Source organism: Rahnella sp. AA (assembly GCF_002834385.1).
GTDB lineage: Bacteria > Pseudomonadota > Gammaproteobacteria > Enterobacterales > Enterobacteriaceae > Rahnella.
The window spans coordinates 343305-397754 of sequence record NZ_PITQ01000003.1; the positions used below are offsets into that span (position 1 = coordinate 343305).

The following is a 54450-nucleotide window of genomic DNA, read 5'->3' on the forward strand; positions in this document are numbered from 1 at the left end:
AGCAGCCGGCCAAGTACCTAGAGGTGGAATGTGCTGGCTGGTTTGCTTCTTACCTATCTAATCAGGGTATCCCTCTCTATTCTCACTGCAAAGATTTCGTTATATTATCTTCCAATATTCACTTTATCTTACATTTACAGCAATGGATCTGCGATGCGCTATGCGCTGTTCGCCATACTCTTAGTTCTGCTCATACTGATTTTTTTAATGGCCGGTAGTGACGAGATACATCACGCCTTGAAAATGCATGCACATTGGGTCTTGGGGCACTGTGAGCGCTAACCTTTGGCGTGAGTTACGGTTTGGAAAAACAATGGATAGGTGACTGATGGAGGGCAAATGTCTGTTTACTCAATAATTGGCTTAGTTCTAATGATTTGGGCATTACCTACCCTAGTTTTTGCTATCTACAGAAAAGACCGAGATCAGATAATCCGTGCCAGTAGAGTTACATGCATAGCAGTTCTCATTATTGCGATTGGATATGTTGGGCACTGACTGAAAGCCTAGGTGGTGAGGTCGCAGAGATGCGGCCTTTTACTCCTGCGGTTTTTTGGTGCTCCTGCACTTTTTCATTGCTCCTGCGGTTTTTTGGTGCTCCTGCACTTTTTCATTGCTCCTGCATGCTCAGCGTGATAGTTTCTGATGACAAAACACTCAGCGGGGAAGATCATGGCAACGGATATTCAGAAAATTTTGGACAACCATTCAAAGGTTGTTGAAGAAGGTTATATTTATACTGGTGAACTGAAATATAGAAGCTATGCAGTAACAACATTGCGTGGTGGCGTTGGTAAATCAACGCTGTCATTTAATTTGTCTTTCGAGATATCCCGCAAACACTCATTGCTGATTGCTGACTTGTGCGCACAGACAAATCTAACTGAAAATATTCTACGCGGCTCTGAGCACCGAGTGAATATTCTAAATGCGCTTCAGCCTGCGCTGCTAGGTTCTGCATTCGGTGACGTTCCAGATGATATTTCATACAAAGTGAGTAGCTATTGCGATTCATTTAAAGGCGGCAAACCGGCATACATCATCCCAGGAAGCGCGGAATTATTTGCATTCCCATCAACCCTTTATCAACAATTACAAATAGCGAACGCGCAAAATAATGCTAAGGCAGTAAATAATCTTCTGGAAATCCTTCACAAAGTGCTAGAAAAAGAAGCAAAAGAGAAGAATCTCGATAAGATCATAATGGATACTAGTCCATTCTATGCAGGTGGAACCCATTTAGCTTGGTGTGCCGCTGATGCTGTAATTATCCCTGTCCGGGTTGATGAGCACTCTATTGAGTCGTTACAACTTACATTAGATCTTCTCTCGAATACTAATAAAGACTTTAAAATATGGGATGAAAGAGCAGGAGGGAGAAGGACGCCAAAAGTTGCTGCAATAGTAATGACAATGGCTGGAGCCAAAAGTCAGAAAAAATTCACACCTGACAGCGCGTCTCGGATGTATATAGAACGAGCCTTAGCAATAGCAGAAAAATTCCCACAGCTTTTTGATTTTGATGATCCGAGAGACGCTTTTGTCATTACAGATGACTTTATGTCTACAGGGCGCATAAGTGGGGCAAAAAGCATTCCAATCGCTGAGTTAAAGGTTAACTCATTCCACTCAGTTGAAGGGAAAAGACTGCAAGTCAACAGCTCAGCTGACCGTTATAAAAAAGAATTAAAATATCTAGTAAGTGTCCTATAACTCTATCCTACCAACCCGGCCACCGAGCCGGGTTTTTTGTGCCTGTAATCCGCTAAACACCCCCTCCACCACCAATTCACCACACCTTTATGCAGGTGCGATGAGGCACGCCTGAAGGAAAATAAATAAATTATCAATTTAATCAAAATGATAATCCCAAAAGACAAATAATTTATCATTTTGCTATTGCCATTAATTTATCATTTCGATAAAGTTATCCCATCGAAACGAAACGACCCGCTCGATACGCTCTTTGAACAACGGTGAGGATCACCTACGTGGCCGCAAGGCCAATTAATACCAAAGCGTGACTTTTGGGATGAGATGAATGCACCAGGCATTTCACCACCAAAACTCACACAGGAGGTTTTATGACACGCAGAACGCAATTCACTGGCACAGCAGATAGTCGTCGTCGTGAAGCTCGCAAGCACTTACAGGCGCTGCCAGTTAATGACTTCTCTACCGGTCTGGATGCATCACCGGCAGCACCTAGCAAAGCTGAGCTGACCTGCAAACGTAAGCCAGCGATGAGAGCGGTAGTGGCGACCATCACCACTACTACGAAGCATTACCCGAGTGCAGACAATATGTGCCTTCCGCAAGTGGCCGTCTTTGCAGCCGGGTACCGTAAATCTGAAGTAATTACTGCACGCTAATAGCGAAGAGGCGCGTTACTTTTTGATGTTGTACTTTGTGATGCTTTTCTCGCTAATTTTATAAAGACCCTTCCTTTTAATTTTCACTCCGCTCTTACCAACAACTGTAGCCACCAATGTGCTGCAACGAACTGAGTGCCCATTGTCTATTACGAGACTAATCACATCAGAAGGCTCCATAACTTCAATGGTGCCGTCCTTTTTATTCATGCCCGGAGGGACTAAGTGGAAAGCCGCTTTGCCAGAAGTTTTCCTAGTTATTTTTACTGGATAAAGCACATCGCCACTTTCATGGATAAGTTCTAATTCATCGAGATAAGTCATGATTTTCTCCTTGGGTTGATGGACGTGAATCTACAAATCGGTGGTAGGCAACGCAAGATTAAATTAACGGGAAAATGAATATAGCCTGCCAGAGTGTGTATCTGTATGTATTTAAATGATTTATCTGTGCTATGCCGGCCAAAAGAAATGCACCTTATTTTCGCCGCCGGTCATCGCAGCGATAAATACGAGCATCCATATCACGTTATTAAGGGGTGAGAGAGACATGAAAAACTGGAAAAAATGCAGCGAAGAAATGCCGCCAAAAGACAGATTGATTCTGCTTTGGGTGGATGGAGATTACGAGTTCGGGTTCTTGCGTGATGATGACTACCACATCTTCACTGATGGCAAATTGAAGAAGCGTTATGAGCCGCAGGAAGTAACGCACTGGCTTCTTGCCATGCCTCCAGCCTAACCCCCACCCCGCATCACATAACTAACTGAGACTACCGATATGAACTCTACTGAGTTAGCGAAAATTCTTGAAGAACACAAGGTCTGGGTAACGTCGCTTCGTGAAAACGGATCACGTGCCGAACTGTACGGTGCCGACCTGCGCGATGCCAACCTGCGCGGTGCCAACCTGCGCGATGCCGACCTGCGCGGTGCCAACCTGCGCGATGCCGACCTGTGCGGTGCCAACCTGTGCGGTGCCAACCTGCGCGATGCCAACCTGCGCGATGCCAACCTGCGCGGTGCCGACCTGTGCGGTGCCAACCTGTGCGGTGCCGACCTGTGCGGTGCCAACCTGCGCGATGCCGACCTGTGCGGTGCCAACCTGTGCGGTGCCGACCTGCGCGATGCCGACCTGCCTGATCTAACCTACGTGATTATGGGTGAAGAGTACTACCTGCAAATCAGCAATGGCGAATATATCAAAGCCGGTTGCCAGAACCACACAGCAGAAAAGTGGCGGTCATTCACTAAACGTGAAATTGCAGAAATGGATGGCAAACGGGCACTGAAATTCTACCCTCGGCTACTGAAGATTATCGACTTCTATCTGGGCGAAGGTGCTCACCCTGAATGGCTGAAAGAACCTGAATCAGCAGAAGTAGAATAACCCCTTCGTAACACCCCACCGGAGTCATCCCCATGAAGCTGTTCAACACTTTAACCGGTGAGCACCTTGACGTTTCTAGGGTGGCTAACGGTTACGAATACGTAATTAAAAATGAAGCAGAACGTTCATCTGTTCGAATGAACCATGAGCAGTATGAGAAGTTCTTGCGTAAATCTGAAATTGAGAGAGTTGAGGAGGAAGTATGAGTGAGTGGATTAAATATTCAGAACGCAAGCCCGAGGTGCGTGGTGTTTATCTTTGGCGCATGGCAAGCCGCGCAGTTAAAGGCATTAACGTGATATCCAGATCTGAATTCAGGCTGCGCGGTGCGGGGCATGAAGACGTTTTGTCTCCTTCATTTGATTATTGGAACGGGTATTCGGTAACCGTTCCGGGCGAATTACAGTGGCGAGAGGATGATGGTTTGCTTCCAGATATCTCATTCGAATTTTTGCCGAAAATACACCAATGCCCTTTCTGTAAAACCACCCCATCGATTAAGGCATTTGAGTGGAACAACGGATGCAGATTGAACCCTGAACCGTACATCCTCAATCAATTCCAACTGAAATGTTGTAAATGGATTGCAAAAGTCACGTTCGACAGCCCGGTGAAAGCCATTGAGGAGTGGAATGCAATCGTCTCGAAGTGAGCCCCTTCCTGCTGCGCATTCACTGAGTGCGCATCGTGATAAGCGCCCTTATCAACTTAATGCTGTGAACCACTTCGCCCTGTCACCCCGCAGGGCTTTTTTATAACTGGAGATAACCATGTCATTAGCAGAATTAACTTTCGACTGTTCAACCGTTGCCATTGAAGCCGTTCGTTATGGCACAACACGCGTGGTGGCTGACGGTGTGGACGTAGACGACTTGATGTCTCAAATAAAGGCCGGGGGCGAGCTGGATGCCGCACTGGATTCGGTCGGAGAGAGCGATGTAATTACTTGGCTAGAAGAGAATGGATACACAGTTACCAGTAATGACGATGCCGCCTAACCGCGGCTTTTTTAATGGATGCAAAAGCCAGTTCAAGAGCTGGCTTCTTCATCACTTAAATCAACTAAACGGAGTATCAGATGACAGATTCAAAATACGAAATTGTGCCGGAGAAGTTGTTTGATTTCTCCGCTGGAGTTTATTGCGGTGTCCTGATGCCGGAATCAGTAATGAAGAAACTCGCAAAATTACAGGCCTCATACCTTCAGGATGTTCAGCGACTGCTTACAGAACACAAGTCTGAGCTTTATCCATCTTCATGGACTTTGTATTACCCAGAGGGCAAGCAGACTAGCGTCTACTACGCCGAAACGGGAAGTGCAGTTGGAGTTGGCGATATAGAGCGCCGCATTAAGCACGCAACGTTGGCACACAAACCAACACTGCGCCCATTAGTTTTCAAAGCAAATTCTATGGATGAAGCCAAAGAAATGGCTGAGTCGCACTACGAAGAAACTCACATTTAATTAAACCGGAGTATCCCATGCAATATTCAATTGCCGGGGCTTCCTGCATGGGACGCCCTTTTGACGCTTTCAAATCCATTCAGCATCACCCTTCAAACTGCCTGACATCTGCGAGCTTCACCCCGCCACCGCACAAAAGCTGGCTCGACCGCTTGGTTGATTTTCTTCGCTCTCCGGGGAATCCGTTATGAATATAACTTTTGAATGCGCCGACGTGAAGATTTCTGGCGGCACTATGGGTCGCGGCGTGAAGATTGAAGTTGAAGGCGCTGAATTGCACTACACGCTACCAGACAAAGAGATGTTGGCCTTCATGGATGAGGCAAACATTCGCGAGTTCATGGAGTCTCGCGGTCATCTTGTGGTGATGAGGCAGGAGGATGCGGCATGACCTGGACTAATTATGACTACCTGCGAGATCAGCGTGAAGATGAGGATTTCGCGATAGAGCATGCGGAATTGAATGGCGCGACCGAATTTTTCACAGATGAAATGGCACAGCTCGAAGCCATTGCCGATCACCGAACCATTAATCAAGTAAAGAGGATAATGGAGGCACAGCGTGGATTTAAATAAATTTGATGAACCATTCGCTGCCGAAGATATTGAGTGGCGAGTGCAGCAATGCGGCGTTACTGCAAATGGAAAGCCTTGGGCTATGGTTCTGGCCTATGTGACCAATCGGGCGATCATGAAACGCCTTGATGAAGTCTGCGGCAAAGCAGGATGGCGGAATGAATTTACTGCCGCTCCTGACTCGGGCGTGATGTGCGGTATTTCCGTGAAAGTAGATGACGAGTGGATCACCAAGTGGGACGCAGCAGAAAACACGCAGGTTGAGGCAGTTAAAGGCGGCATGTCAGGAGCTATGAAACGCGCAGCCGTACAATGGGGTATCGGCAGATACCTGTACATGCTGGAGGAAGGATTCGCCGAAGTTAGCACTGAAAAGCGTAATGGATGGAATCGTGCAAAGACTAAGGAAGGTAAACAGATTTTCTGGATGCCGCCGAAACTCCCCTCCTGGGCGCTTCCATCTTTAGCGGAAACGGCGCAGCCACAACAAACTCAGGAAAGAATCCCAGATGAAATACTCAAGGACTTCACAAGCCAAGCCTCAGATTGTCAGAACGTTGAAGAACTTAAAGGGATTTACACGCCAGCATGGAATGCATTAGCAACATCACCCGAACATCAAACTAAGTGCGTTGAAGTATTCAAAACGCGCGGAACCGAACTAAAGAAGGCGGCATAAATGGCGAATAGCGGAATAAACAAAGTGATTTTAGTCGGCCGACTGGGGGATGACCCCACCATCCGTTACATGCCCAACGGCGGCGCGGTTGCCAACATGACGCTGGCAACCTCCGAAAGCTGGCGTGACAAAGCCACCGGCGAGCAGAAAGAAAAAACGGAATGGCATCGCGTAATTCTGTTTGGAAAGCTGGCGGAGATAGCTGGTGAATACCTAAAGAAAGGGTCTCAGGTCTACATTGAAGGGAAACTGAACACACGGAAGTGGACAGATCAGGCAGGCGTCGAGAAATACACCACAGAGATTCACGTCAATGTCAGCGGCACGATGCAGATGCTCGGAGGCAAAGCAGATGGCAGTAGGCCTGCACACAGCGGCACTCAGCAATCACGTCCAGCGCAGCAAAGCCAACCGGCAGCCCAGAACAACGAGCCACCAATGGATTTCGACGACGACATTCCGTTCTAAACCTCCCGTTCACTTAAATCACATAGCCGATCCCTGCTAGGGGTTCGGCTATAAAAAATTCACAGGAAACCATATGAACATCTTTCTCGACATCGAAACAATCCCATCCCAAGACGAAGCTTTTAAGCAGAAAATTGCCGATTCCATCACCGCGCCCGGACAATACAAAAAACTTGAAAGCATCAGGGAGTGGTTGGACGCAAATCGCGAATCCGCAGCCGAAGAGGAATGGCGTAAAACAAGCTTTGATGGAGGTCGCGGTCAAATCTGCGTTATCTCAGTAGCCGCAGGAGACTCTCCGGTAGAAACCTTCTACAGCGAAGACTGGGCGAATTCTGAGCCACAAATCATCGCTGGCTTGTTCGACTTCCTGAATCGCAATTACGACCCATCACGGAATATCCCACCGACGTTCATCGGGCATAACGTCGTGGCTTTCGATTTACGCTTCATATTCCAACGGGCCGCCGTTCTTGGTATTGCACCGCCCCGCTTCATTCCATTCAGCGCACGCCCTTGGGATAAGTCAGTTTTCGACACGATGATCCAATGGGCTGGGCATAACGGTCGCGTCAGCCTGGATAAGCTTTGCGAGGTGCTGAACCTGCCAAGAAAAGGCAGCGAGATAGGCGAAGAGATTGACGGAAGCATGGTTTGGGATTTCGTCCGCGACGGGAAAATCGCTCAGGTAGCCAAGTACTGCGAAGGCGACGTTGATCGTGTGCGTGAAATCTTCAAGCGTCTGACATTCTCCAGCGCAGCCTGAAACTTTTCAGCCAAGGATGGCAGCCTAACCCTCTTTCAAGGAACACATTATGAGTGAAGTAAAACGCTATGAAGCAGAATCTGACCCACAAGACGGGCCATGTTCAATATGGATGGAAGAATCCGCAGAAGGCGCGTACGTCACATACTCGGACTATCAGAAACTGGTGGCAGATGCAGATAAATCTCTTAATGAAAATCTGCGCTTAAAGGAAAAGATTCACGCTCATGAGCTTTATATTCGCGCTCTTGAAGTTGAAAGAAAAGCCTTTGAGAAGTCCAGCGAGACTATTCATAACTTGGTGGCTGAAAATTCTGCCCTGCTTAAGTTCATCAAAGATGATTGTTTTGTCTATACGAGAGATATCGGTGAGCCAAGTGATGCTAATGATTTCAAACCAGAAACGCCAGTAACCGAAGCAGCTATATCTGATATTAAGGCACAAGGTGTGGATGATCTTGTGGCAAGAAGAACAGCGGCAGCACGCATAGCAATGGAGCATAACGATAAAGCTAATTCTGTGGCACTAAGCGGCGAAGCGGCACGCGCTGCTATGTTTGCTGACGATCTGCGCGCTGGTAGGAAGGGATGATGATCGCTTATGAAGCAAGTCTAAGAGCGCTGGTTATTTCATTGCGCGGGCGCATGAACGCTATGGCTGAGTATTCTCTTTGCGATGAAGAACGCCGAGATTGGAATCTCTGCTCTGCTCAGGTTGATGCTTTAGAGGCTGAAATATCTTCTCTGGTGAAGGAGCAACCTCATGACTGAGACAACCAAACTAAAACGCAGACCAAGCATCACCGATCACCTTACTGATGAATACATAGCGTGCTGCTTTGGTAACACTAATTTCGGTCGAACAGACTACCGCAACCTTTTGGCTCATAGCGTACTTAAAAAGGCTTGTGACAGTCACTGTGGTCACACCATTACATGCATCATGAAACAGATGGGGTTGATCACCAGGGTTGCTGAAGTGCCTACAAAGCTTGGCAAACAGTTCCTTATTGATTGCTACTACCGTGCGGAGATATGCGTATGACTGATACAACAGATATATCGGCGCTGCGTGAGCAAGCCGAAACAGCGAAAGTTTGCGGCGGCATGTTCGCAATCTCCGGTGAGCAAGCGTTATCACTACTCGACCAGCTCGAAGCAGAACGCCAGCGGGCTGATAAGGCCCAGGCTGATATGCAGTTTGAATGTGATGCGCATATCGAAACTGCTGAATCATGGCGTGAATGGAAATTACGAGCAATCACCGCAGAGACAGAAATCGCAGCGCTGAAAGCCCGGCTGGCTAATCCAGTTGTGCTGGGTAGCTCTGATGTTATGAGCCGTAATTTCGCTATCAAAGCAATCATCGCAGCCGGTTTTACGGTTAAGGGGGAGTGATGGCAAAGCTCACTGCAAAAGAAAAGAAATGGGTCGCAGAGGTGCAAGCCGTACTCGACCGATGCCCGTCAAAGCGCATCGGTTTCGCGACAATCGGAGACCCGAATTTAACGCTGTTCGACGTGACGCGCTACAACGAAATTTGCGACGAGTTAGATAAGGGAGGCCGCGACTTCATCCCCTGCGCAGACAAGCTGGGCGCTACATTTGACATGAGCCTAGATTTTCCTAACCCCGTAGAAAGTACAGCAGGATAGCCGCTTAACGCGGTTTTTTTACGCCTGAAATTCGAGGTATCCCCCGATGATCACAGTCAAATTACCCCGCATGCATTTCTACGCGGGTCGAGTAGACACGGATGAATTAAGCCAAATACTCAGACAGGGATTGTGGAGCATGACAGGAGTCGAGCCAGCTGATGTGCGGGTTTCACTGCACGAAGGGACGAACATTCTTGCATCCGGCTGTGATGTCGGGGCGGTGACCAAAATACTGAAGATTGGAGAGAAACATGGCCGATGAAATTGATAACGCAGCAGCATTAGAAGAACTGGAGCGCGAGATTGCCTTGCTCAGCCGCTCACGCGACTTCCTGAGATTTACCGGAAAGTGTCACTACTGCGAGCATCCACTTTTGCGGGGTAACTTCTGTGATTCAGGATGCAGGGATGATTACGAGCTTGAGAAGAAACAGCGGGCACAGCGGAGGCATGCGGCATGAAATACGAAATTATCAAAGGCAGTGAGAAGGATTTTGCATCAGAACGTGATGATGTTTTGGTTATTCATGATCTTATTTCTGGAGATGTAATGGCGGAGAGGCGTTTATCGGCGTGGGATGGGCAAGGCATCCCTCCGGTTGGAGAAGAGGTCAACTTTTGGGTCGATGAGGAAAGCAAGTACCGTAAAGGTGTTGTTGTCTATTCCAGCGAAAAGGGAGCGACGGTAGACATTGGGTATCTGGCATCATCTGGTGAGCATGGAGATTTTGCATTAATAACAGCCGAAGATAGAAAAAGAGAGTTAGCAATTGCTGAGCTTTATAAAATCGGCAGCATAACAATGGATGACGCGAGTGAGCTTTATTCTGCAATATCAGATGGCAAAATCCCGGGTGTAAAACTGGAGTAGCCCATGACTCCCGAAGAGGTCGACAACGCAGCCAGAATCATCGCAAAGAAACTCCTCACCGAACTCCGCAGTAAAGACAACCACCACACTCTCCGTCAGCTACTCGATAAATACGCCAATCAAGCCAAGCCACTTTGTCCATCAGGTCATGAAGTGTGGCTATGGCTTTGCGTTTGGGTTCATCGGGTGGCTGAGGGTAAATAGCAGAGGTAAGCATGGCACTGATCACTCAGTTAACTCCCGCTAAATGGGTAACAGAAGATGTCCTCATTGCAATTACTGGTCTTCGCCCGGGGACGATTAAGCGGGCAAGAGAGAAATCATGGCTACAGGGTCGGGAGTATCTCCACTTCGCTCCTGAAGGTGATCCTAAGCCTAACAGCGAGTGCATGTACAATCATCTTGCTATCGAACAGTGGATTGAGCGTCAGGCCGCAAATCAGCCGGATGCTTTAGTTCGCAAGAAAGCTTAACCTGTTCACCCACTGAAAGCGGAGGTGAGATGTGGCTGAGATAAAATATCCTACCGGAGTAGAAAGCCATGGAGGGTTTCTGCGGGTTTGGTTTATATACAAAAACACGAGAGCAAGGGAATCGCTGGGGGTGCCGGATACGGCGAAGAATAGAAAGGTCGCAGCGGAGCTGAGGGCGTCAGTAGTTTACGCAATTAAAACGGGGAATTTTGATTACCAGAAGCAATTCCCCTCCTCCATTAACTTAAGGAAATTTGGACTTGCATCAAGACAGGTAACCATCGGGGAGCTTTACAAAAAATGGCTGGAATTGAAGGAAGTTGATTTATCGGCGAACAGCCTTGGGCGGTATCGTTCGAGAATGAAGGGAGTCCTTCTAGCTCTTGGTGAGAACATGATTGCCTCATCAATAAGAACAGAGGATTTGATTAGACTTCGCAACTCTCTTCTCACGGGCACTCAGCAACTGGGATGTGGCGTCAAGACAGAGAAAGTTGGAAGGTCAGTAAGAACAGTAAATGGTCAGATGAGCGATCTGGGTGCGGTTCTGAAATTCGGACATGACAATGGTTATTTACCGTCTAACCCAATGGGGAATCTAAAGCCGCTGAGGAAGTCAAAAGCAGAACCCGACCCGGTTACGAGAGATGAGTTCTTGCGGATCATCTCTGTGTGCGGGCACCGGCAAGTGGCTAACTTGTGGTCACTAGCTGTTTACACTGGACTGCGTCATGGGGAGTTGTGCGCCCTCGCTTGGGAGGACATCGATCTGATAGCTGGAACTATCAAGGTTAAACGCAACCTCACAGCGGTTCATGAGTTTACCCCACCGAAAACTAATGCCGGAACGAGAGAAATTCATCTCATTCAACCTGCGATAGATGTTTTGCGTGATCAGGCTGAAATGACCAGGATGGCAGCGAAAACGAGAATTGAAGTTGTGCAGCGTGAGTACGGAAAAAAGGACATCGAAGATTGCACCTTCGTATTTAATCCGCAAATCAGCGCGGTCAACAATCGCAGCGGCACCTACTATTCCGTGTCGTCTATCGGTCAGTCTTGGGATACAGCTTTACGCCGAGCTGGAATCAGACATAGAAAAGCATACCAGTCGCGTCACACTTACGCGTGCTGGTCACTATCTGCCGGAGCGAACCCGAATTTCATAGCGAGCCAAATGGGGCATACATCAGCTCAGATGGTTTACTCGGTTTATGGAACTTGGATGAACGACAACAACGGAGAGCAGATTGCGATGCTCAACCAGAAATTAGGAGAATTTGCCCCATCCATGCCCCACAAGAAGACTGGCTAACCGATTAATTAATTTAAATCATACAGATATACAACCTACACCGACATGTTCATCACATCCTGGTAAGCCGTCACCAGTTTGTTTCTCACCTGAATGCCAAGCTGCAGTGAAATCGAAGATTTCTGCAAATCAACCATCACGTCGTTCAGGCTGACACCGGGAACGCCCATTTCCAGCTTCTCAGATTCCAGTTTTGCGGTGTTTTGCGTCTCACTGATCTTGCCCAATGCCGCTTTTAACTCACTGGCAAAACCCGCTTCAGATGCGGTATCGGTCTGTGGCGTCGCGCCGGCCTGGACAGCAGTGGCCTGCAACTGCTGTAAAACGCTCTCAATGCCTTGAATTGACATGCTTTCTCCGCTTATCACTGTGTCGATGAACAAATGACTTCTTTCATGGAATGACACCCTATCACATCAGTTTTTTCCTAAACGCGGTAATTGAACCTAAAAACCATGGCTTATCGGGCCATTAACTTTGCGTTATGCGGCAAATAATGGCTCACCTAGAAAATAGGCCTGCCTGTATGGAGGACTGAAAAATGTCACGCTTCAACGATTGCGCACTTGGGAGTCTGTTTTGTTAAGAGACAACATGAACACCACCATTCAACAGCTAAATAGGGATCTTGTATGAGTTCCGCAATAGCCGGCGCAGAAACCTCCCGAAGCGGTTTTACTGCGTTGCTTAATCGCCTGCGCGCCAACCCAAAAGTTCCTATCGCCATCGCCGCTGCCGCTGCTGTGGCCATTGTTGTTGTAATGATGCTGTGGGCCAAACAGCCTACGTACAAGGTGCTGTTTAGCAACCTCAGCGATCAAGATGGCGGTTCCATCGTCACCCAATTGACTCAAATGAACATCCCTTATCAGTTCTCTGATAACGGCGGTGCTCTGCTGATCCCTGCCGACAAAGTGTATGAAACCCGTCTGAAACTGGCTGCGGCCGGCTTACCGAAAGGCGGCGCAGTCGGCTTCGAATTGATGGATCAGGAAAAGTTCGGTATCAGCCAGTTCAGTGAGCAGATTAACTATCAGCGTGCACTGGAAGGCGAACTCTCCCGCACAATCGAGACCCTCGGTCCGGTTGGCAGTGCGCGTGTTCATTTAGCGATTCCTAAACCTTCTTTGTTTGTCCGCGAACAAAAAAATCCGTCAGCCTCTGTCACCCTGAACTTACAGCCGGGCCGTGCGCTGGATGATGGCCAGATTAACGCCATCGTTTATATGGTATCGAGCAGCGTTTCGGGTTTACCCCCTGCCAACGTGACCGTTGTCGACCAAAGCGGACACCTGCTGACACAGTCTGATAACAATGGCCGTGACCTTAATGCTTCCCAGCTGAAATACGCCAACGAAGTCGAAGGCCGCCTGCAACGTCGTATTGAATCCATCCTGCAACCGGTTGTCGGTAACGGTAACGTTCACGCGCAAATCACTGCGCAAATCGATTATGCAAGCCGCGAACAAACGGATGAAAATTACCAGCCAAACGGCGCGCCGGATAAAGCTGCTGTTCGTTCCCGTCAGCTAAGCACCAGTGACCAGATTGGCGGATCTGCCGTTGGCGGCGTGCCGGGTGCATTAAGCAACCAGCCTGCACCTGCAGCAACCGCACCAGTGACTAACCCACCGGCGGCAAATAATGCCAATGCAGCGAACGGCGCAAATGGCGCAAACGCCACCGGCAATAACGCACAAAATGCTTCAACCAGCGCAAATTCTAATGTGCCGTCTAACCGCCGTCGTGATGAAACGACTAACTATGAAGTTGACCGCACCATCACCCATACGCAGCACAGCGCCGGTGCCGTACAGCGCCTGTCCGCGGCGGTGGTGGTCAACTATCAGATGGATGCAAATGGTAAAGCGCAGCCTCTGACGGATGTACAACTCAAGAAAATTGACGACCTGGTCCGTGAAGCAATGGGCTTCTCACAGGAACGCGGCGATACGCTGAACGTGGTGAATACACCGTTCAACGAAGCGGCTGATAATTCCGGTGAATTGCCGTTCTGGAAACAGCAAGCGTTCTTCGATCAGTTGATTAATGCCGGTCGCTGGTTGCTGGTACTGATTGTTGCCTGGCTGTTGTGGCGCAAGATTGTTCGTCCGATGCTGCGCAAACAGCAGGCAGAGAAAGAGGCGGCAACTGCTGCGGCGCTGGCAGCTTCACAGCCACAACCTGAAGGCAGCAAACCGGTCAAACTCAGCAACGATGAGCTGGAAAAACGTAAACGTTCACAACAGCGCGTCAGCGTCGAAGTACAGACCCAACGTGTTCAGGAGCTGGCTGATAAGGATCCACGTATCGTCGCCCTGGTTATCCGCCAATGGATGAGTACCGAACAATCATGACTATGACCGGAACCGAAAAAAGCGCCATTTTGATGATAACCCTGGGTGAAGACCGTGCGGTGGAGGTGTTCAAACACCTCTCCCCTCGTGAAGTTCAGCAAATCAGTGGAGCGATGGCCAATATCCATCAGATCTCCAACAAGCAACTGGCGGAAGTGCTGAACGAGTTCGAAGATGAATCCGAGCAGTACGCGGCACTGAGCGTCAATACCAGCGAATACCTGCGTTCGGTACTGACCAAAGCCCTGGGCGAAGAACGCGCCTCCAGCCTGCTTGAAGACATTCTGGAATCACGCGAAACCACCAGCGGCATGGAGACATTGAACTTCATGGAACCGCTGATGGCGGCCGATTTGATCCGCGACGAGCACCCGCAGATTATCGCCACTATCCTCGTCCACCTCAAACGGGGCCAGGCTGCCGATATTCTTGCCCTGTTCGACGAGCGCCTGCGCAACGACGTGATGTTGCGTATCGCGACCTTCGGGGGCGTCCAGCCAGCCGCGCTGGCAGAACTGACCGAAGTGCTGAACAACCTGCTCGACGGCCAGAACCTCAAACGTTCGAAGATGGGTGGTGTTCGTACGGCTGCGGAAATCATCAACCTGATGAAAACCCAGCAGGAAGAAGCCGTTATCGAAGCGGTTCGTGGTTACGACGGCGAGCTGGCACAGAAAATTATCGACGAGATGTTCCTGTTCGAAAACCTGGTGGACGTGGACGACCGCAGTATCCAGCGCCTGTTGCAGGAGGTCGAAGGCGAATCGTTACTGGTTGCATTGAAAGGTGCGGAACAACCGCTGCGCGACAAGTTCCTGCGCAACATGTCACAACGTGCCGCAGATATCCTGCGCGACGACCTGGCAAACCGCGGACCGATGCGTATGTCTCTGGTCGAGAACGAACAGAAAGCCATTCTCCAGACGGTTCGCCGCCTGGCAGAGTCCGGAGAAATGATGGTTGGCGGCGGCGAGGATTCCTATGTCTGATAACCCCCAGCCGGAAAAGAAAACAGCAGAAGAGCGTCATGCTGAACGAATTAACGCCCTGCCGTGGCAGCCCTGGAGACCGGGTGATCTGGCAATGCCGGTATTCACCACCCCTGATGAACCTTTGCTCACTGAAGGTGAAGAAGAGCATGACGACGGATTACCAAAACTTCAGGTAGACCAGAACGAATTGCTGAATTTGCAACGCCGCGCCGAGCAGCAGGGCCTTCAGCAAGGCCTGGAAGCCGGCCAGAAACAAGGTTATGCGGCGGGTTTTCAGCAGGGTTTGCATGAAGGGCAGCAACAGGGTTTGCAGGAAGGCCAGCAGCAACAGGCCGTTTTGACAGAACACTGGCAGCATATGGTGTCTGATTTCCAGCAAACGCTGGATGCGCTGGACAGCGTGATCGCCTCACGGCTGATGCAAATGGCGCTGACCGCTGCCAAACAGATTATCGGTCAGGCACCGATTTGTGACGGTTCTGCCCTGCTCACCCAGATCCAGCAACTGATTCAGCAGGAGCCGATGTTCAAAGGTAAACCGCAGTTGCGCGTTAACCCGGCTGACTTTGAACGTGTTGAACAACAGCTCGGCGCAAGCCTGAGCATGAACGGCTGGCGTTTATTAGCCGACAGCCAGATCCACGCCGGTGGCTGTAAAGTCAGCGCGGAAGACGGCGATATGGATGCCTCGCTGGCGACACGCTGGCATGAGCTGTGCCGTCTTGCGGCACCGGGAGATCTCTGATGACCGCCCGTCTGAGCCGCCTGCTGAAAACACTGGATGACGCGGAAAAGCGTATGGCCCGCACGCCGTCCGTTCGCCGCTACGGGCGTCTGACCCGTGCGACCGGTTTGGTCCTTGAAGCGACGGGTTTGCAGTTACCGCTGGGGGCTACCTGCCTGATTGAGCGCCATGACGGCCCGGTCGTGCAGGAAGTCGAAAGTGAAGTCGTGGGTTTCAATGGTCAGAGCCTGTTCCTGATGCCACTGGAAGAAGTGGAAGGGATTTTACCTGGTGCGCGGGTGTATGCCCGTATTTCGGCCGATGGCCATACGGCGGGTAAACAGTTACCGCTGGGCCCGCAACTGCTTGGCCGCGTGCTCGATGGCAGCGCCAAACCGCTGGATGGCTTAGCGCCACCGGATACCGGTTATCGCGCAGCACTTATTACGCCGCCGTTTAACCCGTTGCAGCGCACGCCGATCACCGACGTGCTGGATGTAGGTGTCCGCGCGATTAACGCCCTGCTGACGGTGGGTCGGGGACAACGTATGGGCCTGTTCGCAGGTTCCGGCGTCGGTAAGTCCGTCCTGCTCGGCATGATGGCCCGATATACCAAAGCAGACGTGATCGTAGTGGGCCTGATCGGTGAGCGTGGCCGCGAAGTTAAAGATTTTATCGAAAACATTTTAGGTGACGAAGGTCGTGCCCGCTCAGTGGTTATTGCTGCGCCCGCCGATGTTTCGCCGCTTTTGCGTATGCAGGGTGCCGCTTACGCCACGCGCATCGCCGAAGATTTTCGCGATCGCGGCCAGCATGTTTTGCTGATTATGGATTCCCTGACCCGTTATGCCATGGCGCAGCGTGAGATAGCACTGGCGATCGGTGAACCTCCGGCCACCAAAGGGTATCCGCCTTCCGTCTTTGCCAAACTGCCTGCGCTGGTTGAACGCGCGGGTAACGGCATCAGCGGCGGCGGTTCGATTACCGCGTTTTATACCGTGCTGACCGAAGGGGATGACCAGCAGGATCCGATTGCCGACTCAGCACGCGCCATTCTTGATGGCCACATCGTGTTGTCGCGCCGTTTAGCAGAATCGGGCCATTATCCCGCTATTGATATTGAAGCCTCAATCAGCCGTGCCATGACATCGCTGATCGACGACGTCCAGTACGGTCGGGTACGTAACTTTAAGCAATTGTTGTCCAGCTACCAGCGCAACCGTGACCTGGTCAGCGTCGGCGCTTACGCCGCAGGCAGCGACCCGATGTTGGACCGTGCCATAAAGCTGTATCCGCAGATGGAGAACTTTCTCCAGCAGGACATCATGGAACGCAGCACATACGAAGACGCCTGTCTGGAACTCAATATGTTGTTCCCGGGCTAATTCATTAATAAGCAGAGGCATAAATGGAAAGTTCATCGCCGTTAATAACTCTTTGCTCTCTGGCGCAGAAAGCGCTGGATCAGGCGACCAGTCATCTGGGCCAAATCAGGCAGTCGCACCACCAGGCTGAAGAGCAGCTCACCATGCTGCTCAACTATCAGCGTGAATACCGGGAAAAGCTCAATTCCACGATGACCGGTGGGATCGCGGCAAATACCTGGCAGAACTACCAGCAGTTTATCAGCACGCTGGAAGTCGCCATCGAACAGCACCGCAAACAATTACAACATTGGGATCAGCGGCTTAATGCCGCCGTCAACCAGTGGCAGGACAAGCAGCAGCGCCTCAATGCGTACCAGACGCTGCAGTCCCGGGCCAGCGAACAGCAACGTTCGCTGGAAAACAAGCTCGATCAAAAGCAGAACGATGAGTTCGCCCAGCGCAGCGCACACAGGAAGAAACAACCATGACTCTGAATATTTTGCCTGCAGCCGTCACGACGGCAAAGACTACCGCAAGCGCGGCTTCTGGCGGTTCTTCTGCCATCGCGACATCGGCGACCGATATTGCCACGACCGGTGATACGGGCGCGGCAGCCACCCCAGCAGATTTCGCCACCCAGCTTGAAGCACAACTGGGCACGAAGGTCGATCCTAAACTGACCAGCGCGCTGGAGAAACTCAGCCAGCAAATTACAGCCAAAGGCCAGACTGTTGATGAAACAACGCTGACCCAGGCCGTGGCCGCCGCTGAAAAAAGCGGCAGCCTGACGCTCAATGACAGCGATCTCAGCAAAATGATTGCGGCGATTCAGATCCTGCCCGCCGGCAGCCTGAAAGGTGCGGATGCGACATCCGCGAAAAACACCGCCCTGAGTGATAAAGAAAAAGACGGCACCACTGACGCCAGTACAGATCTTTCTGTTCAGTCGCTGCTCGCCCAGCTGGCAGCTCAGCAGCAACCGGTTCAGCAGGTACAGACGGTTGCCGCCGCCGCGACCCAAGCCACCGGCAGCGATACTGCGCGTGCGGATAAGCAAAGCACACTGCTTGCCGGCCTGACGGCGACGGCCTCTTCACTGCTGACCGGTGACAGCAAAACAGCGGTCACAGATACCGATCCGAAAGCCGCCGTGAATACCGCAGCAGCGTCATCTCAGCATGCCAGCAGCAAAGCAGCGACCACCCCCCCCGATTTCAGCAGTGCTCTCGCCTCGATGAGCGCAGCGTCTGGTAATGCTGCCGCGTTGCAGCAGAGCGATAGCCGCACACCTGACAGCAATGCCCAGGCACTCAATCAGATCAATGCGGCGGCGGTTGCGGTATCTTCTGCACCGGTTTCAACGACGCCAACCACCACCAGCGCGGTGGCCGCACCGTCAACACCGCTGCTCAACGCACAGCTGGGTACGCCTGAATGGCAACAACAACTTGGCCAGCAGGTCATGATGTTTAACCGCCAGGGGCAACAGACCGCAGAACTGCGCCTGCATCCGCAGGATCTGGGGTCTATCCAAATCAGCATGAAGATAGAAAATAATCAGGCGCAGTTACACTTTGTTTCCGGCCACAGCGGTGTACGATCTGCGATTGAAGCCGCCATGCCTGAGCTTAAAACTGCGCTGGCAGATAACGGCATCAGCCTGGGCCAGAGCAGTGTCGGCAGTGACAGTTCACAGTGGCAGCAGGCACAGCAGCAAAACGCTCAGTCGGGTTCGCAGCAAGGTGACGCAGCGAGCTGGGCGGCATTCAATTCCGGCAGTGGTCTTTCTTCTGCCAGTGATGCCCTGCCGGTTCCTGCCTCTATTGCTCAGCGGATCAGTGGCAACAATAGCGTAGATATTTTCGCATAATCGTTACCTGATGTTTCAGCTCTGCCTGTAAGGCCTTAATTCAAACGGCAGAGCTGACCTTGTTTTTCCCGCCTATTCTGACTATTGAACAACAGGATAAACGGGATAATCATTGTCAGAATTGACTCAGCAGTTTGGTTGCTCCCTCGCTACTCTGCTCATACTTACAGGAAATCGCCTCATCCATGTCTGACTCTGCTCTCTCGGCGTCGCGTAAGAAAAAGCGGCCGTTAATGATGATTCTGCTGTTACTCATTACCATCGGAGCCTGTGGTGCGGCCGGTTACGCCTGGTGGATGTTGCACAAACAACAGCCTGCAACTGGAGCGCAGGCAGCACAGGTGAAAAATGATGTTCCGCCTGCAGCCCCGATTTTCCTGGCGCTGGATACTTTCACTGTCAATCTGCAAACCCCGGATAACGATCCTGACCGAGTACTGTACATCGGCCTGACATTGCGTCTGCCAGATGAACAAAATCGGGCTACTCTGACTGAGTACCTGCCAGAAGTTCGCAGCCGCCTGCTGTTGCTCCTGTCCCGTCAGAAAACTGCTGATTTGGCCAGCGAAACCGGGAAACAACAGCTGGTTCAGGACATCAAACAGGTTCTGGACGCGCCACTGGTCAAAGGTCAGCCACCTCAGGTGATCAACGACGTGCTTTTCACTGCTTTCATACTGCGATAAACAAATTATGGGCGACAGCATACTTTCACAGGCCGAGATCGACGCGCTGCTCAATGGTGACAGTGACAGCGCACCCGAAGGGGCGTCTCCTGCTCCCCAGACCTCCGGGTCTGGCGATGATGTAAAACCTTTTGACCCCACGACGCAGCGCCGCGTTGTTCGTGAGCGGTTACAGGCGCTGGAAATCATTAACGAGCGTTTTGCCCGTCATTTCCGTATGGGGTTATTTAACCTGTTACGCCGCAGCCCGGATATTACGGTAGGGCCGATCAAGATCCAGCCATACCATGAGTTTGCACGCAACTTACCGGTGCCGACTAACCTGAACCTGATCCACCTGAAACCTTTACGTGGTACTGCCCTGTTTGTGTTTGCACCAAGCCTGGTCTTTATCGCGGTCGATAACTTGTTTGGCGGTGACGGGCGCTTCCCGACAAAAGTCGAGGGGCGTGAATTCACCCACACCGAGCAACGCGTGATTAAGCGCATGCTGACGCTGGCACTGGATGCCTATGAAGATGCCTGGAGCGGTGTCTACAAACTGAGTGTTGAATACGTTCGTGCCGAGTTGCAGATCAAGTTCACCAACATCACCTCTTCCCCGAACGATATCGTGGTCACCACGCCGTTCCATGTGGAAATCGGTGCGCTGAGCGGTGATTTCAATATCTGTATTCCGTTTAGCATGATCGAACCTTTGCGTGAGTTACTGACCAATCCGCCGGTGGAAAACTCCCGTCATGAAGAAAGCCAGTGGCGTGAAAATCTGGTGCATCAGGTTCAGCAGTCCGAACTGGAGCTGGTCGCGAATTTCGTCGAAATCCCGCTGCGCCTGTCTCAGATTCTGAAACTGCAACCCGGCGATGTACTGCCGATTGAAAAGCCCGATCGCCTGATTGCCCACGTTGATGGCGTCCCGGTACTGACCAGTCAGTACGGTACCTTAAACGAACAATACGCCCTGCGCGTTGAACATTTGATCAACCCAATTTTAAATTCTCTAGATGAGGAACAGCCCCATGAGTGACACCAATAAACCGTCTGACGCCGGATCGGATAACGTTGACGATTTATGGGCTGATGCGTTTAACGAACAACAGTCTGCGGGTGGCGCGAAAGCGTCAACTGACGGTGTTTTCGCCGCGCTGGGTGCCCAGGACGGAGCAGGCAGTTTGCAGGATATCGATATGATCCTCGATATTCCGGTGAAACTGACTGTGGAATTAGGCCGCACAAAAATGACCATCAAAGAACTTCTGCGTCTTTCGCAGGGCTCTGTGGTGGCGCTGGACGGCCTGGCCGGTGAGCCGCTGGATATTCTGATTAATGGCTATCTGATTGCTCAGGGTGAAGTGGTTGTCGTCGCTGATAAATACGGCGTGCGTATCACCGACATCATCACACCGTCTGAACGCATGCGTCGCCTGAGCCGCTGATGAGCCAGAATGCCGCGACGGATTCTCCGTACATTTCCGGCCCGGTAAACCATGCCACCACGCAGGTATCGCCTCAGGCCATGCCTGCCGGTTCAGTCCTGACGCAAGTCAGCACCGTGCTGGGCGGCATTCTGCTGCTGATCCTGTTTATCGGCTGGGTTATTAAGCGTGCAGGTTTCGCGCCGCAGTCAAAAAATAACAAGCTGCTTAAGGTGACCGCCAGCGTTCAGGTTGGCCGCAGTGAGAAAGTGGTGATCGTTGAAGTGGACAATACCTGGCTGGTGCTGGGTGTGACGGCGCAAAACATCACCCCGCTGCATACATTAAGCGCACCTCCGGTTGAACAAACGCCGGATGCGGGCAACACAAATCATCAGCCGGCTGATTTCCGCCAGCTCATGCAAAAAATATTGAAACGTCCAGGAAAGCAGGCATGACTCTGTCCGTCGTGAACACATCGTTGAAAACTGTTCTTACCGCTGTCCGACAGCGCCCTGCCCGCCTGCTTACCCTACTGTGCCTGCCGTCGCTGTTGTTAATCAGCCCGGCTGCTTTCGCACAACTGCCTGGCATCATCAGCCAGCAGATGGCTAACGGCACGCAGAACTGGTCTTTGCCTATTCAGACTCTGGTCTTCATCACCACGCTGACGCTGCTTCCGGCGATGCTGCTGATGTGCACCAGTTTCACCCGAATTATTATCGTTCTGGGCCTGTTGCGAAATGCGCTGGGTACGCCGTCTGCACCGCCAAACCAGGTGCTGCTGGGCCTTGCCCTGTTTCTGACATTCTTCGTCATGGCACCGGTATTCGATAAAATCTACAGTGATGCCTATCAGCCGTTTACGGAAAACAAAATTACTATGCAGGATGCGATGGACAAAGGTGCCCAGCCGTTGCGCCAGTTCATGCTGCGCCAGACCCGTGAAAGTGACCTCGCGCTGTATGCACGTCTCGCGAATGTCGCACCACTGGCCGGCCCAGAGGCCGTGCCGATGCGTATTTTGCTCCCGGCATACGTCACCAGCGAGCTGAAAACTGCTTTCCAGATCGGCTTCACCGTATTCATTCCATTTATGATTATCGACCTGGTTGTCGCCAGCGTGCTGATGGCGTTGGGTATGATGATGGTTCCACCGGCATCCATCTCATTGCCTTTCAAGCTGATGTTGTTCGTGCTGGTCGACGGCTGGCAGCTGCTGTTAGGTTCGCTGGCCCAGAGTTTTTATAGTTAATTCCATCAGTAAACCTGCCTGACTTGATGGGCGTCTTGCTCCTCCCCTTCGCAGGGGAGGGAGCTAAACCATCTTCTTTATGAGAACTATGCAATGACTCCAGAATCGGTAATGGCATTGGGCAACGAAGCGATGAAAGTGGCGTTAGCCGTCGCCGCACCTTTGTTGCTCGCGGCGCTGGTCACCGGGCTTATCGTCAGCTTGTTGCAGGCGGCCACGCAGATCAACGAACAAACGCTGTCTTTTATCCCTAAAATCCTGGCTGTTGTGGCAACTATCGTGATCGCAGGCCCGTGGATGCTCAATCTGTTACTCGATTACATCCGTACGCTGTTTACTAACCTGCCGTATATCATTGGTTAATCTATGGTTTCCTTCGACAGCACGCAGTTAGCCGGATGGCTGAGTATGTATTTCTGGCCTTTGCTGCGGATTCTGGCTCTCATCAGCACAGCGCCCATTACCAGTGAAAAAACCGTACCGAACCGGGTAAAACTCGGGCTCGGCATGATGATCACGTTTCTGATCGCGCCCTCGCTGCCACCTGTCGATACCCCGATATTTTCCACACCCGCCCTGTGGCTGGCGATGCAGCAGATTATGATCGGCACTGCGCTGGGCATCACCATGCAGCTGGCGTTTGCGGCAATACGTATGGCGGGCGAAATCATGGGTTTGCAGATGGGGATTTCATTTGCAACGTTTTACGACCCCAGCAACCGCCTGAACACCCCGCTTCTGGCGCAGTTTCTGAACCTCCTGGCCGTCCTGCTTTTCCTGAGCTTCAACGCCCATCTGTGGCTGATTTCCCTGCTCGCCGACAGCTTCCATACCCTTCCCATCAGCCCGAACCCGGTAAACGCCGAAGGGTTTATGGCGGTGGCAAAAGGGGGGAGTATCGTATTCAGCAGCGGGATGATGCTGGCATTACCCATTATTACCCTGCTGCTGACGCTCAACATGGCGCTCGGGTTATTAAACCGTGTTACCCCTCAGCTTTCCGTTTTCGTCATCGGCTTCCCGCTGACGCTCAGTATCGGCATTCTGGCTATCAGCCTGATGATGCCGATGCTCGCGCCGTTCAGCGAGCATCTGTACAGTGAAATACTCGATAAACTGGTACTGATCATGAACCAGTTTGCGGCGGATTAGTTCTGTAACGTCCCTTTCTCCACAAACTGCATATCCCCGACTTTGCCAACGGTGAATTTACCGTCTTTGTCAGCGATCACCGTGACGCTGGCGTTTTGCAAAGGCGCGCGCAGGTTTTCTTCAGGCGTCATGCCTTCCAGCATCGCCATAATCGCCATACCGTGCGACACAATCAGAACGTTACCGCCGCCCTGTGCACGGGTTTTCCGGGCGATGTCATTCAGTGCGGCCTGCATTCTCGCCTTCACCTGTGCGGCATTTTCGGTGGTGTGCGAAGGGTCAACGGCGGCCAGCGTATCCATCATGTTTTTCAGGCTTATCTGCCCTTTTGACAACCCCTGCGTCAGGGACGCGAAATCCGCAAAGCCGAGTTTCTTTGCCACGGGTTCCCACATCACCGATTCATGTTCACCTTCATAGCTGCCGAAAAACGTTTCGCGCAGGCGCTCATCCTCCCCCACCGGCATTGTCTGTCCGGCTGAGGCCAGCACGATTTTTGCCGTCTGACGGGCGCGTCCTGAGTCGCTGGAATACGCGGCGACAAAAGGAATGCCTTTCAGGCCGCGCCCCAGATCTTCCGCCACGGAAACCCCGGCGGCGGTTAATGGCGTATCCGACCAGCCCTGCACGCGGTGCACCGTGTTAAACAGGGTTTTGCCGTGACGCGTGACGTAAAATGTGACGGTTCCGCTTTGCGCAGTCACCTGTACCGACGATGCCGGCACAGGTGCGGCCCGCGCAGTGATAAAGCCGAAGAGTAAAAATGCAACCAGTGTCTTCCAGAGCGTACTTTTCATCATTACTTCCTTTTATGTGTGTTAATCAAAATATATTGAATTTGTAATCCAGACGAAATTCCGCCGCAAAACTGTCAGCACTTTTAATATTCCCGTGATGATCGACAATCGGTGCGGTGCCTTTATGCTCATAAGTTCTGCCCGGCCCAATCATGGCGAAAACCGATAAGTCCTTGAGTTTTTTCGATGCCGGTTTCCACAGGGTATACACGTTGAATTCCCCTTCCTTTACCGGCTGCCCTTGAAAATCAAGAAAACCGTAATGCGTATTGATACCCAATACCACTTCCGGCGTGATGTGGTAGCCGACATCCAGCGACAATACCTTTTCCTCATCGCGCATATAATCCAGCCCGGCCGTTGTCATGGAATTAAACGTGCCGCGCGAGTTTTTACTCATATGGCGGGGATACATACCGATCCCGCCTTCTTTATTCGCATCGGTATAAGCCAGCCCGCCTTTTGTCGTCCAGCCGTTATATTTCCACGTCACGTCCGCCGCATAATGATTGGCGCGATGATCGAAATCCTTTTTGCTGTTCACCATGCTGTCCCATTTATCCAACGCCTGCGTCATATAAATCTGCACGCCGTAGGACAACGTTTTATTTTGCTTCAGGTTCAGCTCAAATCCGTTTCTACGCAAATAGTCTTCACTTTCACCGTAGAAATAAAGCGCCGCCATATTGTCAGTTTTGAACTGAACATCACCGGTATAAATGGAATCAATCTCTTTGCCATCGCTGGTCATGAAATTTACTTTATCCGGTGAATCACGGTTCAGCGATTTGGTCAGATACGCCAGCCGCAGGCGGTACGCGTCATACGTGAGGTCACCGCTCCAGCCGTTGTAGGTGTTGGGCGCGGCGCGCATTGACGTGGTCAGTACGCCCAGCTTGATGAGTTTCCAGCCGCCATAAAGATTGCCTTGAACGCCTGACTCCGAAAATTTCGCTTTACCAAAAAACTGGCCAAGTTTATTAAAACCTTTGGCCTGGCCGCCGTCGTCATACAAAATACCTCTTGACGCAAAGTTATCCGCAGCCGCCAGTTTAATCACACCATAATAAGAAGCATCCACACCTATAAAATCCGCTAAATAGCCGGACTTATAATCCAGCGCAAATCCCTGCCCCCACGCAGAATGAATATTGCGTTTATCTGTTTCACCCTCATCAAGATATTTCCATATATTGTGCGTTCCTAAATCGAGCGAGCTGTTTTTTATAAAGCGTGTTTCTGCGAGATCATCAACACCGGCGAAAACCATCGCAGGTGAACAAAGAATGCCGGTAACCAGTGCCAGAGCGTGCTTTTCCATAGCCAATTTTCCATCAGACAAAAATGTTTCAGGGTGCATTTATAAAAAGCAAAAAAAAACCTGAGCCGATATCCCCGTGAAGCGGGAAATTCAGTTCAGGTTTTGCCTGCTGATGCAGTAACAATCCGGGAGCAAACATAACGGGTTTAAAAATAAAAAACAATGCGGCAGGATGATTTAAAAAATTAAAAGAAGCTTTTGTGAATCGTATCAACTTTATCCGGTACGGTATAAAGATTTTCCGAATACTCAATGAAATTAACAGCCAGATTATTGATATTCCCATTTTGGATAAGCCGATAATACAGAAAAGTAATACTATCAGCTTATTAACTGGATTATATTTCCCGCGTCAGCAGCGCCATCACCTCGTAATGTGCGGTATGCGGGAACATGTCGAAAAGCTGGACACGGCGGATACGATAACCCGGCAACAACGCCAGATCTTTCGCCATCGTCTGCGCATTGCAACTGGAATACAAAATGGTGTCGAGTGACATCTGGCTCAGATAGTCGCACAAAGTTTTACCAATCCCGCGCCGTGGCGGATTCACCAGAACCAGATCCGGAACCTCGCCTTTCCCGGTCGCAAAGCCGGTGGAATCCAGTGCCTGAAACTCGACGTTTTTCAACCCCAGACGGCTGGCAGATTCTTTCGCACAGGCGATGGCTTCCGCGCTGATTTCGATGCCGGTCAGTTTCATCTCTGGCGTGGCGCAATGCAGGCCAAAACCGCCGACGCCGCAGAATAAATCCCACATACTGGCAATATTGCCGCGCTCCTGCACCCAGTCACGCGCGGTGGCGTAAAGCCGCTCAGCAACCTGCGGATTGGTCTGGAAGAAGCTTTGCGGGCGGATAAACAGCGGCACATGGTTAAATTCTTCTTCCAGACGTTGTACGTCCGTCAGCGATATTTCGATGTCACCTTCGAGGATTGCCATATGCACCGGCTGGATATTGGCAGATATCACGGTCAGTTGCGGCAATTGCTGTTGCAGCCACGGCAGCGCAGCGCGCAGCTGGGCAAGCTTCGTTTCTGAACGCAGAACAAAACGCAGCATCATGCCACCATCTTTCTGGCTTTCGGTCAGCAACAGGAACTTCAGTTCGCCACGCTTGCGCGCCACGTTGTACGGCGTCAGACCCGCACGGGCGATAAAGGTTTTGAGCACGGAAAAAACGGCCGGGAAACTGGCCGGATACAGCGGACATTCGCATAAATCTACCGGCGTGCCGTCGCGGTGTAACATGCCGAGCAACGGGCGCTCCACGCTGCCGCTGACCACCATTTTTGCTTTATTACGAAAGGCACTTTCCTGCCCGGTCACCGGTTCACGCCATTCCCCGACCGGCAGACCCTCCAGCAGGTTATGCAAATCCCGCTGTTTATCGGCTAGTTGTTGCGAATAAGGTGTGTCGAGCCACTGACATGAGCGGCAGGTTCCGGCGGTATAAAGTGCGCAGTGCATGAAAAAGTTCCGGTCATCGAGTACGGGGAAAATCTGGCGCGCAGTGTATCACCACGCGGCCTGAAAGGCTCATCTGCGCGAAGGGCTATTTACGTCTGGCAAAGTAGCGGCGGCTGCTGGCTGGCACGAAAAGCAGAAGCAGAACCACAATATCGGGGATTTTTTGTACCAGCAGCGCGGTGAGAAACTCGCCCTGTGTTTCGACATCAAAACGAAAAATGCGCGGCCCGAACCATTCGAAAGACGCCAGCAGCATATAACCCACGACAATCACCTGGCAGCCGATAAACGCCCTGCGCCCCCAGATGCGTGCACGCATCATCGCGTACGCTGCGCGGCATTCAGTCAGCACAATCAGCAGGCTCGCCAGCAGGATAAAACAATTCAGCCACGACTCTGCGCTGACTTCGATAAAGCTCATCAGCCCTGAAAAACCCATGGCGTCAAACAGCAAAATAAACTCAAGACAGCGCGTGGCAACAATCGCCGAGGCTGCAATCATGACGGGAACAGGGATAAATGCCAGTTTCATAAATCCGTTTGGGCTCTCCATTTACGTTCAGGGCGGAAAAATCCGCCCTGAAAATGATCTTATATTTAGCTACGTGCTGCGCGCTGGATATCCTTAATCCGCTGCTTCTCGGCTCTGGACATAAACCACCACGCAATCATACCGATGATGCCCACGACCAGCAGGATAAGCGTCGCCAGTGCGTTGATTTCCGGGTTAACGCCCATACGCACGCTGGCGAAGACCAGCATTGGCAATGTCGTGGCTCCCGGCCCGGCGACAAAACTGGCGATAACCAGATCGTCGAGTGACAGCGTAAACGCCAGCAGCCAGCCGGAAACTAACGCAGGCAGGATCATCGGCAGCGTAATGATGAAGAAAACTTTCACCGGCCCTGCACCTAAATCCATCGCAGCTTCTTCGATGGAACGATCCAGTTCACGTAATCGCGCCGACACCACCACGGCAACGTAAGCGCTACAAAACGTCACATGCGCCAGCCAGATGGTGAACATGCCGCGCTCAGCCGGCCAGCCAAAGGCGTGCCCCATCGCCACAAACAGCAGCAGCAGCGCCAGACCGGTGATCACATCGGGCATAACCAGCGGTGCGGTCAGCATAAACGCAAAACCCGTCGAACCACGAAAACGCTGGAAGCGCACCATCACGACCGCCGCCAGCGTACCGACAATCACAGCCATGGTGGCGGCCGCCGTGGCAATCGTCAGGCTCATTCCCACCGCGCTAATCATCGCAGAATCGTGGAAAAGCTGAGTATACCAGCGGGTAGACCAGCCCGCCCAGACCGTAACAAGCTTGGAGCTGTTAAACGAATAAATAACCAGCATCAGCATCGGCGCATACAAAAACGTAAAGCCGAGTACGAGAATAAGAATTCGCCACGGCGAACGAACAACCGGTAACTGATTCATTCTTTTTCTCCCAGGTCTTTATTTTGGTATTTCTGGAACCACAGGATCGGCATGATCAGCAGCAATAACATGACCACCGCCACCGCAGAGGCCACCGGCCAGTCGCGGTTGTTGAAGAATTCCTGCCACAACACGCGTCCGATCATGTTGCTGTCCGGGCCACCGAGCAGTTCAGGGATCACGTACTCGCCGACCGCAGGGATAAAGACCAGCATGGAACCCGCAATAATCCCGCCTTTGGTCAGGGGCATAATCACTTTGAAGAAGGTTTTCATTGGCCGCGCACCGAGATCGGACGCCGCTTCCACCAGCGAGTAATCCATGCGGGTCAGCGCGGTGTAAATCGGCAGGATCATAAACGGCAGATACGAATAAACAATCCCGATATACACAGCCAGATTGGTGTGCAAAATCACCAGCGGCTGATCGATGACGTGCAGCCAGAGCAGCACGTTATTCAGCACGCCGTTGTCTTTGAGAATGCCAATCCAGGCGTAAACGCGGATCAGGAATGATGTCCACGACGGCAGGATCACCAGTAACAGCAAAATGTTACGCATTGATTTGCTGCTGTGCGCCACAGCCCAGGCCAGCGGATAGCCGATAAGCAGGCACAGAATCGTGGAAATGGCGGCCACTTCCAGCGATTGCAGATAAGCATCGATGTACAGCGGATCCTGCGTTAATCCGATGTAGTTACCGATATTGAGCGCGATATCCAGCATGCCGTCTGACCAGGTGACCAGATCGGTATACGGCGGAATGGCGCGCGCCATCTCGGCAAAACTGATTTTAAAGACGATTAAAAACGGCAATAAAAACAGCAGCAGGAACCACACCAGCGGCAGCAAGATCACCAGCTTGCGACCATGACGTTGTTGCAGGCGGCCAGTCAGGGCTTTGAATCCGCCCGGAGGTTTAGCGGTTGTCACTTCAGAGATCACAGACATTGTCGTCCCCTTAAACCGTCAGCACAACACAGCTGTCGGCTTGCCAGCACAGACGCACTTCGTCGCCCCAGGTCGGCATGCCTTTGCGGAAACGGTGACCGTTTTGCAATTGCGCCGTAATCATCTGGCCGCTGTGCAATTTGACGTGATAAATCGACAGGTCACCCAGATAGGCGATGTTCACGACCTCACCCACCGCAAAGTTGCAGCCGTCTTCCGGCACCTCTTCGCAGAGCATGATTTTTTCCGGACGTAGCGCGACAAACACCGGCACACCGTCCACCACCGAAACATCCTGGTCGACTTTCAGCGGGTGCAACAGCCCCGGAGAGCTCAGCACTAACGCATCATCCAGACGTTCTTTCAGCACGCCTTCAAACACGTTCACTGAGCCGATAAATTCGGCGCTGAAGCGGCTGGTCGGGTGCTCGTAAATTTCTTCCGGCTCGCCGATCTGCACAAACTTGCCGCGGTTCATGATGGCAATACGCCCCGCCATGGTCATGGCCTCTTCCTGATCGTGTGTCACCATCACACAGGTCGCGCCGACGCGCTCAAGAATATCGACCACTTCGAGTTGCATGCGGTCACGCAATTTTTTATCCAGCGCGCCCATCGGTTCGTCGAGCAGCAATAATTTTGGCCGTTTTGCCAGGCTGCGGGCTAATGCCACGCGCTGGCGCTGACCGCCGGAAAGCTGATGCGGTTTACGTTTAGCGAATTCCTGCATGTGAACCAGCGTCAGCATTTCCGCCACGCGGCTTTTGATTTCCGCCGACGGCAGTTTGTCCTGCTTAAGCCCGAACGCGATGTTTTGTTCGACCGTCATATGCGGGAACAGCGCGTAGGACTGGAACATCATGTTGATCGGGCGCTGATACGGCGGCACCTGCGAGAGATCCACGCCATCGAGCACAATCTGCCCCTGCGTGGGCTGCTCAAAACCGGCCAGCATGCGCAAAAGTGTCGATTTCCCACAGCCGGACGCGCCGAGCAGTGCGAAAATCTCCCCTTTATAGATGGTCAGGCTGACATCATCCACGGCGGCCTGGCCGTCAAAAGACTTGGTTAAATTGCGTATCTCCAGCAAAGGCGTGAAGCCTTTCTGGGACTTAGGCTGAGGGCGGGGAATGGCGTCGTTCACTCAGAGAAATCTCCGGTATCAAAATGAAGCAGTATCAAATAAGCATAACAGTCAGGGGAAAAAGTGCCTGATCTCTATACCCAAAAGCGGCCTGGAACAAAATGCCAGCGGCCCCGCAGTGATTGTGCGGAGCCGCTGTAGTCTTCCTGACCTTTTCTAAAACGGGTACTACTTGCCGGTTTTGACTTTCGTCCACGAACGGGTGATGACACGGTCAATCTTCGGATCCTGAACTTTCAGGCTGAAGAGTTTAGCCTGCACATCTGCCGGTGGATAAATGCCCGGGTTATTGCGCACATCTTCATTCACCAGTGGCGTAGCCGCTTTGTTGCCGCTCGCGTAGTAAACGGTGTTACTGATTTGCGCGATCACTTTCGGTTCCATCAGGTAGTTGAGGAACTGATACGCTTCGTCGAGATTTTTAGCATCGGCCGGAATCGCGAAGACGTCGAAGAATGCCAGCGCGCCCTCTTTCGGAATGCTGTACGCCACGTTCACGCCGTTTTTCGCTTCTTTCGCGCGGTTAGACGCCTGCATCACATCGCCCGCCCAGCCAATCGCCACACAAATGTCGCCGTTGGCCAGATCGTTGATGTACTGGGAAGAGTGGAAATAACGAATGTTCGGACGCAGTTTCAGCAGCAGATCGTTGGCTGCGCCGGTGTAATCCGACGCTTTGGTGCTGTTCGGATCCAGGTGCAGGTAATTAAGCACAGTAGCGTAAATTTCTGCCGGTGCGTCGAGGAATGAAACACCGCAGCTTTTCAGTTTCTCTAAGTTTTCCGGTTTAAGCACCAGATCCCAGCTGTCTACCGGCGCATCTTTACCCAACACCGCTTTCACTTTATCAACGTTATAGCCGATGCCGGTAGTCGCCCAAAGATATGGAATCGCATATTTATTGCCCGGATCATGCTGCGCAACCATTTTGAGCAAGTCAGGATCGAGGTTTTTGTAGTTTGGCAGTTTGCTCTTATCCAGCGGCTGGAAAACACCGGCTGTCAGCTGGCGCTCGAGGAAACTGGCCGAAGGCACCACCAGATCAAAACCGGTGCTGCCGGCCATCAGTTTGCCTTCCAGCACTTCGTTAGAGTCAAAGACGTCGTAAACCACTTTAATGCCGGTTTCCTTCTGGAAATCTGGCACGGTGTTTGGCGCGATATAATCGGACCAGTTATAGATATGCAGCGTTTTTTCTTCCGCAGACGCTGTGACGGACGCGGCCATAACCAGACCGGCGACAACACCCGATAACCACTTTTTACGCAGGGTGAACATCCGTTACTACCTCCAAGACAGGGGAATATAAATTGAATTTGTATCACTCAAGCTGATACAAAACCTTTCACACTAAGGCCAACTGCCGTCCACGAATGTGAATAGGCATTCAACGTTGACGCATACGCTGCCTGCGAATTAACCGTTTGGTTTTACGACGTAATCACGCTTGATGCAGAGTCAGAAGCATAGCGCCTGCAACCCCTGTGTACCAGCCTCCTGAGACAAAACCGGCGTTTATCGATTATTTATGCAGATTTGCTCTATACCGTCTGGCATTTTGCCTTTTAACAAAGTGAAATATCCGGCAACACTGGCACAAATGCAGCATAACTTATGGCGAAAGAGAATAAAGGCAGCGGAGCCGCAACAGACACGGCTCGCAGGAAAGGATCTTCAGAGGGGGAAATGAATACCGGAAAATGCCCGACCGGTATTAATGTAACAATGGCACGTTCACGGCAGTGACCGGCGTACCTTCTTCATCATCATCACCCAGAAACAGCAGGTCATTGGCATGCGCTTCAAGAATAATCATCGACATTTGCTCTTCTGCCTGTTGCAGGAAGAAAGCAAACTGCTCTTCGGTGACGCCCACGGCAATGGTCAGCGACTGGCAAACAATCAGTTTAGGAAGATTGTCATCCTGAATATCAACGAATGCCTTGATGGTCAGCGAGCTGGCATTGATTGAGCTTAAATCAGCCACCAGCGGGATCAACGCCGTCGGTTTCACTTCAGCCAGCGCAGAGAATAAAATCACGTTGTCCACGATATCGAGTTTGGCATCAAAAATGCCATCAAAATTCTGCATATGCGGCAAATGGAGAGCCTGACAGGAATCACACTCGAAAAAAGAGATGCCCAGCTGATCCAGCCAGCGCCGCAGCAGCGCCAAATCAGGGACGATGAGCGAATCCATAAAATGCCTCACGAGTTCAACACAACGAAAAAAACACCCCCCTTCGTCGCATTATCAGCCTTACGAAGGGGGTCATAGCTTACGGAATATTCCCTGCCAGCGCTACGATCAATGGCCGTTTGATGCACATTAGTGCCCGAAATTAAGATTTAACCGCCAGATTTCAGACGGAATCCGGGACGCGCTCTTTGTTCGATATAGTCGATCATCATCCCGGCAATATCCAAACCCGTTGTCGTTTCAATACCTTCCAGGCCAGGCGATGCATTCACTTCCATCACCAGCGGCCCGCGGTGGGCACGTAAAATATCGACACCGGCGACGTCGAGCCCCAGAGTCTGCGCGGCTTTCACGGCAATATCTTTTTCCTGTGGTGTGATCTTCACATTCGTCGCCGTTCCGCCACGATGAAGATTCGAACGAAAATCACCCGGTTTCGCCTGACGTTCAATGGCGGCAACCACTTTGCGCCCCACCACCAGACAGCGGATATCGCGCCCTTCGGCCTCACGAATATATTCCTGCACCAAAATATGCGCATTCAGACCCCGAAAAGCGTCGATCACACTTTCCGCCGCCTGACGGGTTTCCGCCAGTACCACGCCGATCCCCTGTGTGCCTTCCACCAGTTTAACCACCAGCGGTGCGCCCCCCACCAGTGCAATCAGGTCGGAAGTATCATCGGGCGCATTGGCAAAACCGGTGATCGGCAAATCAATACCTTCACGCGCCAGAATTTGCATTGAGCGCAACTTATCGCGCGCACGGGTGATCGCGACCGATTCGTTGAGCGGAAAACTGCCCAACATTTCGAATTGCCGCAGCACTGCCGTGCCGTAAAACGTAATGGCAGAGCCGATGCGCGGGATCACTGCGTGATACTTATCCAGCTGACACCCGCGATAATGCACGCTTGGCGCAGCAGGATTGATATTCATATAGCAAGACAGAGGATCGATGATGTCGATCTCATGTCCACGGGCCTGCGCAGCCTCCTTAAGACGTTTACACGAATACAGTGATCCGTCACGGGAAAGAATTGCAATTTTCATCCGACACTCCATCGCCGTTTAGCGTGTTGCCCAACCTTGCTTGTGCAGTGCGTCCAGCATAAACGGACGCTGTTCCTTTTTCAGAGTACGTATAATCAGCGCGCTCCAGGTATCCCGGCGGGCATTACTGTCACGCTGCAGATAGTACTGGCTCAGCTCTTCGTCATATTGCGCCAGCACAGCCATGTCCACCGGCTGATAGCTGTTTTCATGCACCATTAAAGACTGCGGCATGCGCGGTTTAACCTGATGATCCTGCGCAGGTGTCCCGATGCAGAAACCAAAAAGTGGCATGACAAATTTTGGCAATTTAAGCAGAGCAACCACGTCCTCCACCTGATTACGGATGCCGCCGATAAACACGCCGCCCAGGCCCAGAGACTCTGCCGCCGTCATCGCATTTTGCGCCATCAGCGCCGTATCCACGCAGCCAAGCAGAAGTTGTTCTGCCAGGCCGAGTTCAGCTTGCGGATTGATCTGCTGATTGCGGTTGAAATCTGCACAGAAGACCCAAAATTCAGCGGCACTGGCCACATATGTTTGGCCACCCGTGTATTGCACCAGAGTTTCACGAAGAGCGGGATCGGTGACACGAATAATCGAAGAACATTGCAAAAAACTGGAAGTCGATGCGGCTTGTGCAGCAGCGATAATCGCCTCACGCTGTTCATCAGATACCGGCTGGTCGGTAAAAGCACGAACAGAACGGTGCGAGCGCAGAAGATCGATAGTCGGCGTCATTAAAAAATTCCTGAGCAGGATGAATGTAAAAACAGTTGCAGCAATCATTCATGCTGTGAGCACGGTTTGCAAGGCTTGCGATATCAATTGGTGCAACAATATATGCTGTCAGAAAATGACCGCCGGTTCATTTAGATAGGTCAAAGGTATCGGACCGACAGGTAATTCCTGCTTTTTTTTATGGTTTGTAACAGGCATAGTAGCGACATCAAAAAGGTGATGTGAGTAACAAAAATAACATTTCCCTTTCATTTATCTCGTTGGTATTAACAAAGGAGTCTCCATGTTTGCAGTAATTTTCGGGCGTCCTGGTTGTCCTTATTGCGTACGCGCTAAAGAGTTGGCTGAAAAACTGACTGAAGAACGTGATGATTTCAATTTCCGCTACATTGATATCCATGCGGAAGGCATCACGAAAGCCGACCTGGAAAAAACCGTGGGCAAACCGGTTGAAACGGTTCCACAAATTTTCCTCGATCAGAAACATATCGGCGGCTGCACTGATTTTGAAGCTTATGCGAAAGAACATCTGGCGCTGTTCAGTAACTGATTCGTAATAAAAGCAAAGATTCACACAGCCAAAAGGCGCTCACTGAGCGCCTTTTTTATTGCGTTGAAATCATCGGCTATTGCTGCCTGAATTGCCGGTACGCAATGATCAGCAGTTGTACAAGCATCGCTCCCAATACACACCAAAATATCGCGCTGGTGGCGTAAGCCACTTCCTGTACCAACGGACGGACTCGCGGATAAAACACCATGCGCAGTAAAAAGCAAAGAGGAATGGACGCCACTCCCCCCACAAAAGATGAAAATATCGCCGAACCGCGGAAAATCAGGGCAGTAATAACCCCCGGAAGTAAGAATAACAGCAGGCCATATTCCGGCCCCGGCGCGACTCTTCGATCAATAATCCAACCATTTTTTAAAAAAAGAAAAATAACCAAGAATATAATGCAACAAATTAAAGGGGCTAACACCTTTCGCCAAATTGCCATTTTACTTCCTCCTTAAAGTTGGCGAGATTTCGCGTACCGCCTGCACGGCGCGGAATGCGCTCTTTTTACCTGACAGAGCCTTACTGGCCCACTTCCCTGAGGTGTCACGCAGTCCCGCGAAACACAAAAAAAGCTTTCAGAATTTTTATACGGGCTTTTCTCTGGCTGAACAGGCGTTCTGTGACTAAAATGACGCCCGAAACGTATTTCTCACCCAGTTGCATCGGTGAAAGCCAGTGTTACTCTGGGTGGGAATATTCCGTTTCTGAATTTATCCTTTACATTCGCCCATATCAAGAATTTGTTGGTAAACAATAAGTTATCCTTGTGAATATAAACGTCGCTAGTTTGTTAAACGGGAATTACATCCTGTTATTATTTGTGGTTTTAGCATTAGGTCTCTGCCTGGGGAAAATTCGCCTGGGTTCCGTTCAGCTTGGAAATTCTATTGGCGTATTAGTAGTTTCACTGCTTTTAGGTCAGCAGCATTTCAGTATTAACACTGAGGCGCTCAACCTCGGTTTTATGCTGTTTATTTTTTGTGTGGGCGTTGAAGCCGGGCCAAACTTTTTTTCTATATTCTTCCGGGATGGCAAAAATTACTTCATGCTCGCGCTGGTGATGGTCGGTAGCGCCATGTTGCTGGCACTCGGGCTTGGGCGGTTGTTCAGCTGGGATATCGGCCTCACTGCGGGCATGCTCGCCGGTTCGATGACATCCACACCGGTTCTGGTCGGCGCAGGTGATACGCTGCGTAACACCATGAGTGGAAATAACATTCTGGGCCCTGAGCTCGATAACCTGAGCCTGGGGTATGCCCTGACCTATCTCATCGGCCTGGTCAGCCTGATCTTCGGCGCACGCTATCTGCCAAAGCTGCAGCATCAGGATCTCCCCACCAGCGCCCAGCAAATTGCGCGCGAACGGGGCCTGGACACCGACAGCAAGCGCAAAGTGTATCTTCCGGTCATCCGCGCCTACCGCGTCGGTCAGGAGCTGGTCGCCTGGGCGGATGGCAAGAACCTGCGTGAACTGGGGATCTATCGCCAGACAGGTTGTTATATCGAGCGTATCCGTCGCAACGGCATTTTGGCCACGCCCGATGGTGATGCGGTGCTACAGGTGGGCGATGAAATCTCGCTGGTCGGTTATCCGGATGCCCATTCACGCCTCGACCCGAGTTTCAGAAACGGCAAAGAAGTGTTCGACCGTGACCTGCTCGACATGCGTATCGTGACCGAAGAAGTGGTTGTAAAAAACAATCATGCCGTCGGTAAGCGCCTGAGCCAGCTAAACCTGACCGATCAGGGCTGTTTCCTTAACCGGGTGATCCGCAGCCAGATTGAAATGCCTATCGATGACAGCATCGTGCTGAACAAGGGCGATGTATTGCAGGTCAGCGGCGATGCAAAACGCGTAAAAAGCGTAGCAGAACGTATCGGCTTTATTTCCGTTCACAGCCAGCTCACCGATTTACTGGCGTTCTGCGCCTTCTTTATTGTCGGTCTGATGATTGGCCTTATCACCTTCCAGTTCAAAAACTTCAGCTTTGGCATTGGAAATGCAGCGGGTTTGCTGTTCGCCGGTATCATGCTCGGCTTCCTGCGGGCTAACCACCCGACTTTCGGGTATATCCCGCAAGGTGCGCTGAACATGGTGAAGGAATTTGGCCTGATGGTGTTTATGGCGGGTGTTGGCCTGAGTGCCGGTGCAGGCATTAATAATGGCCTCGGCGCGGTCGGGGGGCAAATGCTGCTTTCCGGTCTGATTGTCAGCCTGGTACCGGTGGTGATCTGCTTCATCTTTGGGGCATATGTTCTGCGGATGAACCGTGCGTTACTTTTCGGTGCCATCATGGGCGCACGAACTTGCGCACCCGCAATGGAAATCATCAGTGATACGGCGCGCAGCAACATTCCGGCACTAGGTTATGCAGGAACCTACGCAATTGCTAACGTATTATTGACACTTGCCGGGACCTTAATCGTCATTATCTGGCCTGGTGCGTGACGTAACTCATTGAATTTTAATGTAGCAAAAAAAAATCAATAATTTTTTTGAATTTTTGCCACATCGGACGAACTTTTAAAGCGGGTCGCAGTCTTAATTTATGCCACTGCTTTTCTTTGAAGTCCCCAAATTTGGAGAGCCCGTTAATCCCGCCTTTTTAGGTTCAAGATTATCGGGTTTTTTCTTTTCTGCTTTTAAAACCCTTTAAATTCAAACTGATAACTTCCATCTTAATAGCTTATGGCGACAAAGTGGCGACAGCGATTATTTTTATTTTATTTCCTTACACTCACTATGGTAATGAGCGTTTCTACAGCACAACCCATTGATGTCCGGAAATTATACGAAAATGAATTAATATCAATTCATCTGGGCATCGAAGATTTTGGAGAGACAAAACATACACGACTCCCAATCTCGGAAGCCGTGTGTTGCTAAACTCTAAGTGGGTGGATAAGCAAACAGCTCAATAGAGGGGATATATTCGGTGCCATCAGAGGTGTACAAAACTGAATTAGTAAAATCGAAAATCCTTCCAGTGATTCTTACTGTTACCAGACGGCCAATTTTTGTAACACTGGCTGCTCCGCTATCAGATGTAAGAAACGGAGCCATTGCCCCCAGAATTTTTATGGGATCCCCTGTTATGTTTCCGGACAAGTAGTAGCGATATACCTCGGAAACAGTAGCCCCTCCCCCCTGATATTTCGTTACGTAGACCCATGTGTTTTCGTTTAGTTGCTGCGATTTGAACAGCGCATCATCATAGGGTGGACCCGTGTAATGCTGATAAGCGACATAGCTTGCCACTAGCAGTAACAAAACGACGGTTACTATACGGTGAACCCATTTAATAACCATGTTGTTTTGCATAATCAATACCCTGTTTAATCCATCTTTGATCAGCCGGGTCATCTCCGTAAGGCGCTACGCCGTACCAATTGCTCCATTCTTTTCTGGAAGAACCCGCCATACTTTGTGCAAATCCACCGCCCATTAGTAAAATATCTGGCGGAATACCTGCAACATATCCGGTAGCGCCAAAATTGAAATTTCCAAAATCAGCCAGCTTCCTATTATGTTGCTTATAGTCCCATACCCCTCGGTTTCTAACTTTCTGATAAAATCAGTAATAAGTTACCGGGGTTGCCATTCCCTTACTCATACCACGAGCTTTTGCTTCCATAATATTTTTATTTAGAAGACTAAAACCAGCAGCTGGCATTATAGGAATAATCGCCATAATGTTTAGGTAGTGATTTTGGTGCAGGTGCCGGTAATCGCCAGTGCATTCAGCCGCGTGCCGGTATTGCTGTGAGTATGCACGGCCGTCAGCTGTGCCAGCTGTTTCACCACGTCCAGAGGATCAAACCAGTTGGCACATGTTGACCGACTGGCAACAACCCGCGCAATCACTTCCTGACGCACACCGGCCACGCTGCTGCGTGACTTACCGACCCTTTCAATCAGTTAGCTAGTCACATTGGTTTCCGCATTGTCCTGGATACTGGCCACATAATTGGCCTGCGTGGCCAGGCTGTTGCCCTGGAGGATCGCTACAAACTCAAACCCTTATCATAGCGGTTTAGTACGCTACTACCGGATGAAATCCGTTAGTTCTTCTTTTTTATCAACGAGGTATGGCGGGAAGTGTTCATCAGTCACAGGCAACACCTTCATTACTCTCGGCCTGTTCCATAAATCCAGATTGTTCTCTACGCATCGGCGTATATGGTCAGGATTATTAAATTCAGGGGTATTATGCTCGGTATGGGAAATCGTAGACATTTTTTCAGAAATCCTCCGGTCACTCATTACCCACGAGAAATGCCACCCTCCGTTATCGATAATTTTTGTTCTGTACTTAAGCCAGTTCCAGCGTAGCCAGCTATCACGAATAGGATTCCCCCGCCGTTTAACGTTTCTCAGCAAGTCGGGCTGGCTGCGGAAAAATCCCTTTAGTCTCTTAAACTTGACCATTTTGGGGAGTTTGCATTTGCGCGGAGAGCCATCGTCATTCATTACCTGAATGTTGAATTTGTAATTGTAGAAATTCTGATAGATTGTTGTGCAAATATGCGTCGGGCTGAATAGGGACAGGCATTCAGGTTTAATTATTTCGTCAACGTCGGAAATAATAATAACGTCGTCGTCCTGTGCATGCTTTAAACCCAGCATGATCGCATTACGGGCTGTTGTTTCATTCGCCCACGGATCAGATTCACCCGCTTTTACAACTGAGCTGTTCGATTTAAATTGATGAGTATGAATACGGGGGATTTCTTCATTAACGACATAAATTATCTTGTCTTTAAACTTCTCAAATTTACTGAGATCGAAATGGAGACTTTCCCGTTTCTTCCCGGCAAAAGTGTAACGCGATTCCACGATGACAAACCTGTCTACATGGTCACAAAGCGTGTTGAGGCGTATATCAAGAAGAACATCTTCATCATAAAACAAAAAACAGTCGTAAATCATTAGCCAACATCCTGTTAGAAAAACGAAAATGAGCCGAAATATTTTGAGCGAAATAGTATCAAAACTTTTCAGTCAGTTCCTTATTGAAATCGTCCTGATTCTCTAAACCGGTGCATTACGACCGCCATAGCGCGTTATCTTTCATTCTCAATCACCCGTAACAGCGTCCCGTCGATATCGATCATGGCCCCCATTTTCAGCCCGAACGGCTGCATTTTGGGCAGGTAAATGCACGGATGAGATTTGGTATCCTGCCCTATACCAGCGGCAATAAATGCGTCAAAAATGGCATCCGTATCATCAACGCGCAGGCAGCAACTGAACCAGCTGGTGAGCGGGTCGAGATCAACATGCAGGAAGAATTCCAGCGTAATCCCACTACGGGTCATGATTAACCAGCCATCATCCACATAGGTTGGCGTGAACCCCAAACTGCCGTAAAAACGTTGGGTTGCGTCGAAATTGCGGGAAGGGAGATTCGGCGTAGCGTAGTCGGTCATGGTTGCTCCGGCTGTTTCCATAAATTAGCTGAATTAATGCCTGACAAAGTCACTACATAATCCGTTCAAGGCGCTGATCTTTACCACCAAGGCGTCCGTCGGTCTGATTCCACTCGTTCTCATACGCCTGATAAGCAAATACAAAAGCAGCATGACCATCTTCGAACAGTTCATCCGGGCGTTTATGCCAGCCGGAATAAGGGTCATAGCGCAAAATTTCGTAGCCACCATCCACAGGATGAAACAGATAAGTGTAGTGTTCACACAGTTCAGGGGCATAAGGGATGCTTTCTCCCGCTTCGAGTGTGATAAACAAACCGCCGAGGCGTAATTTAATCATTGATATCCTTTTTCATGATCCACAATGGCGTGGATTGCGTCGCAGTAATGTAGGCAGTTTCAGCGACCTGATGCATGCGCTGGCGCTGATAAAATCCGATAGCCGGGAGATTACTTTGCAAAACCGTCAGCCACAAGCACGATTGTCCGTTTTCACGGGCGGCGGTTTCTACGGCACCAAATAACATCACGCCCAACCCGCGCGCCCGGCTTTGGGGTTTGAAATACAGTTTGCATAACTTCGCCCCACGCCCTTCGGCGCCCTCAACAGGCTGATTGAAATGCACTTTTGCAAAACCAACCGTGTCGCCCTGTTCCTGTAACACCAGCCAGCGGTGATCCGGGCTCTCAAGCGTGTTTTCCATTTCTTCGTTACTGAAATCATCGGCCAGAAACTGTTCCAGCTCGTCGCTATTTTGCCACAGGTCACCAAAGTAGTGGCGATAGGTCTCACGGCCCAGCGTTTGCAGTTCGCGCTGGTCGGCCAGTGTGGCCTGACGAATGTCCATTTTGCTGCTCTCCTGTCTGGTTTTTACTACAATGTTCAGGCCAAAGTGGATTGGCAATTAGGTTTATTTTTATAGGAGTCATTCAAATGACGCAAAATATTTACGATGACCCGGCCTTTTTTGAAGGCTACGCGCAACTCGGGCGCTCGCAGTTCGGGCTGGAAGGTGCGCCGGAATGGCCTTCGCTGAAAGCGATGCTGCCTGATTTGCAGGGCGCGCGTATCATCGATCTGGGTTGTGGCTACGGCTGGTTTTGTCGTGCAGCACGCGATGCCGGTGCCGCTGAGGTTTCAGGGCTCGATGTTTCTGAAAAAATGCTGGAAAAAGCCCGTTCAATGACCCGCGACGATGCGATTCATTATGCACATCAGGATCTTGAAAGCCTGACGCTGCCCGAAGCCGCTTTCGATCTGGCCTACAGCTCACTCACGCTCCATTACATCGACGCCCTGCCCGCGCTGCTGCGAACGGTGTTTCACGCACTCAAACCCGGCGGTAATTTTGTGTTCTCGGCTGAGCACCCGATCTATACCGCACCTTCCAGCCCGGCGTGGTTGATCAATGAAACCGGGCAAAAAACCTGGCCGGTCGATGGTTATCAGCATGAAGGCAAACGTATCACAAACTGGTTTGCCGAAGGCGTGGTCAAACAGCACCGTACGCTGGGGACCTACATCCGTCTGCTCACTGATGCGGGTTTTGTTATTCGTGAACTTAATGAATGGGGCCCGTCAGCGGAACAAATCGCCGCACAACCGGCGCTGGCAGAAGAAGCTGAACGTCCGATGCTGTTCCTGATGTCCGTCCAAAAACCTCGCTAATCGTCTTCTCAGACACTTTTCCTTTCATTTTTTCAGTCAGGCAAATCTGCCGGGAGGCTCGTCCTCCTGCCGGCTTAAGGCTTCCTTAAGTTCTTCTCTTTACACTCTTTTCATCGTGAAACTATACCGTCATTCAATGAATCACGGATATTCAAGCGATACCCCCTTTACCTGACTGATAGCACAAACTAACGTAACACAACTTTTTTATGTGTTGTCAGCAGGTTACCGTAACTTTTTGATGGCTATTTTGGCCTGTCTGTTTGGCTAATAAATACGAGGGTAGTTTTTATGGAGCAGCTGAACCATCTGGTTTTTCTATGGATTAACGCGACACCGGCCTCGCCGAAAGCGCTGATCAAACTCGCTACTTTTTTGGCGAATGACCTGATCATTATCGTTCCGCTTCTGATTGTCGGATTGTGGCTTTGGGGCCAGCGTGAAAACATCAGCAAACAGCGTGAGCTGGTCAGCAAAACCACCATTGCGCTGCTTTTTGCAATGACTGCCGCCAAAACGTTATCGGTGCTCTTCCCTCATGCCCGCCCTTTCGTTGAAGGTTTTGGCTACACGTTCCTTCAGCACGCCCCTGACAGCTCATTCCCAAGCGATCACGGCACCGCGATCTTTACTTTCGCACTGGCTTTCCTGTTCTGGCACCGCCGCTGGTCAGGCGCAATTCTGCTCGCAGTCGGGGCGGGAATAGCATGGTCGCGCATTTATCTGGGCATTCACTGGCCGCTGGATATGCTGGGTGGATTGCTGGTGGGTACTTTGGGTTGCCTGTTCGCGCAACTGGTGTGGAATCTGTTTGGTGAGCCGATTAATGCGCTGATGTGCAAGGTTTACCGTTTCGGATTTGCTTTCCCGATTAAAAAAGGTTGGGTCCAAAATTAATCCCCGCGCTACCCTGCAAAAAAAAGCGAGGCCACATTGGCCTCGCTTTTTATTATTGCGTTAACGGCGGATTATTTGCCGAAGATACTGCTAAACACGCCGCTGATTTTCATCATGACAAAGTCCCAGATCCGTCCAAAGAAACCGGCTTCCTTCACTTCCTGCAATGCCACCAGCGGGCGCTGTTCGATGACTTTACCGTCCAGGCTGAAATCCACCGTCCCGACAACCTGATTTTTCGCCAACGGCGCTTCAAGCTGTGGAGTCGTCAGATTAAAACTGGCCTTGATGTTTTTCAGCTGACCTTTCGGCATGGTTAGCGAGGCGTTCTCCGCCACGCCCAGCGGCACCATTTTCTGATCGCCAAACCAGACACGCTGACTGGTGAAAGCATCACCGGCTTTAATCGGTGTCACCGTTTCAAAGAAACGGAAGCCCCAGGTCAGCAGGCTTTCGCTTTCGCTAAACCGGATACGGTCACTCGGCGCACCCATGACGACAGCAATTAAACGCATACCGGTCGGGTCACTGGCCGAGGAAACCAGGTTGTAGCCAGCTCCCGAGGTATAACCCGTTTTAATGCCGTCCACATTCAGGTTTGAACTCCACAACAGGCGGTTGCGGTTGATCTGTTTGATATGGTTAAAAGTGAATTCTTTCTCTTTGTGCAGCGCATATTCATCCGGTGTATCGCGGATGAGTGCCTGGGAAAGCAGTGCCATATCCGTTGCGGAAGTGTACTGCCCGTCTGCATCAAGCCCGTGAACGGTTTTGAAGTGCGTGTTTTGCAGTTTCAGTTGTTCGCCGTAGCGGTTCATCAGATTCACGAATGAATCCTGGCTGCCTGCGACAAAATCCGCCAGCGCAATACTTGCATCATTGCCCGACTGGATCACGATGCCTTTATTGAGCTCTGAAACCGGTACGCGGTCACCGGGTTTAAGGAACATCAGGGAGGATCCGCGCAACACCGGATTGCCCGTTGCCCAGGCATCATTACCGACAGAAACCAGATCGTCAGATTTAATCTTGCCGGATTTGATCGCCTGCCCGACAACGTAGCTGACCATGATTTTACTCAGGCTGGCCGGGTCCAGACGCGCATCAGGGTTAGATTCGGTCAGGATCTTCCCGCTGTTGAAATCCATCAGCACCCAGGATTTGGCATTAATCTGAGGGGCGACGGGGCCGTTATCTGCCTGAGCAGCAGGAAGCGCCAGCAGCATTACTCCACCGCCCAGCGCGTAAATGAAAGTCCGTTTGAATTGGGAAGAAATTGTCATAGGTATCAGCGCTTTTGTCCGGGTAACTGAAATTTATCTTATCTTTCAATCAGATTGTGCAACTCTGTCAGGTGTAAAACCTACTGCTTTCCGGGTCTGGAATAAACCTAAATAGTGTAAAGATCTAAAGAATAGTAAAGATTTCCGCTGGTTGCGCAGATTCAACTGACGAGAAAAACAACAGTCAGCACTTGACCATTGGATTCATGTGCGGCAATTTGGCCTGCATATACATACAAAATATCTATAACAATAAACGGCTTAATCGCAACGGTGCATCAACGTTTGTGAACAAGTCACAGGGGCAAAAATGATAGGTTTAGTCGTAAAAGCGCTCTTTGGTGCGCTGGTCGTTATTCTGATCGGAATACTCTCAAAAACCCGCAATTATTATATCGCCGGTCTGGTGCCGTTATTCCCGACTTTCGCCCTCATCGCCCATTACATTGTCGGTACGGAGCGCAACGTTGAAGCCCTGCGTACCACTATTATTTTCGGTTTTTGGGCGGTGATCCCTTATCTGGTCTATCTGCTTTCACTGTACTTTTTCGTCAACTCAATGAAGCTGCCTTATGCATTGTTCTGGGCAGTTGTGTGCTGGTCTCTGGCGGCCTGGGTGCTGCTCAGCCTCTGGACACGCTTTCATGCCTGATGGTGAATATCGAAAGCCACGTGACAACATCGTTCATAAAACGCCCGAACACAGAAATTGCGCTACGCTGAATAAAGACTGTCAGATTAGGGAATCCGCCTCATGGATCTCGCCATTTTTGAGCTCGACCATACTCTGATTTGTGATGACAGCCACAACCTGTGGCTGCACTGGCTGATTTTGCAAGGTTATGCTTCGCCTGATGAACTGAATCACTACCGCCTCTATGTCTCACATCCCCAAAAAACTGATGTCAGCGGGCATTTCTGCCCGCAGTACGCTGCACATTACACCCATTACCTTTCGCAGACATTGGCTCCCATGAACGGCCTGAGTTGCACAACGGTGGCAAACTGGGTTCAGCGATTTATCCATCGAGATATCATGCCACGCGTTTATCCTCAGGCACGCGAAAGGCTGGCATGGCACCGGGGACGCGGTGACGAGATCCTGATTATTTCAGCCTCCGGTGAACATCTTGTGATACCCATTGCCCGGCATCTGGGCGCAAATGCGGGTTTGGGGCTGCAAACCGGCATCAGTAATCAGCGGTTCAACGGCGCAACCGAAGGGCAATTACCGTTTCATCAGGGCAGGCTTGAACGGCTAAAAACCTGGCTCAGTGCACGACGCCCTCTGCGGTATAAGCAAGTTTTCGCCTACAGTCATACGTTGTACGATCAACCATTGCTGGAATTTGCGGATATCGCGACGGTGGTCAACGGCAGTGAGACCTTTCAAAGACTTGCCGCCGAGCAGGGCTGGTATCGTCAGGAATGGGTTCGTTAGCTGCGGCGGCAGGCGCGGGCTGACAACTACAGGCCAAAATCGCGGGTAAACGCTTCGTTTTCGCGCGTGAGTTCATCGCGGACAAAATCGATAAACTGGCTCAGCGCGGCAGAACGCCGCTTTCCCGCCGGTGATTGCAATTGTAATGTGCGCTGGCTCAGCTGTTCAATGTTCACCGGTTTGACCCGCAAATTATCGCGCCGCGCTTTGTACATAATGGAAAAATGGCTGCACGCCACAATCGCCCCCGGCGTCTGCACCATAAAATCGTAAAGCGTCGAAAAACGGTTACAGCTCACTGCGGGTTCCAGAAAAATTCCGCTCATCCGGCACGACAAATCAAACAGCTGGCGGATGGTGCTGCCCTGCTCGTTCATCGCCAGCGGGTACGGATGCAAATCTGTCAGCAAAACGTCTTTATCCGCCAGCGGATGATCCGGACGCATCACCATGCGCACCGGCGCGGGGAAAGACGCCATGATATCCACGCCGCGCTCCGCGACCAGGCTGAACTGTAACGCCAGTTCCACTTCGCCTTTGTGGATCATCTCCGACACTTCCACCGCCGTGCCGACGTTAAGATAAAACATCACGCCCGGATTAATCAGCCGAAAGCGCGAGAACAGTTGCGGCAGCAAATCGAACGCCAGGCCATCTGTGCAGGCCATGCGGATCACCGTCCGGCGAACCGCATGCAACCCCTGAATTTCCGCGACCGCATGTTCCATATCCATCATGCTTTTGCGCACATGGTTTTCCAGAATCTGCCCGGCGTCATTAAGCACCATTCCGCGCGCATGGCGTTCAAACAACGGCGCGCCGATGCGCTCTTCCAGACGCTGGATCTGACGGCTGATGGCCGACACTGCCACAAATAATTGCTTGCTCGCCGCGCTCAGCGAGCCGGTATTTGCCACCGCCAGAAAATAGCGAATCTCCGTACTTTGCATGACCGTATTGCCTCATAACTGTGCAGATGAGCATTACAATAAAAGCAACGCTAACTTGCAATTATTATTATTGTGGCAACGCTGACACAGCGCTTAGAGTGAAACTGCTAAAAAAACCAACAATAAAATCACAAACACACCAAAAGCAGGATCCTCATGACAGCGGAAAATATCGTTGAACAGGCATTAGCCTGGTTCGATCAGGGTGAATATCAGCGCACGCTGGCGCGCAGGGTGGCAATTGCCTCCGAAAGCCAGAGTAATCAACGGGACGTAGAACTGGCGCGTTATCTCGATGAAGAGATTAAACCGGCACTCGCGGCAATGGGTTTCAGCCTGCTTAGCATCGAAAATACCTTCGCCGCTAACCGTCCTTTTTTGATCGCAACCCGTATTGAAGACGATGCGTTACCTACAATCCTGAGTTACGGGCATGGCGACGTGGTGTTCGGCGACGACGAAAACTGGCGCAACGACTTATCGCCGTGGGAACTCAAAGAAGACGGCGACCGCTGGTACGGACGCGGCAGCGCGGACAACAAAGGCCAGCACAGCGTTAACATTGCCGCGCTGGAGCAAATCTACAAAGCCCGTGGAGGAAGCCTCGGTTTTAACTGCAAACTGCTGTTCGAAATGGGTGAAGAAATCAGCTCGCCAGGGTTGGCAGAGCTGTGCCGCGAATATAAAGAACAGCTCAGCGCCGATATTTTCCTCGCCTCCGACGGCCCGCGCCTGAGCGCCGTGCGCCCGACGCTTTTCCTCGGCTCACGCGGCGCGGTGAACTTCCGTCTGACCATCAACGCCCGCGACAACGCTTATCACTCCGGGAACTGGGGCGGGCTGCTGACCAATCCGGGAACGCAACTGGCAAACGCGCTGGCCTGTCTGGTAAATCAGCACGGGCAGCTGCAGGTTTCTGCGCTGAAACCGCCTGCGGTCAGCAACGCTATCCGTGAAATTCTCAGCGATGTGGAAGTCGGTGGCGGCAAAAACGATCCGCAGATTGACCCCTGCTGGGGCGAAGAAGGCCTTACGCCGACGGAACGTCTTTATGCGTGGAATACGCTGGAAGTACTGTCATTCCTGACCGGCAATCCGCAGCGCCCGATGAACGCCATTCCGGGCTCGGCGACGGCGGTGTGTCAGCTGCGTTTTGTCGTCGGCACCGATTGGCAGAATCTGGCAGAGCACGTCCGTGCACACCTTGATGCACACGGTTTCCCTCAGGTTGAGGTGGAATTTATGCGTGGCTCACCGGCCACCCGCTTCGACCCGACCGACCCGCTGGTGGGCTGGGCGCTGAATATCATGCAGGAAACAACCGGCAAAAAGCCGGCATTGCTGCCGAATCTCGGTGGTTCTCTGCCTAACGATGTCTTCGCCGATATCCTCGGTTTACCGACATTATGGGTACCGCACTCCTATCCGGCCTGCGGCCAGCACGGCGTGAACGAACATATGCTGATTTCTGTTGCCCGCGAAGGGCTGGCGATCATGACCCATTTGTTGTGGGATCTCGGCGAGAACGGCGCGTCCGTACTTGCCCGTCACCACGCCCATATGGGAGGTGCGCAATGAGCCAGTTAAGCGCCCCTTCCGCCCCTGTCAGCACCGCGGCTGAAAAACCAAGCCTGATGAAAACCCTCTTTGCGACCTGTATCGGGAACGCGCTGGAATGGTTTGATATCGCGATTTACGGCTTTTTCGCCAGTTACATCGCTCACGCGTATTTCCCGACCACCGATCCAACCGTATCGCTGTTGCTGGCGTTCGGCAGCTTCGGCGTTTCATTCCTGATCCGGCCGCTCGGCGCAATCGTTCTCGGCGCATATGCCGACAAACACGGGCGCAAAGCGTCGTTGCTGTTGTCGATCAGCCTGATGATGATTGGCGGCTTGCTCATCGTCATCACGCCCTCCTACGCCACTATCGGCATGGCGGCACCGCTGCTGATCCTGGCAGCACGACTGATTCAGGGCTTTTCCGCGGGCGGTGAGTTCGGCAGTTCAACGGCGTTTCTGGTTGAGCATTTCCCTGAGCGCAAAGCGTTTATCGCCAGCTGGCAGTTCGCCACGCAGGGCGCGAGCACCTTGCTGGCGTCGGCATTTGGTCTGGGTTTGTCTGCCATTCTGAGCGAAACGCAGTTGCAGGACTGGGGATGGCGTATTCCGTTCATCTTTGGTCTGCTGATTGGCCCGGTCGGTTTGTATATCCGCCGTCATATCAAAGAATCGGAAAGCTTCAGCAAAGCGGAGAAAACGGCGTCGCCGCTGAAAGAGATTGTGCGTTCGCAAAAAGGCCTGTTCTTCACGGCTATCGGCCTGATGGTGGTTTCCACGGCGATCAACTATATGCTGAACTATGTGCCGACATACGCCACGAAAACGTTGCATCTGCCTGCATCAGCGGGCTTTAGCGCCACGTTATCAGCAGGGATCATCCTGACCGTCGTTACGCCGGTTATGGGGCTGTGGGCGGAGAAAATCGGGCGTCTGCCGCTGATGTGGGGCTCACTTATTCTGCTGTTGCTGACCATTTATCCGGCCTTCTGGCTGATGCTGCAATACACCTCTGCGCTGTCTTTATTGCTGCTGATAAGCTGGCTGGCATTGCTGAAATCGGTGTATTTCTCCACCGTGCCGTCAATGATGGCGGATTTGTTCCCGATCACCACCCGCGCCAGCGGCATGGCGATCAGCTACAACGTCGCAGTCACCGTGTTTGGCGGCTTTGCGCCGTTCATCTGTACATTGCTGATTTCAGCTACCGGCAGCAGCCTGGCGCCAGGTTACTACCTGATGATCGTCGCATTACTCAGCGTCTGGTCACTGTTTAAGGCGCAGAAAACTCAGCGCTGATTGCCTCTGCAAACACCCGCCGGCAGGCTATGCGTTTGTCGCCGGGTGTTACTTTTTTCGCTTCGCTTAATGCCTTCCGGTCACTTATAGTCTTAGCCAGTGAATACCACGCTATTAGCCTTTCTATATTCAAAAACAAGGGGTTCCGGATGCTCACCGTATGGGGTCGCGAAAATTCAAGTAACGTCAAAAAAGTGTTGTGGTTGCTGGATGAACTGAATCTGTCGTACCAGCAGATCAACGCAGGCGGCGTTTATGGCAAAAATCATGAACCGCTGTATCTGTCGCTGAATCCGAATGGTCTGGTCCCCTGCCTGCAAGATGATGATTTTGTTTTGTGGGAATCCAATGCCATTTTGCGCTATCTGGCAGAGCGTTCCGCTCAACAAGCCTTCTGGCCAGCCAGCCTTCAGCAACGCGCCGCTGCCGATAAATGGATGGACTGGTGCAGTAACTCCCTGACCGTTCCCTTTCGTCAGGTGTTTCTGTCGCTGATCCGGACTCCCGAAGCGGAGCGGGATATGGCGGTGGTCAGCGCAGGGATGGCGGCGTTTGAAAAATACTGGGCCATTGCGGATGCCGTTCTGGCAAAACAGGCATGGTTTTCGGGAGATCATTTTGGCATCGGCGATATCCCTGTCGCCTGTTACGCCGACACATGGTACAGGCTGGATATTGAGCGCCAGCGCCATCCGAATCTGGAACGCTGGTATCAGCAACTGACACAACGTCCGGCATTTCAGAAACGCGTCATGTTGCCCCTGAGCTGATGCGTTTCGCGGCACCTGAGGCGATCATCACGGATCGCCTTTTTTCATGTGCCATCAGCTCTCCGGCGTAATCCTCAGCAACTTCCCGTCGCGTTCATCGGTCAGCACATAGACATCTCCATCTGGTCCCACCTGAACTTCGCGAATGCGTTCCTGACGATCGCCAAGCAGGCGCTCTTCAGGAACGACCTTTTCACCGTCAAGAGTCAGCCGGATCAGCGATTCCCCTGCCAGCGCACCAATAAACAGCGAGTTTTTCCACTGCGGAAATTTCTGTGCCTGGTAAAACGCCATACCGCTCAGGGCGGGAGAAATTTCCCAGTAATAAATCGGGTCCTCAGCCCCCGCGAGTACTGTTCCTTTCGCTTCCGGGATCGGCTGCCCGGAATAGTCGATACCAAACGTCGCCAGCGGCCAGCCGTAGTTCTTCCCGGCTTTTGGCAGATTCACTTCGTCCCCGCCGCGCGGCCCGTGTTCCGTTTCCCACAACGCACCGCTCCGGGGATTTACTGCCAGCCCCTGCGGATTGCGATTACCGTAAGTCCAGATTTCCGGTTTCGCGTTTTTATCTGTGACAAACGGATTATCCTGCGGTATGCCGCCTTCCGGCGTCAGACGTAAGATCTTGCCCTGTAACTGATTCAGATGCTGAGCGTTGATACGCTGATTATTGTCGCCAATGGACATGAAAATATTACCCTTCGCATCAAAAGCAATCCGCCCGCCAAGATTAATACCGCTGCGCAAAGCCGGTTGCCCGACATAAATCACTTTAAAATCCGTCAGGGTTTTATTGTCTGCTGAAAGCGTGCCGTAACCCAGCGCCACATGAGGCTCTCCCTTTTCACCTGGCTGCGCGAAAGAAAGATAAACCCGGCGGTTTTTCGCAAAATCCGGGGAAAGACGCACGTCCCACAAACCGGCCTGCCCGGCCACCCAAACCGGCGGCACACCTTGCAGCGGCGTTGATAATCCGCTGCCCGCCGTCCACAAGCGCAACTGACCGCTACGCTCAGTGATCAATGCACCCTGATTATCCGGCAAAAAAGCCAGTGACCACGGATGATCCAGCCCCTTTGCCAGCTCAGTGACACTTACGCTGGCCGTGGCATAAGGAACCGGTGATTTCACTGTGGCAAACGTGTTGCCCGTCAGAAAGACGGTGGAGAAAACGAATAAAGCGGCGGCGCGGAAAGAAAATGACATCAGGCTTCTCCCGGAGGCATTGATCAGCATTAAATGTTCAGTTTAGGCCATGTGACTGATTTTGCTCAGCGTCATTCAGCGGTCTATAACCAACAGGAATAACGCCAGCTGGAAATATACTATCAACAAAGCATTCCCTCCTTCTTAACATATCGGTAGACTGCGTTATCAAAATGGACGTCCAGACAGACGGACTTCCAAACATCCTCAATTTGGTCCGTTCTTTTTGTTCCGAATTTTTATTCCCAAAACACCTGTGAAACACACATCGAACCCGACGACGGAGTTGTTAAATAATGAAAAAAATATCCGCATCCCTGCTGGCATTAAGCTTGTTCTCCGCTGTACCGGCATTTGCCGCTGATGCACAGCTCGCGCCTGTTCCGGCTGCCATTGCGCAACACAACGGGCCGGTGCGCATAGCCGTTATCCGTAACCTGGGTTCCGATGACAACACCACACAATTTCTGGCGGGTGCTATCAAACAAGGCCACGCACTGGGCTTTAAAGTTGACACTTTCCTGAGCAACGGCGACGACGCCAAGTTTCAGGATTTCGTGAATCAGGCCATCAGCCAGAAATATGACGGCATTATCCTGTCACAGGGTCGCGGCCCTTACTCTGAAGCGCTGGCAAAACGTATTGCCGCTGCTGGCATCGCGGTTTCCGCGTTTGATACCGAAGTGCCGGATACCATTCCGGGCGTCACCGTCACCCGTCAGGACGATGCTTCCCTGGCAAAAGCCTCGGTCGGCCAACTGGTGAAAGATTTCAACGGCAAAGCCAATATCATCAAATTGTGGGTTGCCGGTTTCCCGCCGATGGAACGCCGCCAGAAAACGTATGAAGCCATTCTGAAAGAGAACCCGGGAATTCATCAGCTGGAATCCATCGGTGCAGTGTCTTCTGACGTTCAGGGTGATACGGCCAATAAAGTGGGTGCCATACTGGCGAAATACCCGAAAGGCCAGATTGACGCTATCTGGGGTGCCTGGGATGCCTTCAGTCAGGGCGCATATAAGGCGCTGAAAGAAAATGGCCGGACGGAAATCAAACTCTACAGCATCGATGCTTCGAACCAGGACCTGCAACTGATGCGCGAGAAAGGCAGCCCGTGGCTGTTCACTGCGGCGGTTGATACGCAGCTTATCGGTGCAGTAAACCTGCGTATTGTTGCGCTGAAAATTGCCGGTGAGAAAACGCCTGCAACTTATGAATTCCCGGCGCAGACGATCCCACAATCTCTGCTTCTCAGTCAGCCTGAAGGCATCAATGTGAGCGGGTTGAGCAAAATCATTCCAGGTTGGGGTAAATCTGAAGATTTTACCGCTCCGTGGTTCGCGACTCTGGAAGCTAAATATAAAAAGTAACCCCTTCAGACCTCCCGGAGACGGGAGGTTTTTACCGCACTTTCCCGCTCAACATTTCCCCGTTTGCCCCCTGCGATCACAGAAATAAAGAAACATAATTTCAGAAGTAAAAATCTCAATAGCCGCAAGCCCTTACAACCGTTAAAACCTGTACTCTCCCTTTTCATATGGACATTGAAGTAATGAGTACAGAAATCCTTTCGGCCAAGGAAAAGATCGGATATGGATTAGGCGACGCCGCCAGTCATATCATTTTCGATAATGTGATGCTGTACATGATGTTTTTCTACACTGACATCTTCGGCATTCCTGCCGGCTATGTCGGCACGATGTTCCTGTTGGCCCGCGCACTGGATGCAATTTCTGATCCCTGCATGGGATTACTGGCTGACCGTACGCGCACCCGTTGGGGTAAATTCCGTCCTTATGTTCTGTTCGGTGCGATTCCATTTGGCATCGTGTGCGTCTTCACTTACACCACACCAGAGTTGAGCATGACCGGCAAAATGATCTACGCCGCTGTCACCTATACCCTGCTTACGCTGATGTATACCGTGGTCAATATCCCGTATTGCGCCCTGGGTGGCGTGATTACCTCTAACCCGACGCAGCGTATTTCTCTGCAATCCTATCGCTTTGTTCTGGCTACCGCAGGCGGCATGCTGAGTACCGTGCTGATGATGCCTCTGGTTAAGCTGATTGGCGGTGAAAATCAGGCGCTGGGCTATCAGGGCGGGATTGCCGTTCTGGCGATTGTCGCCGCGATTATGCTGGCTATTTGTTTTGCCACCACCAAAGAACGTATCGATCCGGGCAAACCGACCGGCACCATGCGCGAAGATTTGCGAGATATCTGGCACAACGACCAGTGGCGCATTGTCGGCCTGCTGACCATCCTCAACATCATCGCAGTCGCGGTGCGCGGGGGGGCCATGATGTATTACGTCACTTATATTTTGGGTAATCCGATGCTGTTCGTCTGGTTCCTCGGCGTTTATTCCGTCGGCAACCTGTTTGGCAGCGCGCTCGCCAAACCACTGACCGAC

Annotated in this window: 70 protein-coding genes (1 of these 70 cut by a window edge); 46 read left to right on the forward strand and 24 right to left on the reverse strand. The window is 51.5% G+C overall.

What is annotated here, in order from left to right; genetic code table 11:
• Positions 1-672 precede the first annotated feature (672 nt).
• Together CWS43_RS09995 and CWS43_RS10000 are read left to right on the forward strand one after the other, a co-directional pair.
• Positions 673-1713 carry a ParA family protein gene (locus tag CWS43_RS09995; RefSeq protein ID WP_101076790.1) on the forward strand — a complete coding sequence of 347 codons (1041 nt, stop codon included), beginning with the start codon at positions 673-675 and terminating at the stop codon, positions 1711-1713.
• A 371-nt stretch (positions 1714-2084) separates the two neighbouring features.
• Positions 2085-2372, forward strand: a complete 288-nt coding sequence (locus CWS43_RS10000; protein WP_101076791.1) for a hypothetical protein — start codon at positions 2085-2087, stop codon at positions 2370-2372.
• A 15-nt stretch (positions 2373-2387) separates the two neighbouring features.
• Here the strand turns inward: CWS43_RS10000 and CWS43_RS10005 are convergent, their stop codons facing one another.
• Positions 2388-2696, reverse strand: a complete 309-nt coding sequence (locus CWS43_RS10005; RefSeq protein WP_101076792.1) for a transposase — start codon at positions 2694-2696, stop codon at positions 2388-2390.
• Between the two features lie 226 nt (positions 2697-2922).
• Here CWS43_RS10005 and CWS43_RS10010 point away from each other — a divergent pair, with 226 nt between their 5' ends.
• The 20 genes from CWS43_RS10010 (at position 2923) to CWS43_RS10110 (ending at position 12033) form a co-directional block, all read left to right on the forward strand.
• On the forward strand, positions 2923-3114 hold the full coding sequence (locus tag CWS43_RS10010; protein WP_101076793.1) for a DUF551 domain-containing protein: 192 nt from the start codon (positions 2923-2925) through the stop codon (positions 3112-3114).
• Positions 3115-3153: 39 nt separating this feature from the next.
• Positions 3154-3762: a pentapeptide repeat-containing protein gene (locus CWS43_RS10015; protein ID WP_101076794.1), complete on the forward strand. Its 609-nt coding sequence runs from the start codon at positions 3154-3156 to the stop codon at positions 3760-3762.
• 32 nt (positions 3763-3794) lie between these two features.
• Complete coding sequence (locus CWS43_RS27205; RefSeq protein ID WP_157825377.1) at positions 3795-3968, forward strand: hypothetical protein; 174 nt, start codon at positions 3795-3797, stop codon at positions 3966-3968.
• Positions 3965-4414, forward strand: a complete 450-nt coding sequence (locus tag CWS43_RS10020; RefSeq protein ID WP_101076795.1) for a hypothetical protein — start codon at positions 3965-3967, stop codon at positions 4412-4414. Before CWS43_RS27205 ends, CWS43_RS10020 begins: the two co-directional genes overlap by 4 nt.
• A gap of 118 nt (positions 4415-4532) precedes the next feature.
• Positions 4533-4760: a hypothetical protein gene (locus CWS43_RS10025; RefSeq protein ID WP_101076796.1), complete on the forward strand. Its 228-nt coding sequence runs from the start codon at positions 4533-4535 to the stop codon at positions 4758-4760.
• Positions 4761-4840: 80 nt separating this feature from the next.
• On the forward strand, positions 4841-5227 hold the full coding sequence (locus tag CWS43_RS10030; protein WP_232776840.1) for a hypothetical protein: 387 nt from the start codon (positions 4841-4843) through the stop codon (positions 5225-5227).
• A 187-nt stretch (positions 5228-5414) separates the two neighbouring features.
• Complete coding sequence (locus CWS43_RS10035) at positions 5415-5618, forward strand: hypothetical protein (protein WP_101076797.1); 204 nt, start codon at positions 5415-5417, stop codon at positions 5616-5618.
• A complete protein-coding gene (locus tag CWS43_RS10040) occupies positions 5615-5803 on the forward strand; it encodes a hypothetical protein (RefSeq protein ID WP_101076798.1) in 189 nt (62 codons plus the stop codon). The genes CWS43_RS10035 and CWS43_RS10040 overlap by 4 nt, the downstream gene beginning before the upstream one ends.
• Complete coding sequence (locus CWS43_RS10045; protein ID WP_101076799.1) at positions 5790-6482, forward strand: Rad52/Rad22 family DNA repair protein; 693 nt, start codon at positions 5790-5792, stop codon at positions 6480-6482. Before CWS43_RS10040 ends, CWS43_RS10045 begins: the two co-directional genes overlap by 14 nt.
• Complete coding sequence (locus tag CWS43_RS10050; protein WP_101076800.1) at positions 6483-6950, forward strand: single-stranded DNA-binding protein; 468 nt, start codon at positions 6483-6485, stop codon at positions 6948-6950.
• 73 nt (positions 6951-7023) lie between these two features.
• A complete protein-coding gene (locus CWS43_RS10055) occupies positions 7024-7716 on the forward strand; it encodes a hypothetical protein (RefSeq protein ID WP_101076801.1) in 693 nt (230 codons plus the stop codon).
• Between the two features lie 49 nt (positions 7717-7765).
• Entirely contained in the window at positions 7766-8308 is a 543-nt protein-coding gene (locus tag CWS43_RS10060) for a hypothetical protein (RefSeq protein ID WP_101076802.1), read from the forward strand.
• On the forward strand, positions 8305-8487 hold the full coding sequence (locus tag CWS43_RS10065; RefSeq protein WP_157825378.1) for a hypothetical protein: 183 nt from the start codon (positions 8305-8307) through the stop codon (positions 8485-8487). Before CWS43_RS10060 ends, CWS43_RS10065 begins: the two co-directional genes overlap by 4 nt.
• Positions 8480-8761, forward strand: a complete 282-nt coding sequence (locus CWS43_RS10070) for a hypothetical protein (RefSeq protein ID WP_101076804.1) — start codon at positions 8480-8482, stop codon at positions 8759-8761. The genes CWS43_RS10065 and CWS43_RS10070 overlap by 8 nt, the downstream gene beginning before the upstream one ends.
• A complete protein-coding gene (locus CWS43_RS10075) occupies positions 8758-9114 on the forward strand; it encodes a hypothetical protein (protein ID WP_101076805.1) in 357 nt (118 codons plus the stop codon). Before CWS43_RS10070 ends, CWS43_RS10075 begins: the two co-directional genes overlap by 4 nt.
• Positions 9114-9371, forward strand: a complete 258-nt coding sequence (locus CWS43_RS10080; RefSeq protein WP_101076806.1) for a hypothetical protein — start codon at positions 9114-9116, stop codon at positions 9369-9371. The genes CWS43_RS10075 and CWS43_RS10080 overlap by 1 nt, the downstream gene beginning before the upstream one ends.
• Positions 9372-9625: 254 nt before the next feature.
• Positions 9626-9835 (forward strand): hypothetical protein, encoded by a 210-nt coding sequence (locus CWS43_RS10090; RefSeq protein WP_101076808.1) that lies wholly within the window; start codon positions 9626-9628, stop codon positions 9833-9835.
• Positions 9832-10245 (forward strand): hypothetical protein, encoded by a 414-nt coding sequence (locus tag CWS43_RS10095; protein WP_101076809.1) that lies wholly within the window; start codon positions 9832-9834, stop codon positions 10243-10245. The genes CWS43_RS10090 and CWS43_RS10095 overlap by 4 nt, the downstream gene beginning before the upstream one ends.
• A 215-nt stretch (positions 10246-10460) precedes the next feature.
• Positions 10461-10718 carry an excisionase family protein gene (locus CWS43_RS10105; protein ID WP_101076811.1) on the forward strand — a complete coding sequence of 86 codons (258 nt, stop codon included), beginning with the start codon at positions 10461-10463 and terminating at the stop codon, positions 10716-10718.
• Between the two features lie 31 nt (positions 10719-10749).
• Positions 10750-12033 (forward strand): site-specific integrase, encoded by a 1284-nt coding sequence (locus CWS43_RS10110; RefSeq protein ID WP_101076812.1) that lies wholly within the window; start codon positions 10750-10752, stop codon positions 12031-12033.
• 35 nt (positions 12034-12068) lie between these two features.
• Here CWS43_RS10110 and fliE read toward each other — a convergent pair whose 3' ends face one another.
• Positions 12069-12383 (reverse strand): flagellar hook-basal body complex protein FliE, encoded by a 315-nt coding sequence (gene fliE / locus CWS43_RS10115; RefSeq protein ID WP_101076813.1) that lies wholly within the window; start codon positions 12381-12383, stop codon positions 12069-12071.
• A gap of 282 nt (positions 12384-12665) precedes the next feature.
• On the opposite strand from fliE, the gene fliF reads away from it, so the two are divergent.
• The 13 genes from fliF to fliR all read left to right on the forward strand — a co-directional run bounded on the left by fliF (position 12666) and on the right by fliR (position 23851).
• Entirely contained in the window at positions 12666-14390 is a 1725-nt protein-coding gene (fliF, locus tag CWS43_RS10120) for a flagellar basal-body MS-ring/collar protein FliF (protein WP_101076814.1), read from the forward strand.
• Positions 14384-15379, forward strand: coding sequence for a flagellar motor switch protein FliG (gene fliG, locus CWS43_RS10125; RefSeq protein ID WP_198555811.1), 996 nt, complete (start codon positions 14384-14386; stop codon positions 15377-15379). Before fliF ends, fliG begins: the two co-directional genes overlap by 7 nt.
• Positions 15372-16127, forward strand: coding sequence for a flagellar assembly protein FliH (gene fliH / locus CWS43_RS10130; protein ID WP_101076816.1), 756 nt, complete (start codon positions 15372-15374; stop codon positions 16125-16127). The genes fliG and fliH overlap by 8 nt, the downstream gene beginning before the upstream one ends.
• The gene (gene fliI, locus CWS43_RS10135) at positions 16127-17491 is read left to right on the forward strand and encodes a flagellar protein export ATPase FliI (protein WP_101076817.1); all 1365 of its coding nucleotides are present in this window, start codon (positions 16127-16129) and stop codon (positions 17489-17491) included. Before fliH ends, fliI begins: the two co-directional genes overlap by 1 nt.
• 23 nt (positions 17492-17514) lie before the next feature.
• On the forward strand, positions 17515-17961 hold the full coding sequence (gene fliJ / locus CWS43_RS10140) for a flagellar export protein FliJ (RefSeq protein WP_101076818.1): 447 nt from the start codon (positions 17515-17517) through the stop codon (positions 17959-17961).
• Positions 17958-19343, forward strand: a complete 1386-nt coding sequence (locus CWS43_RS10145) for a flagellar hook-length control protein FliK (protein WP_101076819.1) — start codon at positions 17958-17960, stop codon at positions 19341-19343. Before fliJ ends, CWS43_RS10145 begins: the two co-directional genes overlap by 4 nt.
• Positions 19344-19528: 185 nt before the next feature.
• Entirely contained in the window at positions 19529-20029 is a 501-nt protein-coding gene (fliL, locus tag CWS43_RS10150; RefSeq protein ID WP_101076820.1) for a flagellar basal body-associated protein FliL, read from the forward strand.
• A 7-nt stretch (positions 20030-20036) separates the two neighbouring features.
• Positions 20037-21056, forward strand: a complete 1020-nt coding sequence (gene fliM, locus CWS43_RS10155; protein WP_101076821.1) for a flagellar motor switch protein FliM — start codon at positions 20037-20039, stop codon at positions 21054-21056.
• The gene (gene fliN / locus CWS43_RS10160) at positions 21049-21465 is read left to right on the forward strand and encodes a flagellar motor switch protein FliN (protein ID WP_101076822.1); all 417 of its coding nucleotides are present in this window, start codon (positions 21049-21051) and stop codon (positions 21463-21465) included. Before fliM ends, fliN begins: the two co-directional genes overlap by 8 nt.
• Complete coding sequence (gene fliO / locus CWS43_RS10165; protein WP_101076823.1) at positions 21465-21902, forward strand: flagellar biosynthetic protein FliO; 438 nt, start codon at positions 21465-21467, stop codon at positions 21900-21902. Before fliN ends, fliO begins: the two co-directional genes overlap by 1 nt.
• Entirely contained in the window at positions 21899-22699 is an 801-nt protein-coding gene (gene fliP / locus CWS43_RS10170) for a flagellar type III secretion system pore protein FliP (protein WP_232776843.1), read from the forward strand. The genes fliO and fliP overlap by 4 nt, the downstream gene beginning before the upstream one ends.
• A 93-nt stretch (positions 22700-22792) precedes the next feature.
• Positions 22793-23062 carry a flagellar biosynthesis protein FliQ gene (gene fliQ / locus CWS43_RS10175; RefSeq protein ID WP_015697566.1) on the forward strand — a complete coding sequence of 90 codons (270 nt, stop codon included), beginning with the start codon at positions 22793-22795 and terminating at the stop codon, positions 23060-23062.
• Between the two features lie 3 nt (positions 23063-23065).
• Positions 23066-23851, forward strand: a complete 786-nt coding sequence (fliR, locus tag CWS43_RS10180; protein WP_101076824.1) for a flagellar biosynthetic protein FliR — start codon at positions 23066-23068, stop codon at positions 23849-23851.
• Here the strand turns inward: fliR and CWS43_RS10185 are convergent.
• The 11 genes from CWS43_RS10185 to nfsA form a co-directional block, all read right to left on the reverse strand.
• Complete coding sequence (locus tag CWS43_RS10185) at positions 23848-24651, reverse strand: histidine phosphatase family protein (RefSeq protein WP_101076825.1); 804 nt, start codon at positions 24649-24651, stop codon at positions 23848-23850. The genes fliR and CWS43_RS10185 overlap by 4 nt on opposite strands.
• Positions 24652-24673: 22 nt before the next feature.
• Entirely contained in the window at positions 24674-25969 is a 1296-nt protein-coding gene (locus tag CWS43_RS10190; protein WP_157825379.1) for an OprD family outer membrane porin, read from the reverse strand.
• Positions 25970-26307: 338 nt separating this feature from the next.
• Positions 26308-27441 (reverse strand): 23S rRNA (uracil(747)-C(5))-methyltransferase RlmC, encoded by a 1134-nt coding sequence (gene rlmC / locus CWS43_RS10200; protein ID WP_101076828.1) that lies wholly within the window; start codon positions 27439-27441, stop codon positions 26308-26310.
• 85 nt (positions 27442-27526) lie between these two features.
• On the reverse strand, positions 27527-27973 hold the full coding sequence (locus CWS43_RS10205; RefSeq protein WP_101076829.1) for a YbjO family protein: 447 nt from the start codon (positions 27971-27973) through the stop codon (positions 27527-27529).
• Between the two features lie 65 nt (positions 27974-28038).
• Positions 28039-28884: a putrescine ABC transporter permease PotI gene (gene potI, locus CWS43_RS10210; RefSeq protein WP_101076830.1), complete on the reverse strand. Its 846-nt coding sequence runs from the start codon at positions 28882-28884 to the stop codon at positions 28039-28041.
• Entirely contained in the window at positions 28881-29834 is a 954-nt protein-coding gene (potH, locus tag CWS43_RS10215; protein WP_101076831.1) for a putrescine ABC transporter permease PotH, read from the reverse strand. Before potH ends, potI begins: the two co-directional genes overlap by 4 nt.
• A gap of 10 nt (positions 29835-29844) precedes the next feature.
• Positions 29845-30978, reverse strand: a complete 1134-nt coding sequence (gene potG, locus CWS43_RS10220) for a putrescine ABC transporter ATP-binding subunit PotG (RefSeq protein WP_101076832.1) — start codon at positions 30976-30978, stop codon at positions 29845-29847.
• Positions 30979-31146: 168 nt separating this feature from the next.
• Positions 31147-32256 (reverse strand): spermidine/putrescine ABC transporter substrate-binding protein PotF, encoded by a 1110-nt coding sequence (gene potF / locus CWS43_RS10225; protein WP_101076833.1) that lies wholly within the window; start codon positions 32254-32256, stop codon positions 31147-31149.
• Positions 32257-32692: 436 nt separating this feature from the next.
• A complete protein-coding gene (locus tag CWS43_RS10230) occupies positions 32693-33178 on the reverse strand; it encodes a YbjN domain-containing protein (RefSeq protein WP_101076834.1) in 486 nt (161 codons plus the stop codon).
• A gap of 149 nt (positions 33179-33327) precedes the next feature.
• A complete protein-coding gene (gene rimK, locus CWS43_RS10235) occupies positions 33328-34230 on the reverse strand; it encodes a 30S ribosomal protein S6--L-glutamate ligase (protein WP_101076835.1) in 903 nt (300 codons plus the stop codon).
• Positions 34231-34248: 18 nt separating this feature from the next.
• Positions 34249-34971, reverse strand: coding sequence for an oxygen-insensitive NADPH nitroreductase (gene nfsA, locus CWS43_RS10240; protein ID WP_101076836.1), 723 nt, complete (start codon positions 34969-34971; stop codon positions 34249-34251).
• Between the two features lie 283 nt (positions 34972-35254).
• On the opposite strand from nfsA, the gene CWS43_RS10245 reads away from it, so the two are divergent.
• Positions 35255-35521, forward strand: coding sequence for a GrxA family glutaredoxin (locus tag CWS43_RS10245; RefSeq protein WP_013575818.1), 267 nt, complete (start codon positions 35255-35257; stop codon positions 35519-35521).
• Between the two features lie 76 nt (positions 35522-35597).
• Here CWS43_RS10245 and ybjM read toward each other — a convergent pair whose 3' ends face one another.
• Positions 35598-35969, reverse strand: a complete 372-nt coding sequence (gene ybjM, locus CWS43_RS10250) for an inner membrane protein YbjM (protein WP_101076837.1) — start codon at positions 35967-35969, stop codon at positions 35598-35600.
• A gap of 327 nt (positions 35970-36296) precedes the next feature.
• Here ybjM and CWS43_RS10255 point away from each other — a divergent pair, with 327 nt between their 5' ends.
• The gene (locus tag CWS43_RS10255) at positions 36297-37979 is read left to right on the forward strand and encodes an aspartate:alanine antiporter (RefSeq protein WP_101076838.1); all 1683 of its coding nucleotides are present in this window, start codon (positions 36297-36299) and stop codon (positions 37977-37979) included.
• A 441-nt stretch (positions 37980-38420) separates the two neighbouring features.
• Here the strand turns inward: CWS43_RS10255 and CWS43_RS10260 are convergent, their stop codons facing one another.
• The 7 genes from CWS43_RS10260 to CWS43_RS10290 form a co-directional block, all read right to left on the reverse strand.
• Positions 38421-38852 (reverse strand): hypothetical protein, encoded by a 432-nt coding sequence (locus CWS43_RS10260; protein WP_101076839.1) that lies wholly within the window; start codon positions 38850-38852, stop codon positions 38421-38423.
• Entirely contained in the window at positions 38830-39048 is a 219-nt protein-coding gene (locus tag CWS43_RS27515; RefSeq protein ID WP_232776876.1) for a polymorphic toxin type 44 domain-containing protein, read from the reverse strand. Before CWS43_RS27515 ends, CWS43_RS10260 begins: the two co-directional genes overlap by 23 nt.
• A gap of 179 nt (positions 39049-39227) precedes the next feature.
• Entirely contained in the window at positions 39228-39416 is a 189-nt protein-coding gene (locus CWS43_RS10270) for a hypothetical protein (RefSeq protein ID WP_101076840.1), read from the reverse strand.
• 159 nt (positions 39417-39575) lie between these two features.
• Positions 39576-40460: a benzoate transporter gene (locus CWS43_RS10275; protein ID WP_101076841.1), complete on the reverse strand. Its 885-nt coding sequence runs from the start codon at positions 40458-40460 to the stop codon at positions 39576-39578.
• Between the two features lie 134 nt (positions 40461-40594).
• On the reverse strand, positions 40595-40960 hold the full coding sequence (locus tag CWS43_RS10280; protein ID WP_101076842.1) for a bleomycin resistance protein: 366 nt from the start codon (positions 40958-40960) through the stop codon (positions 40595-40597).
• 52 nt (positions 40961-41012) lie between these two features.
• Complete coding sequence (locus CWS43_RS10285) at positions 41013-41300, reverse strand: hypothetical protein (RefSeq protein WP_101076843.1); 288 nt, start codon at positions 41298-41300, stop codon at positions 41013-41015.
• Positions 41293-41808, reverse strand: coding sequence for a GNAT family N-acetyltransferase (locus CWS43_RS10290; protein WP_101076844.1), 516 nt, complete (start codon positions 41806-41808; stop codon positions 41293-41295). The genes CWS43_RS10285 and CWS43_RS10290 overlap by 8 nt, the downstream gene beginning before the upstream one ends.
• An 86-nt stretch (positions 41809-41894) precedes the next feature.
• Here CWS43_RS10290 and CWS43_RS10295 point away from each other — a divergent pair, with 86 nt between their 5' ends.
• Both CWS43_RS10295 and ybjG read left to right on the forward strand, forming a co-directional pair.
• The gene (locus tag CWS43_RS10295) at positions 41895-42629 is read left to right on the forward strand and encodes a bifunctional 2-polyprenyl-6-hydroxyphenol methylase/3-demethylubiquinol 3-O-methyltransferase UbiG (protein ID WP_101076845.1); all 735 of its coding nucleotides are present in this window, start codon (positions 41895-41897) and stop codon (positions 42627-42629) included.
• A 291-nt stretch (positions 42630-42920) separates the two neighbouring features.
• Positions 42921-43526: an undecaprenyl-diphosphate phosphatase gene (gene ybjG, locus CWS43_RS10300; protein WP_101076846.1), complete on the forward strand. Its 606-nt coding sequence runs from the start codon at positions 42921-42923 to the stop codon at positions 43524-43526.
• A 71-nt stretch (positions 43527-43597) separates the two neighbouring features.
• Here the strand turns inward: ybjG and CWS43_RS10305 are convergent, their stop codons facing one another.
• A complete protein-coding gene (locus CWS43_RS10305) occupies positions 43598-44809 on the reverse strand; it encodes a serine hydrolase (RefSeq protein WP_101076847.1) in 1212 nt (403 codons plus the stop codon).
• Between the two features lie 313 nt (positions 44810-45122).
• Here CWS43_RS10305 and CWS43_RS10310 point away from each other — a divergent pair, with 313 nt between their 5' ends.
• On the forward strand, positions 45123-45461 hold the full coding sequence (locus CWS43_RS10310) for a GlpM family protein (RefSeq protein ID WP_198555812.1): 339 nt from the start codon (positions 45123-45125) through the stop codon (positions 45459-45461).
• Positions 45462-45563: 102 nt separating this feature from the next.
• Complete coding sequence (locus CWS43_RS10315) at positions 45564-46250, forward strand: HAD family phosphatase (protein ID WP_101076849.1); 687 nt, start codon at positions 45564-45566, stop codon at positions 46248-46250.
• 26 nt (positions 46251-46276) lie between these two features.
• Here CWS43_RS10315 and CWS43_RS10320 read toward each other — a convergent pair whose 3' ends face one another.
• Positions 46277-47200 carry a LysR family transcriptional regulator gene (locus CWS43_RS10320; RefSeq protein ID WP_101076850.1) on the reverse strand — a complete coding sequence of 308 codons (924 nt, stop codon included), beginning with the start codon at positions 47198-47200 and terminating at the stop codon, positions 46277-46279.
• Positions 47201-47356: 156 nt separating this feature from the next.
• On the opposite strand from CWS43_RS10320, the gene CWS43_RS10325 reads away from it, so the two are divergent.
• From CWS43_RS10325 to CWS43_RS10335, 3 genes are all read left to right on the forward strand, one after another.
• Positions 47357-48778: a M20 family metallopeptidase gene (locus CWS43_RS10325; RefSeq protein ID WP_101076851.1), complete on the forward strand. Its 1422-nt coding sequence runs from the start codon at positions 47357-47359 to the stop codon at positions 48776-48778.
• Complete coding sequence (locus CWS43_RS10330; protein WP_101076852.1) at positions 48775-50058, forward strand: MFS transporter; 1284 nt, start codon at positions 48775-48777, stop codon at positions 50056-50058. Before CWS43_RS10325 ends, CWS43_RS10330 begins: the two co-directional genes overlap by 4 nt.
• Before the next feature lie 149 nt (positions 50059-50207).
• Positions 50208-50828 carry a glutathione S-transferase family protein gene (locus CWS43_RS10335; protein ID WP_101076853.1) on the forward strand — a complete coding sequence of 207 codons (621 nt, stop codon included), beginning with the start codon at positions 50208-50210 and terminating at the stop codon, positions 50826-50828.
• Between the two features lie 54 nt (positions 50829-50882).
• On the opposite strand, the gene CWS43_RS10340 is transcribed toward CWS43_RS10335, so the two are convergent.
• Positions 50883-52034, reverse strand: coding sequence for a PQQ-dependent sugar dehydrogenase (locus CWS43_RS10340; protein ID WP_101076854.1), 1152 nt, complete (start codon positions 52032-52034; stop codon positions 50883-50885).
• 296 nt (positions 52035-52330) lie between these two features.
• Here CWS43_RS10340 and CWS43_RS10345 point away from each other — a divergent pair, with 296 nt between their 5' ends.
• Together CWS43_RS10345 and CWS43_RS10350 are read left to right on the forward strand one after the other, a co-directional pair.
• Positions 52331-53404: a sugar ABC transporter substrate-binding protein gene (locus CWS43_RS10345; RefSeq protein ID WP_101076855.1), complete on the forward strand. Its 1074-nt coding sequence runs from the start codon at positions 52331-52333 to the stop codon at positions 53402-53404.
• 182 nt (positions 53405-53586) lie between these two features.
• Positions 53587-54450: the 5' portion of a glycoside-pentoside-hexuronide family transporter gene (locus CWS43_RS10350; protein WP_101076856.1), read on the forward strand. The gene runs 504 nt beyond the window's last position; the window shows 864 of its 1368 coding nt (coding positions 1-864); its start codon is at positions 53587-53589; the stop codon falls past the right edge of the window.

What these genes read in the sequence shown, in the direction of transcription:
- CWS43_RS10145 (WP_101076819.1), top strand. Translation starts at nt 17,958, where the DNA reads ATGACTCTGAATATTTTGCCTGCAGCCGTCACGACGGCAAAGACTACC.
- CWS43_RS10290 (WP_101076844.1), bottom strand. Translation starts at nt 41,808, where the DNA reads ATGGACATTCGTCAGGCCACACTGGCCGACCAGCGCGAACTGCAAACG.
- fliM (WP_101076821.1), top strand. Translation starts at nt 20,037, where the DNA reads ATGGGCGACAGCATACTTTCACAGGCCGAGATCGACGCGCTGCTCAAT.
- CWS43_RS10280 (WP_101076842.1), bottom strand. Translation starts at nt 40,960, where the DNA reads ATGACCGACTACGCTACGCCGAATCTCCCTTCCCGCAATTTCGACGCA.
- CWS43_RS10010 (WP_101076793.1), top strand. Translation starts at nt 2,923, where the DNA reads ATGAAAAACTGGAAAAAATGCAGCGAAGAAATGCCGCCAAAAGACAGA.
- CWS43_RS10025 (WP_101076796.1), top strand. Translation starts at nt 4,533, where the DNA reads ATGTCATTAGCAGAATTAACTTTCGACTGTTCAACCGTTGCCATTGAA.
- fliO (WP_101076823.1), top strand. Translation starts at nt 21,465, where the DNA reads ATGAGCCAGAATGCCGCGACGGATTCTCCGTACATTTCCGGCCCGGTA.
- CWS43_RS10105 (WP_101076811.1), top strand. Translation starts at nt 10,461, where the DNA reads ATGGCACTGATCACTCAGTTAACTCCCGCTAAATGGGTAACAGAAGAT.
- rlmC (WP_101076828.1), bottom strand. Translation starts at nt 27,441, where the DNA reads ATGCACTGCGCACTTTATACCGCCGGAACCTGCCGCTCATGTCAGTGG.
- CWS43_RS10075 (WP_101076805.1), top strand. Translation starts at nt 8,758, where the DNA reads ATGACTGATACAACAGATATATCGGCGCTGCGTGAGCAAGCCGAAACA.
- CWS43_RS10190 (WP_157825379.1), bottom strand. Translation starts at nt 25,969, where the DNA reads ATGGAAAAGCACGCTCTGGCACTGGTTACCGGCATTCTTTGTTCACCT.
- fliQ (WP_015697566.1), top strand. Translation starts at nt 22,793, where the DNA reads ATGACTCCAGAATCGGTAATGGCATTGGGCAACGAAGCGATGAAAGTG.
- CWS43_RS10345 (WP_101076855.1), top strand. Translation starts at nt 52,331, where the DNA reads ATGAAAAAAATATCCGCATCCCTGCTGGCATTAAGCTTGTTCTCCGCT.
- CWS43_RS10065 (WP_157825378.1), top strand. Translation starts at nt 8,305, where the DNA reads ATGATGATCGCTTATGAAGCAAGTCTAAGAGCGCTGGTTATTTCATTG.
- fliH (WP_101076816.1), top strand. Translation starts at nt 15,372, where the DNA reads ATGTCTGATAACCCCCAGCCGGAAAAGAAAACAGCAGAAGAGCGTCAT.
- CWS43_RS10295 (WP_101076845.1), top strand. Translation starts at nt 41,895, where the DNA reads ATGACGCAAAATATTTACGATGACCCGGCCTTTTTTGAAGGCTACGCG.
- fliF (WP_101076814.1), top strand. Translation starts at nt 12,666, where the DNA reads ATGAGTTCCGCAATAGCCGGCGCAGAAACCTCCCGAAGCGGTTTTACT.
- CWS43_RS10245 (WP_013575818.1), top strand. Translation starts at nt 35,255, where the DNA reads ATGTTTGCAGTAATTTTCGGGCGTCCTGGTTGTCCTTATTGCGTACGC.
- fliI (WP_101076817.1), top strand. Translation starts at nt 16,127, where the DNA reads ATGACCGCCCGTCTGAGCCGCCTGCTGAAAACACTGGATGACGCGGAA.
- fliR (WP_101076824.1), top strand. Translation starts at nt 23,066, where the DNA reads ATGGTTTCCTTCGACAGCACGCAGTTAGCCGGATGGCTGAGTATGTAT.
- CWS43_RS10205 (WP_101076829.1), bottom strand. Translation starts at nt 27,973, where the DNA reads ATGAAACTGGCATTTATCCCTGTTCCCGTCATGATTGCAGCCTCGGCG.
- fliL (WP_101076820.1), top strand. Translation starts at nt 19,529, where the DNA reads ATGTCTGACTCTGCTCTCTCGGCGTCGCGTAAGAAAAAGCGGCCGTTA.
- CWS43_RS10230 (WP_101076834.1), bottom strand. Translation starts at nt 33,178, where the DNA reads ATGGATTCGCTCATCGTCCCTGATTTGGCGCTGCTGCGGCGCTGGCTG.
- CWS43_RS10320 (WP_101076850.1), bottom strand. Translation starts at nt 47,200, where the DNA reads ATGCAAAGTACGGAGATTCGCTATTTTCTGGCGGTGGCAAATACCGGC.
- CWS43_RS10330 (WP_101076852.1), top strand. Translation starts at nt 48,775, where the DNA reads ATGAGCCAGTTAAGCGCCCCTTCCGCCCCTGTCAGCACCGCGGCTGAA.
- CWS43_RS10285 (WP_101076843.1), bottom strand. Translation starts at nt 41,300, where the DNA reads ATGATTAAATTACGCCTCGGCGGTTTGTTTATCACACTCGAAGCGGGA.
- rimK (WP_101076835.1), bottom strand. Translation starts at nt 34,230, where the DNA reads ATGAAAATTGCAATTCTTTCCCGTGACGGATCACTGTATTCGTGTAAA.
- fliP (WP_232776843.1), top strand. Translation starts at nt 21,899, where the DNA reads ATGACTCTGTCCGTCGTGAACACATCGTTGAAAACTGTTCTTACCGCT.
- CWS43_RS10335 (WP_101076853.1), top strand. Translation starts at nt 50,208, where the DNA reads ATGCTCACCGTATGGGGTCGCGAAAATTCAAGTAACGTCAAAAAAGTG.
- potH (WP_101076831.1), bottom strand. Translation starts at nt 29,834, where the DNA reads ATGTCTGTGATCTCTGAAGTGACAACCGCTAAACCTCCGGGCGGATTC.
- CWS43_RS10035 (WP_101076797.1), top strand. Translation starts at nt 5,415, where the DNA reads ATGAATATAACTTTTGAATGCGCCGACGTGAAGATTTCTGGCGGCACT.
- potI (WP_101076830.1), bottom strand. Translation starts at nt 28,884, where the DNA reads ATGAATCAGTTACCGGTTGTTCGTTCGCCGTGGCGAATTCTTATTCTC.
- CWS43_RS10005 (WP_101076792.1), bottom strand. Translation starts at nt 2,696, where the DNA reads ATGACTTATCTCGATGAATTAGAACTTATCCATGAAAGTGGCGATGTG.
- nfsA (WP_101076836.1), bottom strand. Translation starts at nt 34,971, where the DNA reads ATGACGCCGACTATCGATCTTCTGCGCTCGCACCGTTCTGTTCGTGCT.
- CWS43_RS10325 (WP_101076851.1), top strand. Translation starts at nt 47,357, where the DNA reads ATGACAGCGGAAAATATCGTTGAACAGGCATTAGCCTGGTTCGATCAG.
- CWS43_RS10030 (WP_232776840.1), top strand. Translation starts at nt 4,841, where the DNA reads ATGACAGATTCAAAATACGAAATTGTGCCGGAGAAGTTGTTTGATTTC.
- CWS43_RS10090 (WP_101076808.1), top strand. Translation starts at nt 9,626, where the DNA reads ATGGCCGATGAAATTGATAACGCAGCAGCATTAGAAGAACTGGAGCGC.
- fliE (WP_101076813.1), bottom strand. Translation starts at nt 12,383, where the DNA reads ATGTCAATTCAAGGCATTGAGAGCGTTTTACAGCAGTTGCAGGCCACT.
- CWS43_RS10340 (WP_101076854.1), bottom strand. Translation starts at nt 52,034, where the DNA reads ATGTCATTTTCTTTCCGCGCCGCCGCTTTATTCGTTTTCTCCACCGTC.
- CWS43_RS09995 (WP_101076790.1), top strand. Translation starts at nt 673, where the DNA reads ATGGCAACGGATATTCAGAAAATTTTGGACAACCATTCAAAGGTTGTT.
- CWS43_RS10315 (WP_101076849.1), top strand. Translation starts at nt 45,564, where the DNA reads ATGGATCTCGCCATTTTTGAGCTCGACCATACTCTGATTTGTGATGAC.
- CWS43_RS10000 (WP_101076791.1), top strand. Translation starts at nt 2,085, where the DNA reads ATGACACGCAGAACGCAATTCACTGGCACAGCAGATAGTCGTCGTCGT.
- CWS43_RS10050 (WP_101076800.1), top strand. Translation starts at nt 6,483, where the DNA reads ATGGCGAATAGCGGAATAAACAAAGTGATTTTAGTCGGCCGACTGGGG.
- fliJ (WP_101076818.1), top strand. Translation starts at nt 17,515, where the DNA reads ATGGAAAGTTCATCGCCGTTAATAACTCTTTGCTCTCTGGCGCAGAAA.
- ybjM (WP_101076837.1), bottom strand. Translation starts at nt 35,969, where the DNA reads ATGGCAATTTGGCGAAAGGTGTTAGCCCCTTTAATTTGTTGCATTATA.
- CWS43_RS10185 (WP_101076825.1), bottom strand. Translation starts at nt 24,651, where the DNA reads ATGATGAAAAGTACGCTCTGGAAGACACTGGTTGCATTTTTACTCTTC.
- CWS43_RS10040 (WP_101076798.1), top strand. Translation starts at nt 5,615, where the DNA reads ATGACCTGGACTAATTATGACTACCTGCGAGATCAGCGTGAAGATGAG.
- CWS43_RS10305 (WP_101076847.1), bottom strand. Translation starts at nt 44,809, where the DNA reads ATGACAATTTCTTCCCAATTCAAACGGACTTTCATTTACGCGCTGGGC.
- CWS43_RS10015 (WP_101076794.1), top strand. Translation starts at nt 3,154, where the DNA reads ATGAACTCTACTGAGTTAGCGAAAATTCTTGAAGAACACAAGGTCTGG.
- CWS43_RS10020 (WP_101076795.1), top strand. Translation starts at nt 3,965, where the DNA reads ATGAGTGAGTGGATTAAATATTCAGAACGCAAGCCCGAGGTGCGTGGT.
- potF (WP_101076833.1), bottom strand. Translation starts at nt 32,256, where the DNA reads ATGTTCACCCTGCGTAAAAAGTGGTTATCGGGTGTTGTCGCCGGTCTG.
- CWS43_RS10260 (WP_101076839.1), bottom strand. Translation starts at nt 38,852, where the DNA reads ATGCAAAACAACATGGTTATTAAATGGGTTCACCGTATAGTAACCGTC.
- CWS43_RS10095 (WP_101076809.1), top strand. Translation starts at nt 9,832, where the DNA reads ATGAAATACGAAATTATCAAAGGCAGTGAGAAGGATTTTGCATCAGAA.
- CWS43_RS10070 (WP_101076804.1), top strand. Translation starts at nt 8,480, where the DNA reads ATGACTGAGACAACCAAACTAAAACGCAGACCAAGCATCACCGATCAC.
- CWS43_RS10055 (WP_101076801.1), top strand. Translation starts at nt 7,024, where the DNA reads ATGAACATCTTTCTCGACATCGAAACAATCCCATCCCAAGACGAAGCT.
- ybjG (WP_101076846.1), top strand. Translation starts at nt 42,921, where the DNA reads ATGGAGCAGCTGAACCATCTGGTTTTTCTATGGATTAACGCGACACCG.
- CWS43_RS27205 (WP_157825377.1), top strand. Translation starts at nt 3,795, where the DNA reads ATGAAGCTGTTCAACACTTTAACCGGTGAGCACCTTGACGTTTCTAGG.
- CWS43_RS10275 (WP_101076841.1), bottom strand. Translation starts at nt 40,460, where the DNA reads ATGATTTACGACTGTTTTTTGTTTTATGATGAAGATGTTCTTCTTGAT.
- CWS43_RS10080 (WP_101076806.1), top strand. Translation starts at nt 9,114, where the DNA reads ATGGCAAAGCTCACTGCAAAAGAAAAGAAATGGGTCGCAGAGGTGCAA.
- fliN (WP_101076822.1), top strand. Translation starts at nt 21,049, where the DNA reads ATGAGTGACACCAATAAACCGTCTGACGCCGGATCGGATAACGTTGAC.
- CWS43_RS10060 (WP_101076802.1), top strand. Translation starts at nt 7,766, where the DNA reads ATGAGTGAAGTAAAACGCTATGAAGCAGAATCTGACCCACAAGACGGG.